The sequence below is a fragment of the Sporolituus thermophilus DSM 23256 genome (assembly GCF_900102435.1).
GTDB classification, from domain to species: Bacteria; Bacillota; Negativicutes; order Sporomusales; family Thermosinaceae; genus Thermosinus; species Thermosinus thermophilus.
In genome coordinates, this window is the sequence record NZ_FNBU01000021.1 from 1 (window position 1) to 56,721 (window position 56,721).

Genomic DNA, 56,721 nt, shown 5'->3' on the forward strand with positions numbered 1-56,721 from the left:
ACCCAGCCAGGACGAAGCATCTTATCTTGTTTGATCAGCTGGTCCATTTTTTCTAAAACCGCCTTGACGATCGTGCGCCCTACGTCATGTAGTTTATTTTGTAACAGCCGCTCAAATTTCTGAAAATCCATCTCATACAATAAACGCTCAAATTCTTTCTCGTCTTCTCCCAACTTCGAAAGGATAACCTCTTTGATATATCGAATAAATACTGTCATGAAGACATCACCCCTGGGTAATCTTTTTGGATTACTCATCCCGTCGAAGGATGGTGATGTCTTCTTCTTTTTTCTTCCTCAAAAATCCTACAGTAATTTTACACTAACCCCAAATTTACATATAGCAAAAAACCCGCGAAATTCGCGGGTCATGAGACATTTAGGTTTTATATGGTGGAGGCGAGGGGAGTCGAACCCCTGTCCAAAGGCATTGCTACACGGGCTTCTCCGAGCGCAGTCTGTATTTTAAAATTCGCCCCTTTGACGCCTACAGACAGGCTTCGCCGGCGCTATCTCGATAAAGTTTCCCAGTCGGTCCTCCGAGAATTGGACCTCAGGTATCCCGCTAATTGACGCCCTAGCCTAGGCCGCGGGCGAGCGTAGGTAGGACGTTAGCAGACTAAGCTGCTAAAGCGTATTCTTCGTTTGCGTTTACTTTAGGCCCACCGTATTATCGGGCTGATGGAACCCCGGCTCGCTACCCATGCCACAACTACCCCTGTCGAAACCAGTACGCCCCCGTGCTGTGCTGAGGGTGATGGCGACTGTAAACGCAAAGCAAGTATATTTATTTTATTATTAAATTATAACATGCTCCCTAGCACTTAGGCAATTAATATTTTTGTTTTTCCCGCAGCGCCCGGTCCATTTCGCGCTTGGCATCCCGTTCGGCCATATCCTCCCGCTTGTCATAAAGCTTTTTGCCGGTAGCAACAGCCAGTTCAACCTTGGCTTTGCCCCGGGTAAAGTAAATCTTCAGCGGAACAAGGGTAAACCCTTTCTCTTTGGTCTTGCCGATAAGCTTATTTATCTCATACCGATGCAGGAGCAGCTTGCGGGTGCGCAGCGGCTCGTGATTGAAGCGGTTCCCCTGCTCGTAGGGGCTGATGTGCATGTTATGCAGCATGACCTCTGCATTTTCGATGCGGGCATAGCTGTCCTTCAAATTGGCTTTGCCAGCCCGCAGCGATTTAACTTCCGTACCGGTCAGTACAATGCCGGCCTCGTAAGTTTCGTGAATATGAAAGTCATGCCGCGCCTTGCGGTTTTCAGCAACGATTTTAATTTTCGACCCCTTGTCCATAGGCGCCACCTCAGGTAAAGCATCTAGCCGTAAAGTATATGATACACGACAAAACCCGTTTCGTCAATAAACCTATATTTTAAACCGAAACCGCAGGAACAAGAATGCGGAAAGTGGTACCCTGCCCCACCTGACTGTCGACCTCGATCCGCCCCTTATGAGCATTAATAATCGAATAAGCGATGCTAAGCCCCATACCGGTGCGGTTCACTTTTGATGTATAAAAAGGTACCCCGAGGTTGGGCAACTGTTCGGCCGGAATGCCGCAACCGGTATCGGCAATCTCCACACAAACTGCGTTTCCGGCCCTGCCAAGCCGGAGCCCGAGTTTCCCGCCGCCCGGCATTGCTTCGATTGCATTTTGACAAATATTTAATAAAGCTTGCCTGATTTGGTTTTTGTCCAATAAGCATTCGGGCAGCTTTTCATAACAGTAATACTCTATTTCAATGCCATGCAAAAATGCCTGCCGGTCAATCGCGCCAATAATTTCCTCAACGATAGCGCCGAGCGCTTGTTTTTTCGTCACCGGCGGCGTTGGACAGGCCAGTTGCATAAATCCGTCGATGACACTGCTGGCCTGATCGACTTCGGCGATAATGGAAGCCATGCAATCGACAAGTTTTTGGTCGTGATTATATCTTTTCTGCAAAAGCTGGGCATACCCGCGAACCGTAGTTAACGGGTTTTTTATTTCATGGGCCATGCTGGCAGCTATCTGGCCGGCAAACACCAATTTTTCTTTTTCCCGTAATACGCTTTTAGTCTGTTTCAGCTCTTCAATATAGGCCTGTAAGACCTGCTCGGCTTGTTTGCGTTCTTCAATTTCTTGCTTGGCCGCTCCTAACTTATAATAGAGAAGTTTATGGGGTTCTTGCAAGTTGGTGGCAACCATGGCTTTATACGTAAAATAGAACGACGCAAACTTAAAGAGATGACCAAACATATTTGAAAGGCCATAGACATCAACATAAAAAGTAAAACAAAGCTCAGCCATTATTGTTGTTAAAAACACCAGCAGTAAAAACGGCAGTACCGTTGGATGATAATACTTTTTGTGCGACCAGGTCACCTCGAAGGCCAATAACAGAATTACGCAAATGATATATTCGCTTAGCTTCTTAAAAAACGTAAGCCCATGCGAGTCAATAAAACAATCAGGAAATATTTGCCAATAAAAAACGGATAAAAGCAACAAACCCGAAACTGCTGTGTAGGCTGCGAGAACCGCAGTTAGCCGCAGGGGCCGGTAAAAGAAGAGAGGGGCTATTAACAAGGATACGCTTTCGATATATCTGGTGATAACCCAGAGCTGCGTAGCAAGGTTGGCGCCGCCCGAGGCAAAGATACCCATTCCTTTGTAAGCCAAGGCATGGAGTAAATTAAAACCGCCCACAAAACCATAGGCAATGCCGACAAACATAAAATAATTGTTTGTCGCAATTTTATGTGTATTTACCGCAATGATAAAGACACTGAACGCGATGATAACCGAGAATAGCTCGATAAGACTGTGAAATAGCAAGTAGTTTGTAAAACTGATATAGGCCGATAGTAAAATTAACAAAAGTAATGCGGCGCCCGTTTTAGTCGAATTTATTAGCCACTTTGGCGCCGTTGCCACATTTTGTCCGATGGTTATACCGTCTTCCATTTTAGGTCTCCTTAATATCTCCTTTACTAAATATTGCTAATTTTGCATACATTCCCATATTATACCAAAACACTACTGCTCGTCAATTAAAAATGCCCGTAGATTATGCATTATCTACGGGCATTTTTTACACTCCCGTTAGGCGACGGGAATATCTTCGTCCGGTTGGAGAGTGGGCACCTCTACCCGTACCGTGTCAGGATATTTAAGGCCGGTACCGGTATTGAGCATAACCACTTTCTCATGCGGCTTGATCCAACCGTCGGCGAGCAGCTTCTTGGCCGCCGCCAGTGTAGCTGCGCCTTCGGGGCAGATGAAGAGACCTTCTTTGGCCGCAATTTCGGCCTGATCTCTCAGGATTTCTTCATCCGAAACAGCCACCGCGCAGCCGCCCGTATTATATACTGCTTCAAGGACGAGGAAGTCGCCAAGCGCTTTGGGCACCGTGATGCCGAAAGCCACCGTAGACGCGTTGTTCCAGAACTCGGAAGCCGGCTTCTTCTCCTCGTAAGCCTTAACAATAGGCGCACAGCCTGCCGCTTGCACGGCAACCAGCCGCGGCAGTTTTTCGCCGATCCAGCCAATCGCCTGCAGTTCTTTCAGCGCTTTGTAGATGCCGATCAGGCCAACCCCGCCGCCGGTAGGATAAAGGATGACGTCCGGCACTTCCCAATTCATCTGCTCGGCGATTTCCAGGCCCATCGTCTTCTTGCCTTCAATGCGGTACGGCTCTTTCAAAGTGGAAGCATCCATCCAGCCATATTTCGCCACTGCCCGGCCGACAATCTTGCCAGCATCACTGATTAACCCATTGACAAGGTAGAACTGGGCACCGGCGATGGCACACTCGTTACGGGTAATAGCGGGGGCGTCAACAGGCATTACAATATAGGCTTTAATTCCCGCTTTGGCGCAGTAGATGGCCCAGGCGGCGCCGGCATTGCCATTGGTGGGCATCGCCAGGGCTTTAACGCCCAGTTCTTTGGCGCGCGACACACCGACAGCAGCACCGCGGGACTTAAAGGTGCCGCTGGGGATAATGCCCTCGTCTTTCAGGTACAGATTGGGCAGGCCGATTTCGTTGCCAAGCGTGTCGCAGTGAATCAGCGGCGTCATGCCCTCGCCAAGCGACACTTTATTCTTTTCGTCGACCAGCGGCAAAAGCTCGCGGTACCGCCAGAGATCAGGTTTGCGGCCGATAAGGTCGGATTTTTTAAAGTTGGCTTTGACCTTTTCCAGATCGTAGCGGACCAAAAGCGGCGAGCCGCAAGAGCAAAGCTGCGTCAGTTTGTGCGGGTCATGGGTTGCCCCGCATTTGGGGCATTCTAAATGACTCATGTACATGAACATCACTCCTTGTTAGCTAATCTAGGCTCTGAGCCTGCAGACCGGTAGCAGACGCGCGGGGCTGCGGGGGTTAGAGCTGGCGACTTCTTTGGCTGCGGACCTCTTCCAGGTAATTGTAGATCGAATACCTGGAGACACCAAGCGTGGCGGCCACCTGGTCGACCGCGCCTTTCACCAGAAAAACACCTTTTTCGTCCAGCTGCTTGATAATATTGAGCTTTTCTTCACGGGGCAAATTGGCGACAGGAATATGGTAATTCTCCAAAATAGACTTTATTATGCTGTTAAGCGCCTCAGAAACGTCATTGCTAAAGGTTTCCTTAACGGCGCCGGTTTCTACGGCCAGGCTTTTCTCCAGAAAATACTTCCAGGACAACATGGGCGTCAAGTCCACATTGATGCACAGGCATCCGATAATATGGCCGTCATCGTCGCGGACAAAGGTAGTCGACGACCGCAGCGTCTTGCCATCCCGCGTCGTTGTGCCATAGTTTAGGATATCCTTGCAATCGTCGCCGTACTTGCGCAGATTTTCCAGAACCAGGTCGGTGAGCGGCGCGCCAACCTGGCGGTTAGTAACGTTCCCTACGATGTACACTACTGACTGTTCCGGCCGGGTGACGTCGTGGATCACCACCTCGCTATAAACGCCGACGGTGGCATGAATAGCGTCAGCTACCGGTAGTAGAGCCTGCAATTTTGGATGCAGTGGTTGCAAGTTTCCACCCCTTATATAGGTTACTCCACTTTTTTCGAAAAAACTTCCACAAAAATTTGCCAAATCCTTTTTTCTTTTTCCTATTTTAAGAAAAAATTATTAAAAAAGTTGAAAACAAAAAATGATCTAACGGCAAAAGTTTAATAGCAGCCTTAGGAAAAATGCCGGTTGCTCACGATTCTTATAAAATAATTATAAAATCTATTAAAAATTTTTAATCCGCCATGGTTGACAGATAATTTTTATCTGCCTAAACTTTATTTGGAGAGAAAAATGTTGGTTTTTGCCAACAAAGGTAAAGGGGAGGATAAAAATGTTAACCGTTGTCAGCACGGCTAATGCTCCGGCCGCGATTGGACCGTACTCGCAAGCAATTAAAGTCGGAAATCTTGTCTTTACATCCGGGCAAATCCCGATCAATCCGGCTACCGGGGAACTTGTAACCGGTTCGGTAGAAGAGCAGACCCACCAAGTTCTGAAAAACGTCAAAGCTGTCCTTGAGGCAGCCGGCGCCAGTCTCGACAGCGTCGTAAAAACAACGGTCTTTATTAAGGACATGAACGATTTTGCGAAAATCAACGCCGTCTACGCCACTTACTTCACCGTCAACCCGCCGGCCCGCTCCTGCGTCGAAGTGGCCCGCCTGCCGAAAGACGTACTGATTGAGATCGAAGCAATAGCTTACGTCGCCGATAAATAAAGGCAAGATTAAAACCTCCCGGGCTAAATCCGGGAGGTTTTGGCTTTATCTACTGCAGCGGCAGCGGTTGTTCTTGGTTTTGCCGGGCCGGCGACTGGCAGGCTGCCGCCTGTTGCTCCGGCCGGCGGGGACTGCCGGCGTAACGAATGCGGGCAAATTCGGCCAAATCTTTATCGACCGTGACCAAGTCCTCACGGCTGAGCTCGCTGGTCGACCGCTTGCCAACAGCCTGGACAGCGAGCTGCATTTCGGCCACGCAAGACCGGAGGAAATTGGCCAGATGGCCTGCCGCTTGGTCAATATCCAGTTTGTCGTTCAGCTTACCGGTGTAAAGGGCTAACTGTACTGGCGGCGATTGGGGCAGCGCCTTGGCTACCTGGGTGTGCATGGCCGCCATCAGGGCGATGGAACCAATATAGACGGCATCGGCACCCAAGGCCAGCGCTTTCAGGAAATGGCCCGGCGTCGTAAGTCCGCCGGTGATGATCAGGCTAAACTTGTCGCGGAGGTTGTTTTCTTCCAGCCAATTGACCGCCCTGACCAACGAGTGCAGTGTCGGCAAGCCCACATTGTCCTGCAAAGTAGGGTTAGATGCGGCCGTACCGCCTTCGGAGCCGTCGATGACAATATAATCGGCCTCGGTCTGGGCAATAACGGCCAGCTCGTATTCCAGAAAATCGGTGCCGGCGATTTTTACGCCCACGGGGACATCGTATTGCTCTTTCATGGAATTAATCATTTTAATATAGTCCTGCGTATTGTTCTTACCAGGCATCCGGGCATAGACGGTAGCCCCCTGCCCCGTTGCCAATTTCCAGGTTTGGCGCAAATGCTCGCCAATCATGTCGCCAGGCATGGGTTCATCTACGGCGCCGCCCCACGCCCCCTGGCCAAGTTGGATTTCGATGGCGTCCAAACGGCTGAGCTGCTCCGGACCGCTGAGCTGGCCGCCACGATGATATTGGCCGATAAGGTACTTGGCATTATCCCGCTCTTCGTTAGTCACGGCCGACTCCCCGGTGTTGGTGGCCGTTCCCGCCAGCGCGGCGCCGCGGGCCAAGGCCATTTTCATCTGCAGGCTGAGCGAACCGCCATAAGACATGCCGGTAATCAGAATGGGAATGTCCAACTGGAGCGGCTTTGGAGCCCGGGGCCCGATAACGGTACGGGTGTCGACGGCGGTGTAATCGGGATAAGGCAATTGAAAGAGCTGCCGGGGATTAAGCAAAATACTGTCCCACGGCGAAAGTACTACCGGGCTTCCCAGGGGCCGCGTCAGCTCTTTGCCCAGCTCGGAGCGCATTGCCGCTTCCATGATGGCCCGGGGCGACAGTTTTTCCGCCACCGTGACCATGAGAAAGGGATTATCGGGATAATCTTCGGTTAACATTTTCATGGCAGCTTCATCCAGCATAGGATCCATCATTTTCATCAGCAACCAGGATGCAAGCATTGTAACCACCTCCGTATTTCTTTATAAATAGTTTAACGGGATGAGCGTAAAATATCTAAAACCTGATTAAAAATTTACCGCAGCGACCCACTTAGGCAGGAATGCCGGGAAAACTTTGGGGAAAAACTACCATCGCTGGAAAAATCATTGTATAATATTGTATAATGTAGATTACTTAAAGTTTTTTCGTAAAGGAGAGCAAACATGGCAAGGATCAATGAAAACTATCTGAAATTGCCCGGCAGTTATCTCTTTGCCGAAATTGCCCGCCGGGTCGCCAAGTTTAAAAACGAAAACCCTGAGGCCGACATTATCCGCCTTGGTATTGGCGATGTAACCCGCCCGCTGGCCCCCGCCGTTATCGAAAGCCTTCATAAGGCCGTCGATGAAATGGGACAAGCTGCTACCTTCCGCGGCTATGGTCCTGAGCAAGGCTACGAATTCCTTATTGAAAAAATCATCGAAGGCGACTATGCACCGCGCGGCGTGAAGCTGGATGTAGAAGAAGTCTTTGTCAGCGACGGCTCGAAAAGCGATGTCGGCAACATCCAGGAAATCTTCGGCATCGACAATATTGTGGCCATTACCGACCCTGTTTATCCGGTCTATCTTGACAGCAACGTCATGGCCGGCCGGACCGGCGAGTATAAAAACGGCCGCTTTGAAAAAATCGTTTATCTCCCCTGCAACGCCGAAAACAATTTTGTCCCCGCCCTGCCCAAGGAAAAAGTGGACATGATTTATCTATGCGTGCCCAATAACCCGACCGGTACTACCCTGTCCAAAGCCGAACTTAAGAAATGGGTAGATTATGCCCGGGAGAACGACGCGATTATTTTTTTTGACTCCGCTTATGAAGCCTACATCCAAGAACCCGATATTCCCCACAGCATTTACGAAATCGAGGGTGCGAAAGAAGTAGCCATCGAATTCCGCTCCTTCTCGAAAACGGCCGGCTTCACCGGCACGCGCTGCGCCTACACGGTCGTGCCCAAAACCGTCATGGCCTCCACCGCCGCCGGCGAAAAGTATCCGCTCAACAAGTTGTGGAACCGCCGCCAGACGACCAAGTTCAACGGCGTGCCCTACATCGTCCAGCGGGGCGCCGAAGCCGTCTACAGCCCCGAAGGGCAAAAGCAAATCCGCGAAATCATTCAGTACTATATGACCAATGCCAAAATCATCCGCGAAGGGCTTGAGAGTGTGGGCCTGCAGGTCTTTGGCGGCGTCAACGCCCCCTATATCTGGCTTAAAACGCCCCATAACCTTGACTCTTGGGCTTTCTTTGACAAACTCCTTACCGAAGCCCATATCGTCGGTACACCGGGCTCCGGCTTCGGTCCCTCCGGCGAGGGCTACTTCCGCCTTACTGCGTTCGGCAGCCGCGAAAACACCGAGCGGGCCATCGAGCGCATCAAAACCCGCCTCAAGCTGTAAAGAAAACCGAGTATTGAACCGCGGAGATAATCATGCCAATAAATGGCACCACAAAGCATGAAAAGTAAGTTTTTGAACTAATCTCGCGCGACAACTGTCGCGCGCGTAGCCCTTTGCGTTCTTTGCGCACTTTGCGGTTTTACGCTTTTCAGGGTAGGCCGCAAAGGGTATAACGGGCGCGACGCATGTCGCGCCTAAAAATTACTTTGCGCTCTTTGCGTACTTGGCGGTTAAAAAAATTTCGCACAGTAAAAAAGTCCTGTCAGCGCATACGCTGACAGGACTTTTTTATTCGGTTGTCGACGCGGCCGCCAGGCTCAGTTCGCACTGGGGAAAGTTAAGAGTAGCGAACAGGTCGGCAAGGGTTTCGGCGCGGCGGATGAGTTTGACGCTGCCGTCGGGGCGCAGCAGCAGTTCGGCCGAACGCAGTTTGCCGTTGTAGTTGAAGCCCATCGCATGGCCGTGGGCGCCGGTGTCGTGGATAACGACAATATCGCCAATGTCGATGCGGGGCAGCGGACGGTCGATGGCGAACTTATCGTTGTTTTCGCACAGTGAGCCGGTTACGTCGTAAATATGGTCAGCCGGCCAATCTTCCTTGCCGGCCACGGTAATGTGGTGGTACGCACCATACATGCCGGGCCGCATCAGATTGGCCATGCAGGCATCAAGCCCGACGTAGTTCTTGTAAATCTCTTTTTTGTGCAACACCCGTGCCACCAAATAGCCGTACGGGCCGGTGATCATGCGGCCGCATTCCATGGCCAGCTTGACCGGATGCAGGCCGTTAGCGACAATCTTGGCCTCATAGGCCTTACGGATTTCTTCACCCACATAGGCAAGGTCAACCGGCTGTTGCTCGGGACGGTAGGGAATGCCAATACCGCCGCCCAAATCGATAAACTCAACCTTGATGCCAAGTTTTTGATAAATTTCAATGGCCAGGTCAAACATCATGTTGGCCGTTTCGACAAAGCACTGCGGATTGAGCTCGTTGGAGATGACCATAGTATGCAGGCCGAACCGCTTAACCCCTTTGGCCTGCACGATGCGGTAAGCGTCAAATAGCTGCTGGCGCGTCAAACCATATTTGGCCTCTTCCGGCTTGCCGATGATGGTGTTGCCCTGTTTAAGGAGCGGCCCGGGATTATAGCGGAACGAAATAATCTCAGGCAGACCGGCGTGTTTTTCTAAAAATTCGATATGGGTAATATCGTCCAGGTTGATGATCGCGCCCAATTGTTTGGCTTTAATGTACTCCTCAGCGGGCGTGTCGTTGGAGGAAAAGATAATTTCTTCGCCCGTAATGCCGGCCATTTCGGCCAGAACCAGTTCGGCGAGCGAGCTGCAATCGGCGCCGAATCCTTCTTCCCGCAGGATCTGCAGGATATACGGATTAGGCGTTGCTTTTACGGCGAAATATTCTTTGAACCCAGGCGCCCAGGCAAACGCGGCCGTCAACTTTCTGGCATTTTCCCTGATACCCTTCTCATCATAAATATGAAAAGGCGTCTTATGCTGGCGAATGATTTCTTCCAATTTTGCTTTGGTAAAGGGGAGCTTTTTCTCTGCCATAAGGATACCTCCTGTTAGAATATTGAATGCGGCCGGGAGCGCCTCAGCTAATATGAAAACGGCCTGCGAGACCATCTCGCAAGCCGCTAAAAATGCTTATACCAAGCCCTATACTAGCCGTGCAAGATAGCGCTCCACCCGAATTTGCTCGGATGACAGTCTTACCCTTATTTAGCGGCAAGACCAGCAGAAGGTCCTTGGCCATGACCTGCTGCTTCGGCGGATATTCCTTTCTGCACCCTTCATCGCCGGCCTGCTCATGAATGCATACTCTTAATAGCCGCACCTCTATCTCACTATATTTAATTATCGTCTCTAGTATACCGAAGCGAGGCAGGTGTGTCAACACTTTTTCCCGCCCGTCCCGCCTTCACGGCAGACTCTCTTCCCCCGCGTTGAGAAGGCTATTTCAAGCGGTTTTTCGGTTTGGCAGCCGCCTTGGCCTTGCCGCCGCTTTTGGACTGGCGTTTATTCCCCGTTTTGCCCTTGACCTTGTTCCCTTTCCGGCCTTGGTCGTTGGCCGCCTTATCAGCTTCGCCCCGCCACGGTTCGGCGGCAAAGGCAAGGTCAATGGTGCGGTCGGCGGGATTGACGCGCACCACCCGTACCGCTACCGCATCGCCCAGGCGGTAGGTGCGCTTACTGCGCTCGCCGATCAGGGCATATTGCTCTTCCGCAAACTGGTAGTAGTCGTCATCCATACTGGAAACATGAACCAGTCCTTCGACGCCGTTATCCAGCTCAACGAACAGGCCGAAGGCGGTCACCCCGCTGATAATGCCGGGAAATTCGTCCCCGACGAACCGGGCCATGTATTCCACTTTCTTAAGGTCTACCGTCTCCCGTTCGGCCTCAGCCGCCGCCCGCTCCCGCTCTGACGAGTGCTGGGCCACGGCCGGCAGCATTTTGGCCAGCTTTTCCCGCCGCTTGGCCGACAATTCGCCGGTAGTGAAAGTTTCGCGCAAAATGCGGTGGACGATGAGGTCAGGATAGCGGCGGATTGGTGAGGTAAAATGGGTGTAATACCGGGCCGCCAGGCCGAAGTGGCCAAGGTTTTCCGCCTCATAACGGGCCTGTTTGAGCGAGCGCAGCATAACCGTGCTGATAATCCGCTCTTCCGGCCGGCCGGCAATGCGGGTAAGCACTTTCTGCAGGGCAATCGGATGAATATCGTCGACTGAAGTTAACCGCTGGCCAAAATTATGGAGAAGATCGTTGAGCTTTTCCATCTTTTCCGGGTCCGGCTCCTCGTGAACGCGGTAGACTGCCGGCACGCCAAGCCGGTGCAGGTGTTCGGCCACCGTCTCGTTGGCCGCCAGCATGAACTCCTCTATAATGGACTCGGCCAGACTGCGGACCCGCTTGACCAGTTCAACCGGCCGCCCCTCCTCATCCAGCTTGACCTTTATTTCCGGGAAATCGAAATCAATGGCTCCGCGGCGCATACGCCGCTCCCGCAGGATATGGCACAGCCGGGCCATTTCCTCCAGGTGGTCGACAAGGTCGGCATACTGCCGCCGCAAGTTTTCATCCCGGTCAACCAATATCCGCCGCACGATATTATAGGACAGACGCGTATGGACGCGGATTACGCTGGGAAATATTTCGTAGCGGACAATGCGACCGCCGGCATCGATTTCCATATGGACCGACAAGGTCAGGCGGTCTTCGCCGGCATTAAGGCTGCAAATGCCGTTGGACAGCCGCGGCGGCAGCATCGGCAGCACCCGGTCGACCAAATAGACGCTTGTTCCCCGGCGGCGGGCTTCGACGTCGAGCGGGGTATTTTCCCGCACATAGTAGCTCACGTCGGCGATGTGGACGCCGAGCAGATAGCGGCCGGCGGACAGCCGCTCGACATGGACGGCATCATCCAGGTCTTTCGCGTCCTCGGCGTCAATCGTGACGATGGGCAGGTCACGGAGATCGCGCCGTCCCGCCAGTTCCGCCGCACTGATCTCTGCCGGCGCGTCAGCCGCCGCCCGTTCCACCTCCGGCGGAAAGGACCGGGGCAGATTGTGCTTGGTAATGATGGATAAAATTTCGATCCCTGGGTCGCCTTTTTGCCCCAGTACTTCCACAATCCGCCCTTCGGCGCTCCGCTGCCGCTCAGGCCACTTGGTGATTTCCACCACTACTTTGGCATTGTCCTTGGCGCCGTTTCTTTCGCCTTTGGGCACGAAGATGTCCTGCCCCAGGCGGGGGTCGTCGGGGACGACAAAGCCATAGTGGCGGCTGGCCGCGAAGGTGCCGACGATCCGGTGGTTGGCCCGCTCGACAATGCGGATAATTTCGCCTTCCCGCTTTTTGCCGTGGACAGGGGTGCGGCGATGAATGCGGGCGACGACCCGGTCGTTGTGCATGGCCGTCATAGCGGCATCAGCAGTAATATAAATATCCGGCTCTTCGGGGTTGTCAGGAACAACGAAACCGTAACCCTTGCCGCTGGCATGGAAACGGCCCACGATGAGGTTCATGCGCTCCGGCACACCGTACTTGCCGTAGCGGGTCTTGATAATCAGAGCTTCGGCTTCCAGCTCATGCAGGATCGGCCAAAAATCGATCAGTTCCTTGCCCTTAAGGCCCATTTCCTCCGCTAGGTCCTCAGCAGTAAGCGGCCGGTAGGCGTCATTGCGCATAAAATTAAGGATCTTATCCCTTAAGGCCGTTTTTCCCATGTTCTCCCGTCCTTTTATTTATACATTTATTTGTCAACGACGGCAACGAGCGCCTTGCCTTCGGCCGTCACCGTGCCGTCCGGCAGGCGTACCTCGCCGGCCAGTTCATAGATGCGGCCCCGCTTGGCCACGATCCAACCGACAACCGTCAGGGCCTGTCCAACCGGAGTGGGCTGGCGGTACCGCACCTCCAGCCTGGCGGTTACGGCATTCATCCCTTTGGCATAAATATAGCGGGCCATGATTTCATCGAGCAGGGTACTGACAATACCGCCGTGGACGATGCCGTCATACCCCTGATGCTCCGGCCCGGCGGTAAAATTAGTGACATATGTATTGTTTTCTTCCCGAAAAGTTAATTTCAGACCGATCGGATTTAGTCGCCCGCAGGCGAAGCACCACTCGTTTCGCTGATCCATCTCACTCTCTCCTCAAAAACACGTCTATCTGGGCAAAAACCTCGTCCCGTTCGACATCCAGCGTCACCACGTGCCCTGACCGCCGGAGCCAAATGAGCTGTTTGTCGGCGCTCCCCAGGCGGTCAAAAATGTGGCGGGCACTTTCGGGCCGCACGGTATGCTCGGCCTGGGACTGAATGACGAGGGCCGGCGCCGTAATCACCGGCAGCAGCTTATCAACATGCTTGATAAGTGCCAATAAACTGGTAACACAATCTAGCGGCGTGCGGTCATAGCCGACGGTGTAAATAGGGTCGACGTCATAGCGTTTGCGTTTCTTCGGAATATAGCGCCGAAAGAGCCGGTATGCCGGCAACAGGTGCAGCCGCCGGTCGGCAATGTAGATCGGGGCGCTGAGGGAAACCACCTTGTCCACAGGGTATTCGGCCGCCAATTTCAGCACCATTAGTCCGCCCATCGACAAGCCAACGGCGGCGACTTTGCGGCACAGTCCCCGCAGCAGATGATAGCCGTCCTCAACGGCGCCGTACCAATGCGGCCAAACCGTCAAACGCATTTCCCGCTCGTTTGTGCCATGGCCGCAAAGACGGGGCGCCAGCACGGTATAGCCGCGGTCGTGCAGGTACTGCCCGGCCAGCCGCATCTCGGCCGGCGAACCGGTGAAGCCGTGCACCAGCAGCACGCCGTAGTCGCCGCCCGGCAGCAAAAACGGCTCGGCGCCACGGATAATCGCCACCAGACCACCTCCTATGGTATTATCATTATACCATTATCAGGCAATTCTAAACACCGCCGCAAGAACAAAAGCGCTAACGCGCCTTTTTAATAAAACCGCAAAGATGATCATGCCAATAAATGGCGCCACAAGCAATAGAAAGCAACATCATTCCACCACTTACCTCATACCTCATACCTCATACTTCATACTTCATACCACTTTCTACTTTCCGCTTACCATTTTCCATAGTTAAAAAGCGCCAGGGCTAGACCTGGCGCTTTCAGTGTTAGAAGAACAACATCGGTGCGATGATGAGGGAGATGGTACCGGCAACTTTGATGAGCGGGTTCATCGCCGGGCCGGAAGTATCCTTGAAGGGGTCGCCTACCGTATCGCCGATAACGGCGGCGGCGTGCGTCGGCGTGCCTTTGCCGCCGTATTTGCCGGCTTCAATGTACTTCTTGGCATTGTCCCAGGCACCGCCCGCATTGGACATGAAGATGGCGAGCAGCACGCCGGCGGCGGTGGTGCCGGCCAAAAATCCGGCAAGCGCTTTGGCGCCGAGCAGGAAGCCGACAAGCAGCGGCGTGCCAACGGCGAACAAGCCAGGCGCGATCATTTCGCGAATCGCCGCCTTGGTGCTGATATCGACACACTTCGCATAGTCGGGGCGGCCGGTACCTTCCATGATCCCGGGAATCTCGCGGAACTGGCGGCGGACTTCGCCGATCATTTCAAAGGCCGCTTTACCGACAGCTTCCATGGTCAGGGCGCACACGATGAACGGCAAGGTGGCGCCGAGGAAGATACCGATGATGACCCCCGGCTCGGTGAGGTTGACGACCAGTTTGCCGTCGACCAGCAGGCCGGACAGTTTCGGGTTCTTGGCCACTTCTTCGCCGAACGCGGTAAACAGCGCGAGTGCGGTGAGAGCGGCCGAGCCGATGGCGAAGCCTTTGGCGATGGCCGCCGTGGTGTTACCCACCGAGTCCAGCTTGTCCGTTGTTTTCCGGATTTCGGGACCCAGCTCGGCCATTTCGGCAATGCCGCCGGCATTGTCGGCGACAGGGCCGAACGAGTCAACGGCCACGACCATACCGGCGGTGCACAGCATGCCCATGGCCGCCATGGCGATGCCGTAGATGCCCGCTTGGCTGTACGCCAGCCAGGTGGCGATGGCGAAGACAACCATCGGAATACCGGTACTGCGCAGGCCGGTGGCCACGCCGGTAATAATATTGGTAGCCGGACCGGTCTGGGAAGCGTCGGCGATATGCTGGGTGGGTTTATGGGCGTTGGAGGTATAGTATTCGGTAATGATGCCGACAAGGACGTTAACGGCTAGGCCGGCCACAATGGCGATGAAAATGCCAAAGCCTTTGGCGCCGAAAATTTGCGTCGCAAAAATATAGGCAATGACCGCGGTAATGATGTTGGTGCCCCACAGCCCGCGGTTGAGGGCGGCTTGGGGATCGCCATCCTCGCCGGTGCGGACAAAGAAGGTGCTGACGATGGCGGCCGCAATGCCGGCAGCGCCGATGAGCAGCGGGAAAAGTACCCCGTTTACGCCATAAATGCTGTTGCCAATCAGCATGGCGGCGATGGTCGTAGCAGCGTAGGATTCAAACAGGTCGGCGCCCATGCCGGCCGTGTCGCCGACGTTGTCGCCGACGTTGTCAGCGATAACGGCAGGATTGCGCGGGTCGTCCTCCGGGATCCCTGCTTCCACTTTGCCGACCAGGTCGGCGCCTACGTCCGCGGCTTTAGTATAGATGCCGCCGCCGATCCGGGCAAAGAACGCAATGGCGCTGGCGCCAAAGGCAAAACTGTTGATAACGACAGGATCGCCGAAAATTATGTACAGCACCGATACGCCTAAAAGACCAAGACCGGCCACCGACATGCCCATAACGGCGCCGGCGCGGAACGACACGCTCAGGGCTTTGTTAAGGCTATGGCGGGCCGCTTCGGTTGTGCGGGCGTTGGACTTCGTGGTGGAGCTCATGCCCACATAGCCGGCAATGGCCGAGGACACGGCGCCAACCAGGAACGATACGGCCAATTTGTACCCGTCAATGAAGTATAAAATGAGAAAGATGGCAACGGTGAAGGGAATAAGGGTCTTATACTGACGGTTAAGGAAAGCCATGGCCCCTTCAAAGATCGCCTGGGAGATTTCCTGCATCTTCTGGTTGCCGGGGCTTTCTTTCAGCACGCTGCCGGCCAGGTAAGCGGCGAACAGCAGGGCGAGTAAGCCAGCGCCCGGCGCAATAAATAGCAAATCCATGTAGCTCTTGTTCCTCCTTATTTACCGCGGGTTGTCCCGTAAAAATGCTTAAAAAGACCCCAATGTAGGCCATTGAGGTGCAGAGAAACTACTGCATAACTTTGACCAAGATCATCGTAACGATGCCGAACAGCACAGCAAGAAACATAGTCGCCTTTGCCAATAGCTCGTCAATGCCTTTCTTTTTACCGCCAAACAGCGTCTCAGCGCCACCGGCGATTGCTCCGCCCATGCCGGCGCTTCGCCCTGACTGCAGCACCACCGAAGCAATCAAAAGAATCGACAGGATGGCTTCCAATATCATCAATGCCGTTACCACTTACCTAACACCCCCTACCCACCTTTGTACCATTTTATTTTATCACACCCCTTTTTACATTGACAATGTCTTACAAATATTTTTGTGTACCCGTATTTATATACATTATTGCCAAATATTTGGCAAAGTAGACTAGCCTGGTTAAAAAATAACCTAATCAATTGTTCCTCGCGCAGAACCAATACTTCCTCATATAAAAAAGGCGGGATTCATAATTAACCCGCCTTACACACTTTTATCTTAGTTAAAACTTGCCGCCGTCTTCGACTTTACTTCACAAATTCGCCCTATACATGGCTCTAGCTCACCTGATGATCGCTTGCGCCAGGTCTTCGATTTCCCGGTTCGCGTTGACGGACCGCTCAACTACCTCGACAATTTTGGCTTTCATACGGGTCGTATATTCTTCGTCTTTGATGGAAGACAGATTTATTTTCACGTTATACAGTGCGCCCTGCAGCGCGGCATAGGCTAAGGCGCCGGCGACCGCCGCATCGCTGGCGGCATTGGGATTGCCGACCTTGATGACGCGGACGGCCAGCCGCAATACGTCCAAACAAGCCTGCGCCACCGCCATGGGCAGGTCGGCCGCTTCCTTCAGCGCCTGCTGAATTGCCGCCGTCCGCCGCTCTTTTTCTTCCGCCGCTTGTTTAGGAAGCCGATAGGCCGCCATCACTTTGTTAAAGGCCGCGGTGTCTTCGTCCACATAGCGGAGCAGGCGATCTTTCAAGTCGCTGGCCGCGGCGCTGATTTCCCGGACTTCGGCGGCAACGTCCTGAAACTTGTCGCCGCTTGTCAGCTTCGCCACCATCGCGCACAGCGCCGCCCCCAGGGCGCCGGCGAGGGCGGCGGTGCTGCCGCCGCCCGGCGCCGGTGAAGCCGAGGCCAGTTCGTCGATAAATTCAACAATTGTCTTGTTTACCAGCATAATAACCACCTACAGATTTTCTTCAAATACCTGCTTGCGTTCAAACCCTTCGAGTCGCAGGTAAAACTCCGCCACATCCAAGAGCGCCTGGAGGGGAACCATGCCGATGATTTCGCTGCCCACCACATTGACACCGTAGCGGGCCGCCTCGGATTTGACGGTCTCAAACACGCGATACAACGGCGTGCCGGTATAGTCGACCATATTGATCGATACCTGGGCTATATTGCGGTCTTCAAGCATGACGCCAATGGCCCGGCAGTATTTATAGCCGCCTCTGGCCTCCCGGATGGCGTTGGCGATTTTCTTGGCAATGGTTACGTCGCTTGTCCCGAGGTTGATATTGAAGGCGATTAAAAACTGGCGGGCGCCGACCACCGTAGCCCCGGCGGTGGGGTGCATGCGGGGCGGCCCGTAGTCGGGATGACGCTCGGGTTTGGTAATATCTTGTTTGAGCCCTTCATATTCGCCTTTGCGGATGTCGGGCAGCTTCACCCGGCTGGGCATTTTGGCCGCCGCCTCGTACAAGTAGACCGGGATCTCAAGTTTTTCGGCGATTTCCTGTCCCAACTCGTTGGCGAGCTGAACACACTCTTCCATCGTCACCCCCCGCACCGGTACGAAGGGAATGACGTCGGTCGCGCCAATCCGCGGGTGCTCGCCTTGGTGTTTTTCCATGTCAATCAGCTCAGCCGCCTTCTTGCAGGCGCTAAATGCCGCCTGTTTCGCCGCTTGCGGCTCGCCCACAAACGTTACTACCGTGCGGTTATGGCTGGCGTCCGGTTTGACGTCGAGCAGTTTGACGCCGTCTATTTTCCGGATTTCGCCGACAATGGCCTCAATGACGTCAGCCCGCCGGCCCTCGCTGAAATTAGGCACGCATTCGACCAGTTTCTCCATACGACTTCTCCTCTCTTAACCCATCTGGCGATGAATTAGTTATTTTGTAAAATAGTTGATAAACCAGACGATATTAGGAATACCGACAATATCAATCAGCACCGCGCCGCATAAGGGCACGATCAAAAACGCTTTACGGGAAACGACGCCATACCGCTCGGCGACGGCGCTCATATTGGCAACCGCGTTCGGCGTAGCACCAAGGCCGTGGCCGATCATGCCGGCGCACATAACGGCGGCGTCATAATTGCGACCCAGCAGCGGGAACAGGAAGTAAATGCAGAAAATGAACATAAAGACGGTTTGGACGGCCAAAATGATGATGAGCGGCAGCGCCAGACTGTACAGTTCCCAAATTTTTAGCGACATCATTGCCATAGTCAGGAAGATGCCCAGGCTGACGTCCGCAATCAGGTCTACCGTTTTATCGTGCATTTTGACAAAAGGCTTAATGTCATTGATATTGCGGAACAGTACGGCCACAAACATTGCCCCGACATACCCCGGCAGGACAAAACCGGTAGCATCCTTGATTTTGGCCGAACCCAGCGCGCCCAGCACCATTACTACCAGAATGAGCGCCATCATCGACAATACTTTGTCGCTGGTGACGGGATCATCCTGTTCGGCAGTAACAGCTTGGTGCAATCCCTCCAGGTTTTCCTCGCTTGTTTCGATGGGCAAGTCGTAGCGCTCGATAAGCCACTTGGCCAGCGGACCGCCCATCAGTCCGCCGCTGATGAGCCCGTAAGTAGCCGAAGCAACGGCTACGACAAACGCGCCCTGCACGCCCAGCTGTTCGGCCGTCGGGCCAAACGCCGAGGCCGCTCCCATTCCGCCTTCCAGCGAGACCGCGCCGGCCATGACCCCCAGCACGGGATGAATGCCTGTCAGCATGGCCGTGCCGGCGCCGACGACGTTTTGCATTACCGCCAGGATCCAGCAGCTTACCAAATAGATAATTAGCGATTTTCCGCCCTTTTTAATCAGCCCCAGGCTTCCACCAAGGCCAACAGTGGTAAAGAAGGCAATCATAAATGGCATTTGGAGGGTGGTATCCAGTTTAAAAGTTAGCAAGTTGGCCTCTTTGAGCGCCCAGGCCAAAATCGAGAAACTAAATCCACCGATTACGGCCGCCGGTATACAAAACCGGACGAAGAACGGAAAGGTCCGCCGCACCCAACTGCCAAACATCAGCAGTAGCACCGATATGGCCACCGTAGCCACAATATCCAGTTTCATGACCCAAACTTTGTTGACCAGTTCAAAACTCACACTGCATCCCTCCTGTTACTTATTCTCACCCCTTTAATATGCAAGTTTCATACCAGCCGCCGCAAGCCGAAATAAGGGAACCACAGAGATATTCATGCCAATAAATTGGCACCACAAGCGATGAAAAGTAAGTTTTTGAACTAATCTCGCGCGACAACTGTCGCGCGCGTAGCCCTTTGCGTTCTTTGCGCACTTTGCGGTTTTACGCTTTTCAGGGTAGGACACAGAGGAATAATTTTTAAGTTTAGCGCGATGAATATCGCGCCTCTGTGTTCTCCGCGGTTAGAAAAAATTTTCATTATTTGTGGTGCCGATTTATCAGCATGAATATCTCCGCGGTTAAAGATATTTTGCTTATTGCAAAAATTCTGCAATTTTTGCAGAAAAAAATGCTCCTTTTGCAAAAATTGCACAAGTTACCGCAAGCCATATTCTTTTATCTTATACCATAATTTGCGTTCACTGATTTTCAGCACCTGGGCGCACTTGGCCTTATCGCCCCGAAAATGCTGCAAAGTCCGGGTAATGACTTTCCGTTCAACAAGCTTTAAATCGTCGCCGATATAAACCGGTATGAGCAGACTGGCTTCGGCACGGCTACCGCCTTCTTCTCCGCCGGCTTCCCGCACCTCCGCGGGCAGGTTGCTTACCCGTAAGGTACTGTCCTCGGCAAACACCATCGCTCTTTCGATAATGTTTTCCAACTCCCGCACATTTCCCTTAAACTCATACTTGGACAGCAGCCGTAGCGCTTCCGGCTCAATGCTTTTGATCTGCCGGGCCATTTTTTTGTTGTATTTGCCGATAAAGTGTTCCACTAAAAGCGGGATATCTTCCCGCCGCTCCCTAAGCGGGGGCAGGTTGATGGTCACCACGTTAAGGCGGAAATACAAGTCCTCCCGGAATTTCCCCTCGGCAATCATCTTTTTTAAATCGCGGTTGGTGGCGCAAATAATCCGCACGTCAATCTTTCGCCGCTGGCCACAGCCAAGGGGCACGATTTCTTTTTCCTGGACAACGCGCAGCAGTTTGGCCTGCATTTTCATATCCATTTCGCCGATCTCATCAAGGAATATCGTCCCCCGGTCGGCCAGTTCAAACAGCCCTTTCTTACGCTGCACGGCGCCGGTAAAAGCGCCCTTCTCATACCCGAAAAGCTCGCTCTCCAAAAGTTCGGTCGGAATAGCGGCGCAGTTGACCACTTCAAAAGGCTCCTGCCGACGCGCGCTTAGGTAATGGAGCGCTTTGGCCACCAGTTCTTTGCCTGTTCCGCTCTCTCCCGTTATGAGGACATTGGAATCGACCTGGCGCGCCTTGTCGATCTGGCTGAGAATTTGCCGCATCGCCGCCGACTTGCCCACCATCCCCGATATTTCATAAAACTCAGTCAACTTGTGGTTCAAATATTGTACTCTTGACCGCATCCCCCGGTACTCCCGGGCGTTGACCAGCAACATGGACAATTCATCCATATTGATGGGCTTGGTAAGGTAGTAGAACGCCCCTGCCCTCATGGCGGTCACCGACGATTTAATGCTGCCGTACGCCGTCATGATAATGACGATAATGCTGTCGTCATACCGCTTAATCCGGCTGAGCGCTTCCAGTCCGTCTTCACCTCCCAGCTTTAAATCCAGGAGGACAATATCTATTTCCTGCGCCGCAATTATGGCTAGCGCTTCATCGGTCGAGCCGGCCGTAAAAACCGTATAGGTCTCCTCCAGGGCAAAGGCCAGTGAGGCGCAAATAGCCGGTTCATCGTCCACAATCAGTACTTTATACATATTCTCCCCCCTGTCACGGCTATTTCGCCGGAAACTTCAGCCTTACTTTGGTCCCGACATTTTCTACGCTCTCAACGGCAATATCAACGCCGTTCTGTTTGGCCAACTGATAGCTGACAAACAGCCCCAGTCCGGTCCCGCCGGACTTGGTGCTAAAAAACGGTTCAAAGATGTGATTAATGTTTTCCCGGCTGATGCCCACGCCATTGTCCGTTATTGTTAATATGGCATAACCGTCCTGCCCTTCGCCGACAATCTGCAGCCGGGGACTCGGGCGCTCCTCCAAGGCTTGAATGGCATTTAACAAAATATTTATAATGACCTGTTTCATCTGCTGCATATCAACATAAACAAACACCGCATCGGCAATATCTACTTGCAGGTCAATGTTTTTCTTGGCGACGGTGTCGGCAAAAAACACCATGATACCGTCAACAAGCGATTTGAGCGTAATCTGTTCCCGCGCTTGCGTACGGGGATGAGCATAGGTTAAAAGATCGTTAACGATACTATTCAGCCGTTCAATTTCACGGGGAACAAACTCGCTGATTTTTTTCCGGAACAGCGGGTTGTCGTACTTGGTCGGCAAGAGTTCAACAAACGTTTTGATCGAGGTCAAAGGATTGCGCAGCTCATGGGCGATACAGGCCACGAGCTTCCCCAATGCTTCCAGCTTGTCCTTCTTGATAATTTCCTCGCGGAGCTGTTTTTCCTGCGTAATGTCGCGGAAATGAACGATAATATCCCTCTCGTCATCGACCTGCAAAACATCAACGGTATATTCGATACCAACCCGCCCCAGCATGACTTCGCCCGCCCACCTTTCCATTCCGCACGGTGGGCAGTTGCCGAGCAGGTCGGCAAGAGCCGTTTCCGTGTAATCCAGGCCGGCAAGCGGCCGGCCGTCCCGGGCCAAGTACCGCTGGGCATACTGATTGGCAAATTTGATGCCGCCGTCCTGCCCGATGGTAACAATGCCGCTATAGCCGCTGTTGAGCATTTTTTCCTGATACTTATGGGCCCGCTCAATATATTTGTTGGTCCGCCTAAGTTCGTCGTTCACCGCTTCCAGCTGGCGGACGCGCCGCTTTACTTCCCGCTTAAGCAACAAGTTGGCCAACACGAACGCTATGGCTAAGATGAACAAAAAACCGGCGCCGAACAGGGCGAGCTTAAAATTGCGTTTATAGTACCAGGCCGGATAATCGACCGGCTCACCGAACCATTTGGCGTACAGTTTGTCATAAGTGCCGTTTTGCTTAATCGCTTGCAAGCCCTTGTTAAAGACGGCCAGCACGGGGCTGCCTTTCCTGACGGCGACGGCATAACGCTCCGGGTCGATGGCGCCGCCAACCGTCTTTACCTCATCGACGTTCTTCATGCGCTGCAGGATGTACTGTCCTGTCAGCTTGTTGCCCACGGCGGCGTCAACTTTGCGTCCAAGCAGCAGGCGGAGGGCTTCTTCCTGGTCGGCGGCAGGCACCAACTCGACCGGCCGGTTCTTCAGGCGGTGATAGGCAATATCGTCCTGTTGTACGGCTACCTTTCTCCCGGTCAGGTCGTCCAACGATGCAATGGCCTGCATGTCTTTCAGTACAAAAATGGCCTGGGAATTGATCATGTACGCTTCGGAAAAGTCGTACCGTTTTTCCCGCTCGGCATCATATTTCATGCCGGCAACGGCATCCACTTCGCCGTTATCCAGCGCCCGGAGCGCCTCGGCCCAGGGCATGGGGCGAAACCGGATCTCGTAGCCGCAGGACAGGGCGACGGCCTGGAGAAGGTCGACGTTAAAACCCCGGTATACCTTGGCGCCGTTTATTTCGTCAATGAATTCATAAGGAGGAAAGTTTTCATCGCCGGCCACGACGAGGACTTTATTTTCCGGGATGTCTGCTATCGCCAAAGGCTGAGCGACAGCCATGACCAGGCACAAAACTATCGTGACGCGGCGCCAGCCCGGCCGCAGTTGAAAACCCATCTGTTACTCCCCCCGCCGTATTGCCAGTGCAAAAAGGCTTTATATGGTATTTTCCACAAGCGCCAACGAAATCCTCGTTTACCATCTCTCGCCTCACTAGGCGCGAGACCGTCTACTGCTATATACCGCTTAACTTTCTCCGATTTACCAAGCAACATCGTTATGAATTTCTGAATTTCTTCCAGCTCCGGCACACACAACTTCCCTCCCACACCTCATACTTCATACCTCATACTTCATACCTCATACCAATAATAAAACCGGATCAGGGCGCGCAGCCCCAACCCGGCTATTTCCACTTATTACTTTCCACTTACTACTTTCTAATGTTATAAAAAACCTCGCCACCCCGGTACTGGGCTACGTCGCCCAGTTCTTCCTCGATGCGCAGCAGCTGGTTGTACTTCGCCACCCGGTCGGTGCGGGCCGGGGCGCCGGTCTTGATCTGTCCGGCATTGACGGCCACGGCAATATCGGCGATGGTGGCATCTTCCGTCTCGCCCGAGCGGTGCGAAATAACACAGGTGTAACCGGCCCGCTTGGCCATCTCGATCGCGTCGAAAGTTTCGGTCAGGGTACCGATTTGATTGACCTTAATGAGAATGGCGTTGGCTACCTTCTCACTGATGCCGCGGCGGAGGCGTTCGGTATTGGTAACAAACAGGTCGTCGCCGACAAGCTGGATTTTGCCGCCCAGCCGCTCAGTCAGCAGCCGCCAGCCTTCCCAGTCGTCTTCGGCCATGCCGTCCTCAATCGACACGATGGGGTATTTAGCCACCAAATCCTCATAATAGGCCACCATCTCGGCGGCGGTACGGACGACGCCCTCGCCGGCCAGGTGGTACTTGCCGTCTCTATACAGTTCAGTTGAGGCCACGTCGAGGGCCAGGGCAATTTGGGTTCCCGGCTGATACCCGGCCCGCTTGATGGCCTCCATAATTACGCTCAATGCTTCCTCGTTGGACGCCAAATTTGGCGCAAAACCGCCCTCGTCACCGATGGCCGTACTCAGTCCCCGCTCCTGGAGGACTTTTTTCAGGTTGTGATAAACCTCGGCGCACATGCGCAGGGCGTAGCCGAAGGTGACAGCCCCGACGGGCATAATCATGAATTCTTGAATATCCACATTGTTGTCGGCGTGTTTACCGCCGTTAAGGATATTCATCATCGGCACCGGCAGCTCTTTGGCGTTAAACCCGCCCAGGTACTGGTACAACGGCAGGCCGAGCGAAGCGGCGGCTGCTTTGGCCACGGCCATCGACACGCCGAGAATGGCGTTGGCGCCCAGTTTACCTTTGTTTAGCGTGCCGTCGAGGGCAACTAGTGCCTGGTCGATGGCTACCTGGTCGCGGGCGTCCATCCCGACAATTTCCGGACCGATAACCTCATTGACATTGGCTACCGCCTGCCGTACCCCTTTGCCAAGGTAGCGGTCCTTTTCCCCGTCCCGCAGCTCAACAGCCTCATACGCGCCGGTCGAAGCGCCGGACGGCACGGCTGCCCGGCCGACAGCGCCGTCTTCGAGCACCACATCCACCTCAACGGTGGGATTGCCGCGGGAATCTAATATTTCCCGGGCCAGTACGTCCACAATAATTGTTGACATGGCGAAAAACCTCCTATTTTTCTAGTAAGCTCCGGCCGGTCATTTCCGGCGGTATCGCAAGCCCGGCCAGTTCCAAAATGGTGGGGGCGATGTCGGCCAGGATGCCGCGCCGCAGCGTGCGGCCGCGGTAGGCATCGGCGACAAGAATAAAGGGTACTTCATTGGTCGTATGGGCGGTAAACGGTTCGCCCGTTTCATCCCGCATGCACTCGGCATTGCCGTGGTCGGCGGTGATGCAGACAATGCCGCCCCGCTGGCGCATGGCCGCCACCACCCGGCCCACACACTCATCGACCGTGGCCACCGCTTGGACGGCGGCCTCAAACTTGCCCGAGTGGCCGACCATGTCCCCGTTGGCGTAGTTGAGGACGATAAAGTCGTATTTGCCGGACCGGATTTCCGCTACCGCCCGGTCAGTGACGGCAGGCGCGCTCATTTCCGGCTGAAGGTCGTAGGTCGCCACTTTCGGCGAAGGAATAAGTACCCGGTCTTCGTTGGTAAAGGGCCGTTCGTCGCCGCCGTTGAAAAAATACGTCACATGGGCGTATTTTTCCGTCTCGGCGATGCGCAGCTGGGTCAGTCCCGCTTGGCTGATCACCTCGCCCAGCGTATTGCGTAAAATCTGCGGCGCGTAGGCGACCGGCACGTCCAGCGTTTCGTCATACTGGGTCATGGTCGCAAAATGCAGCGGCAAATAGCCGTAGCGGCGGTCAAAGCCGCCAAACCGGCTGTCTACGAAGGCCCGGGTAAGCTGACGGGCCCGGTCGGGACGGAAATTGAAGAAAATGACGCCATCATCGGCTTTAATGGCACCATCGCCGCAGCCGTCCACCACCGTCGGTGTCACGAACTCGTCGGTTTCCCCCCGGGCGTACGCCGCTTCTACCGCCGCCCGGGCACTAGGTGCATGCAGGCCGTCCCGGTACACCAGGGCGGCGTACGCCTTTTCCGTGCGCTCCCACCGTTTGTCGCGGTCCATCGCCCAATACCGACCGGCGATGGTGGCAATACAACCGACGCCCAGCTCGGCCATTTTCGCTTCCAGCGCAGCGACATATTCCAGGGCATTGGCCGGCGGCACGTCGCGGCCGTCGAGGAAGGCGTGGACGAACACGCGCTTCAGCCCCTGCCGTTTGGCCAGTTCGAGCAGGGCGTACAGGTGGTCGATGTGGCTGTGGACGCCGCCGTCAGACAAGAGGCCCATCAGGTGGAGCGCTCCCCCGCTGGCTTTCGCGCGGGAAGCAATATCCACCAGCACGGGATTGACAAAAAAACCTCCCTCCCGGATGTCCTTGCTGATGCGGGTCAGTTCCTGGTAAACAATCCGCCCGGCGCCGATATTCAGGTGGCCTACTTCGGAGTTGCCCATTTGTCCCGCCGGCAGCCCAACGGCCTCGCCGGAACAAACCAGGGTCGTACTGGGATAAAGCTCGGCCAAGAGGGCAATATGCCGCGTCCCGGCCTTGGCGATGGCGTTAAACGGGTCTTCGGCCGGGCCGATGCCCCAGCCGTCCAAGATTACGAGCGCGATTGGTTGCTGCAGTTTTGTCACGCCATCCTCTCCTTCTGGGTGCGGAACTTAACGATGCCGCTGAAACTTGCGGCGTCCAGGCTGGCGCCGCCTACCAGGGCACCGTCGATGTCGCTCTGGGCCATTAGTTCGGCGCTGTTTTCCGGTTTGACGCTGCCGCCGTACTGGATGCGGACGCGGTCGGCCGCGGCGCCGAACATTTCCCGCACAATGGCCCGGATGAAGGCGCAAACGGCGTTCGCGTCCTGGGGCGAGGCCGTGCGGCCGGTGCCGATGGCCCACACCGGCTCATAAGCAATAACCATGGCGGCTGCCTGATCGGCCGTCAGGCCGGCCAATCCTTCCCGGACCTGCTCGCCCACCACGGCTTCGGTGGCGCCGGCTTCACGTTCGGCCAGGGTCTCGCCTACGCACATGATGGGGATGAGCCCATGGGCCAAGGCGGCTTTGACCTTTTTGTTAACCGTTTCATTGGTCTCCGCAAAATACTGGCGGCGCTCCGAATGGCCAATAATACAATAATCGCAGCCCACATCCCGCAGCATGACCGGCGATATTTCGCCCGTAAAGGCGCCCTGCTTCTCCCAGTGCACGTTTTGGGCGGCCAGCCGGACATGGGTGCCGCTCAGGACGGTCTGCACCGGGTACAAAGCGGTAAAGGGCGGACAGACAACGACCTCAACCTCGCCGACATCGGCCGTAAGCCGGACTATGTCTTGCACCAGCGCCTGCGCTTCGGCAACCGATTTATGCATTTTCCAGTTACCGGCAATGATAGGTTTACGCACTTTTTTCCCTCCTATTTGTCCGCAAGGGCGGCGATGCCTGGGAGCACTTTACCTTCGAGAAATTCGAGCGACGCACCGCCCCCAGTGGAAATATGGGTAATACGCGCGGCCAGGCCCACCTTTTCCAGGGCGGCAATGGAGTCGCCGCCGCCGACAATGCTGGTGGCGCCGGAGCCGGCAACCGCTTTGGCCACCGCCTCGGTTCCTTTGGCAAAAGCGTCGAACTCGAAGACGCCCATGGGCCCGTTCCACACGACCGTTTTGGCTCCTTGCACCGCCTCGCCAAACGCCTTGGCCGTTTCCGGCCCGATGTCCAGCGCCATCCATTCGGGGTCGATCTCGGCCACGCCGGCAACGCGCCAGGCGGCATCGGCGGCAAAGCGGTCAGCGATAACTACGTCGGTAGGCAGCAGCAACTTAACACCTTTGGCTTTGGCTTGGTCAATCAGCGCGGCGGCCAGTTCGACTTTATCCTCTTCCACCAGTGACTTGCCGGTGGCAAAGCCCTGGGCCCGCAAGAAAGTGTTGGCCATGCCGCCGCCGATAATCAGGGTGTCCACTTTGCTAAGCAGATTTTCGATAACACCGATTTTATCCGACACTTTCGCTCCGCCGATAATGGCGACAAAGGGGCGGGTAGGGTTGGTGACCGCCTGACCGAGAAAGGCGATTTCTTTTTCCATAAGAAAGCCGGCCACTGTTGGCACAAATTTGGTAATACCTTCCACCGAGGCATGCGCGCGGTGCGATACTCCGAAGGCATCGTTAACGGCCACGTCGGCCAGGCGGGCCAGACTTTGGGCAAAGCGCTCGTCATTCTTTTCCTCTTCTTTATGGAAACGCAGATTTTCGAGCAGCAGCACCTGGCCGGGCTTAAGCTGGGCGGCTTTGGCCTCAGCCTCGGCGCCCACGCAGTCGGCGGCAAACAGCACCTCGCGGCCGAGGAGCTCTCCCAGGCGCCTGGCCACCGGCGCCAGTGAAAATTCGGGTGCCGGCGCCCCTTTGGGCCGGCCCAGGTGGCTGGCGAGAATGACCGCCGCCCCCTGGTCCAACAGGTAGCGAATGGTGGGCAGTGTGGCCCGGATGCGGGTGTCGTCGGTAATGCGGCCGTTTTTGTCCATCGGTACGTTATAGTCTACCCGGACGAAGACTTTTTTGCCGGCTACGGCAATATCCTTTATCGTCTTTTTATTCATCTGCCATACCTCCAAAAAGGGGCACACGCTGTGCCCCTTAGCGTTACAGTCCTTTTTGGGCTATATACCGAATAAGGTCGACGACGCGGTTGGAGTAGCCCCATTCGTTGTCGTACCAGGCAACCACTTTGGCCATCGTCCCGTCAACCACCATGGTGGACAGACCGTCAACAATGGACGAATGCGGATTGCCGTTATAGTCGCGGGAAACGAGCGGTTCTTCGGAGAAAGCCATGATCCCTTTAAGTTCGCCTTCGGCGGCGGCCTTCAGGGCGGCGTTGATTTCTTCCGCCGTGGTCGGTTTCTCCAGTTCTACCACCAGGTCGGTAATCGAAACATTGGGCGTCGGCACCCGCATGGCAAAGCCGTTGAGCTTGCCTTTCAGCTCGGGAATAACCAAACCGATGGCCTTGGCCGCGCCGGTAGTGGTCGGAATAATCGACATCGCGGCGGCGCGGGCCCGGCGCAAATCCTTATGGGGCAAGTCGAGAATCTGCTGGTCATTGGTATACGAGTGGACGGTAGTCATGAGTCCGTGTTTAATGCCGAACTTTTCGTGTACTACCTTGGTAAAAGGCGCCAGGCAGTTAGTGGTGCAGGAAGCATTGGAAATGATGTGGTGTTTGGCCGGGTCGTATTTTTCATGGTTGACGCCCATGACGATAGTAATGTCCTCATTTTTTGCCGGTGCGGAAATAATAACCTTCTTGGCCCCGGCCTTAATGTGGGCGGCCGCTTTTTCGGCATCGGTGAACCGGCCGGTCGACTCCACGACCACGCTAGCGCCCAGGTCCTTCCAGGGAAGGCTGCCAGGGTCCCGTTCGGCCAGCACCTTAATGGTTTTGCCGTTAACGATGATGCTGTTTTCCCCGGCTTTGACCTCGGCATCGAGGATGCCGTGCACCGAGTCGTATTTAAGCAGGTGGGCTAATGTTGCGGCGTCAGTCAAGTCGTTGACGGCTACGATGTCGATATCCGGGTTGTTCAAGGCAGCCCGGAAGACGTTGCGGCCGATGCGGCCAAATCCGTTAATACCTACTTTGGTTGCCATACTGATAATTCCTCCCTAAATAATAATTTATTAATAATGTAAAAGCCCCTGGATGGCGCGGGCGGCGGCCTCGTCGGTAATCAGGATGTCCTGCCTGCCGGCGCCGATGACGGCAACAATAGCGGCCGCTTTAGAGCTTCCGCCCGCTACGGCAATAACCCGGCCAATACCGGTTAAATCGGCCAGACGTAGCCCTACACTGTTAGTAACGTGCACGATTTCTCCTTTAATGGTGCAGTAGTAGCCCAAGGCTTCGCCCACCGCGCCGCGGTCCGTAATTTCCCTGATCGTTTCTGCCGGTAGGCCGCGGCGGGCAGCCATCTGGGCCGCCTGCCCGATGCCATGAACCAGAATGTGGGCGTGCTTAATCATGTCGGCCACCGCCCGCACGTTGCCGTCGCTGGCGAGAATGGCCTCCAGCGCTTCCTCGCTTAAGCCGTCAGGAATGTGCAGCAGGCGGTAACGCCCCCCTAGCTTGCCCGCAATACGGGCGGCGATAGTATTGGCCTGGTATTCCACCTGTTCACCCAGCCCGCCGCGGGCCGGCACCACCGTGGAACCCGGCGCGCTGAACTGGACGGCGTCGGCGAGGGTAGCCATGGTGGAGCCGCCACTTACCGCGATGGTCATATTATCTCCCAGATATTGGCTTAATACTCCCGCGGCCGCCCGGCCGAGCTCGCGCTGCACCGCCGCGTCCGCCTGGCTGTCGCCGGGAATGATAACTACGCGTTCAAGCCGTAGTTTGGCGGCAAGTTCTTCTTCCAGGTCGGTAAGCCCGCACACCAGGCGGATATAAGCCGCCAGTTCGCTCAGCAGGGCGCCGCCTTCGTCGGTTATCGTCATACCTAGCGGCGAAAAGTCAACCAAGCCGGCACTCTTTAAAAAATCTACCTGCGCGCGCACTACGCGCTCACCCACGCCCAGCATGGCCGCCAGGGCGCGACGGCCTACCGGCTGGGCATACTGAATATGCCGGAGGATATTATAGCGGTCTTCCATAATACTTATGAGTTCGGGAGCAATCTTGCGATGCAGCCGGGCAATATCTTTCACAAACTTCTCCCCTCTGGGTCTATATACGTCCCACCGGTACCTGTTATGTCCCAATTCGGCCAAAAAAATTCGCCACTATGACCTTAATTCGTTAATGTTATTCGGCAAATAGTGGCAATTTCCTTCTTTGTCTGGCCAAAAAAACTTCATTTTTCCGGGTTGTTATTGAACGGCGAACACCAGGGTGAGATCCACACTCGCCTTTAGCATCCCGGGGTTGACCGGCGAACCGGCTGCCTCCTTCATGATCCGGTAGCCGTCAGTCGCTACCGGGTAAACGCGGCCGTTCTGCGTCACGGACAACGGGCGGCCCAGCCGCACGCCCAGGCTTTCGGCTATCGTCGCCGCCTGCTGCCGGCCGTCTTCCACCGCCTGGCGCAAGAGATCGGCTCGCAGCGCCCTGTCGTCGCGCAGGGCAAAACTTACGCCCTGAAGCTGATTGGCGCCGGCCTGAAAGAGAGCGTCGACGACAGCACCCACCCGGGTAAGATCTTCCACGGTGACGGTAACACTGCTGTGCATGCGATACCCCGTCACCCCGGCCCGGTCATCAGATCGCTGCAGCGGATAAAGGGAAACGGCGGCGGTCTGGATTTTGTCCGCGGTAATCCCCTCGGCTTTCAGCCGCTCCATAATCTGGTTCATGACGCGGTCATTTTCCCGCTTGACGGCGGCTGCGTCGCTGCCGCTCGTTAAAACTCCGGCGGTCACCAAGGCCACGTCCGGTACAACCATCATCTCGGCATGGCCGTACACCGTGATGGCACCAGGTTCGGTCTGGGCCGGCGCGGCGGCGACAGTGGCGGCGGTGACGAGAAGCAGGATGAATGCAACAAAAGTTTTCCAGATTCTCATGAGCAACACCTCGCTATGTATTATCACCTTTATTAACGCTCTCGCCACCGAAAGGGTAACGGGGCCATCCCCACAATCACCGAATTTCTCATTCTCCACTCATTCTTCGCTACGCCTTTCCTCCCCGCCCCTTCAACCCCTGCCCCACTTACCACTTACCACTTACCGCTTACCACTTACCCCTTCATACCTCATACTTCATCCCTCATTCCCTTTTCACCTCAATTACACCGTCAATAGTCATGAGATTGGCGATTACTTCATTGACGTTAACCCGGTCGGGAAAGTGTAAAACCATCGTCAGCAGCAATGAATGGTCATAATGCTCTTCAATGCGGATGTCGCGAATACTGACGCAATGACTCCCCAGGTAAGAACCGATTTTCCCAATCTGCCCGGGCTTGTCGACAATAGACAGGAGCAGGGTGGCGGTATAACCTTGGCTATGACTTTTTTCCAACCGGGAAAGTGTGGTGAGGGTCAGTAAAACCAGGCAAGTAGTAAACAAGGCGCCCCAAAAATAGCCGGCCCCTACCGCCAGTCCCACGCCTGATACCACCCAGATGCTGGCCGCTGTGGTCAGTCCCTTGACCGTCGCCCCTTCCTTCATGATGGTACCGGCGCCGAGGAAGCCGATGCCGCTCACCACCTGGGCCGCCAGCCGCGCCGGGTCGGCGTTGGTCTGGCCCTGTACCGAATAATAAATATTGATAGACAAAATCATGATGAGGCAAGACCCCAGACACACAAGCACATGGGTGCGCAGACCGGCCCATTTATTGCGCGACTGCCGTTCATGGCCGATAACACCGCCAAGCACGAAGGCCAGGGCGACACGAATGCAAATGTCAAGATCACTGATCATTCTGCCACCTCCCGGGTATGTTACTAAATACTTCAATATATGAGCACGAAGACGGCAATGCTAATACCGCTTCACCTTCCCGGTCGCTAATGGGTATCTTTCCCCTCCGCAAACAAAAAAACCCTGGATACCGGCTTAATCCGGTGCATCTTCCTGTTCGCCGCTTTCCTGCAAGTTTTTATTCTGCAATGATCCGCTCTGCTAATATATAATTATCCATTCGTTATCTTTCTGAATATTCCTTTAAACATCGTTGTCAGCTTATGGAAATACAAAAACCGCAACCATGTTGCGGTTTTGATTTTAGCCATGTATTTCCCGGTAGAACTCGCCGGCATGGTAGGAACTGCGCACGAGCGGTCCGGCCGCAACGCTTTTGAAGCCCATTTCCCGACCGACTTCGCCCCATTGGGCAAACTCTTCGGGCGGGACATAGCGCTGCACGGGATAATGCCGCCCGGTCGGCGCCAAGTATTGGCCCAGGGTAATCATCGTGACGCCGGCCGCCCGTACGTCCCGGAGGACGGCCGCCACTTCATTCTCCTCTTCCCCCAAACCGAGCATAATCCCGGTTTTGATTTCGGTGCCCGGCTTAGCCATCCTGGCTGCCTGTGACAAAAGGTCTACCGACCGGCGGTATTCCGCCCCCGGCCGCACGGCCGGGTACAGGCGCGGCACCGTCTCCACGTTATGGGCAAAAACATCGGGACCGGCGGCCAGCACGGTCGCCAGCGCCGCCGGCGCGCCGCGAAAATCGGGCGTCAGCACTTCGACACGCGGCCGCCCCGGCAGCTTGCGCAGCTCGTTAATGACGGCGGCAAACTGACCTGCTCCGCCATCGGGCAAATCGTCACGGGTTACCGACGTCACCACCACATGGGTAAGGCCCATTTCGGAAACGGCGGCGGCCAGCCGGCGCGGTTCTTCCGGATCGACGGCCGACGGGCGGCCGTGGTCTACGGCGCAAAAGGCGCAATTGCGAGTGCAGGTATTGCCGAGAATAAGAAAGGTCGCCGTGCCGTGGGAATAGCAGCTCCCCTTATTGGGGCAACGCGCCCCGTCACATACGGTATGTAAGCGGTATCCGGCCAGCCGACCGGCGGTCAGGGCATGAAGCGCCAGATTATCGGCCCGTTTGGCGTCGCGCACCATGGCGCGCAGCCAGGCAGGTACGGCAGTAGCTGTCATCTGTTACCAACGCCTTTCCGGTCATTATGTCTGCTTTCATTATACCGCACCCACCCCGGAATGAACAGCATTAAACACCGGCCGGCACGACAGCGCAGGCCGGTGCCACCCGCGCCGGCTCGCCGCTCTCTTTCTCCCCGCCATTACGGCCGCAGATTTCCTGCCGCCGTTGCATGAAGCGCAAAGCCTCGTCCCGTGATGTAAACACGGGAATGAGCGCATCGCCGCTAAACCAGGCGCCCCACCGGCCGTCCGGCAGGCGGGTAATATTGCCGTTATCAATCTCGATCATCCCCCGCCAGGGCAGCGGTCCGGGCAGGGACTCGGTCGCGGCGTTGAGCTGCCACAGACTGCCGCCAAACATGGCCAGCAGCTCGCTGTCGGTCAGTGTCGGCGTCCGGCCGGATAATACCTCCAGATAACTTTGCAGGCCCGCCAGGTGGCCGGAGGCGTACATTAAAATCGGGGCGTTAGCGGCCGCCTCCTCAATGGCTTTAAGGGCCTGGGTAAAAACCGCCAGCGGGTCATCGTCCGGACGGAACGGGATATTGGTCTCTTTATACCAGCGGGATATAGGGCCAGACTCATATGTAAAGCCGGCCGGCTCCAGGAGGGAGCGGAAGACGTCGCTATTGTCGTAAATGGCCGTCACTACCGCCAGCCGGTCTTCAAAGTCATAAAGGGCAATATGATCCGGCCACGAACGGCGGTGAATTTTCAGCTTAGGAAAACGGGAATAGTAAATCTTGCCCCCGGCAAACCGGTCAAGCATTTCCGGCAGGGTGTACCGCAGCAAACGCATACAGTGCACAGTCTTACCTCCTCAGCATGGTCAGGCAAAAATTCGCTCCGACACGGTTCCTGTTGCAAATAAGCTAACCCGCTCCCGGCTTCGGGGAGGGATCCAGCGCAAATATTATCTTATATTATATCAAATTTTCTTTTGATATTGTTAAGTTTTTCTTACGCTATCCGCCTTTTTTCGCCGCAGGCTCCCACCCAGAACAAAAGCGCAGGCGCTTGTCAACATACCACGAAGATAATCATGCCAATAATTGGCACCACAAGCGATGAAAAGTAAGTTTTTGAACTAATCTCGCGCGACAACTGTCGCGCGCGTAGCCCTTTGCGTTCTTTGCGCCCTTTGCGGTTTTACGCTTTTCAGGGTAGGGCGCAAAGGACGCAAAGAGTAAAAAAAACTGCCCCTTCCAGGGCAGCAGCTGAAGAGCAGTGCTACGAGCCGGTGAAGATTTGTCCCGCGTAGAGGAAATAGAAACGCAGCAGCACGACGCCCACCAGGGCAATGGACGAGTTAAACAGAACGGTGCGCAGCCGGTAGACATGGCCATGGAGGGCGGTTATGGCAATGGTGACAGGCAGAATCAGGCCAATGCCAACTACGCCGATCCAGAACACCTTGGCCCATACCCCGACGGTCAGGGCCTCCTTTGCAATGAGGTAATACTGGCCGCCCTGATAGTACATGCCGGTAAACAACAAAAACAGCATGAACAGCTCAAAGGGAATTACCCTGAGGTCGAGCGCCAGCAGGTATTTAAGGTTTTGTTCATCGACCGTGCTGCGAAAGCAGGTCAGACCGACGAGAATATTGGCGGCGATGCCGGCGGATATACCGGATACTAAGAACAGCAGCGGCAAAATGGGCGTGTTGAAGAGCGGTTTGGCCACCAGCGCCGACAGGAGAAAACCGGTATAGGTCGCGACGGCGACGGCCAAGACGCACATAATCCCTTCAATGGAGCGAGTCTGCTCAAGCCATTCTACCAGCGGCAGCAGCGGTTTAAACCAGGGCGCCGACCACCCCTGTTCGCTGAGCGGCTTTTTGAAGATGATAGCGCTAAAGAGCAGGGCCAGCGGCGTATAAATGCTCAGTAAAATAACGCCGATGGACATGACGGAAGTAATCTGGTAGTGCAGCAGCAGCAGGTAGAACGATAAGGGCCTGCCAAGGTCGACGATGAGCAGGGCCAGACCAATAATGATGGTCGGCGGCGCAATCAGCGCGCCGGCTTTAATCAGCCCGTCCCAGGGCGGTGTTTCGTTACCCTCAATCCACTTGACCAGTAAAGCGGTAATAAGCGCCCCGCCGCTCAGGCCGGCCAAAAACAGATAGACGGCGATCGGCCAGCCCCAGGTAATTTCGATGTATTGCGTGATATCGCCCCAGATGATATCCATTATGCCTCACCTCCGCGCCAGTTCGGGATGGTAGTGACTTTCGGCCTGGTACCCAAGTGCTGCTTGGGTTTAACAATGTAGTTTTTGCTCAGCGCCGCCCGCACCTCGCTCTGCGGATCATTGAGGTCGCCGAAAGTGAGCGCGCCGGTCGGACAGACAGCGACACAGGCCGGTTTTTGGCCTTTGGCCGTGCGGTTGGTATAGCAGAAGGTGCATTTATCGGCCGCCCCGGTCTTAGGATTGATAAACCGGGCCTGATAGGGGCAGGCGGTAACGCAATACTTGCAGCCAACGCATTTTTTCTCGTCGACCAAGTTGACGCCGTCCTTATTCGTGTAGGAAGCGCCGGTCGGACAGACGCTGACGCACGGTGCGTTATCGCACATTACGCAAGACTGGCGGTGAAAATCCATGACCAGGTTGGGGAATCGGCCCTTCGGCCCTTCAATCCAGACCTGTAGCCTTGATACGCCGTCGGGAACTTTGTTTTCGGCCCGGCAGGCCACACTACAGGACTGGCAGCCGATGCATTTGTTGCTGTCATAGACTAAGCCGTAACGCTTGTCAGCCACGCTTCACCCCTCCTAAACCTTCTTGATGGTAACGCCGGTGGTTTGCACGGTTGTGCCGCAGACCGGCGCCACGAACGTCGGCAGCAGCATGCCGGCATTAATGCCCTGTTTGTAGGCCCGCTTGAGTCCTGGCGAAAGGCGGCCAAAACCAAAGTAGGTGTAGACCGTATCGGGCCTGATCCCCTCGGAAACAAGGACCTTGCCCTGCTGTTTGCCATAGTCGGACGTGATTTCCACCGTTGCCCCGTCGGTTACGCCTAATTTCTTGGCCGTCTCCGGATGCATCCACAGCCGGTTGGCGCCCATCAGGTTGTAGAGCCACGGCACATTATGGGTGTGGCCGTTGGTGTGAATGGCCGTTTTCCCCTGGATGTAAAAATACTGACCTTCTTTTTTCATTTCCACCGGCCGGTACTCGGGAACGCCGCGGCCAAAGGCCTCAGCCGCTTCATGGGAATAAAGCTCAATCTTTTTGCTCTTTGTCTTCAGATTGGTTAGCGGCTTGTCGATAATCCCCTGGTCATTGACCAGCGCCTGGGCTTCGGGTACCTTTTTGATAAACTCGGCGACCGAACTCTTGTCCCGCAAAAAGATGGGTTTGAAGCCAAATGTGAGCACGCCTTTTTCCTTGGCCGTTTTCACCAGGTCGGCTTTGCCGCCCATCTGGACGAGCCGGATTTCCTCAACGTCCTTGTAGGGGAAATAGGCGCCAAGATCAAGTTTCTGCGCCAGTTCCTGGAAAATCTGCCAGTGCGGCTTGGTATCAAAGACCGGTTTAACTACCTGCTGCCGGAGAGTATAAACCGGTACCGCCCCGTGATAGGCGTTAAAGCCTTCGTCCCGTTCCAGATAGGTGCTCTCGGGCAGCACCACATCGGCATACCAGGCCGTGTCGGTCATGTAGATGTCGCAGACAACCAACAGGTCCAGCTTCTTAATGGCTTCGATGACGCGCTGGGTGTTGGGGATGGTAATAACCGGGTTGTAGCGCAGTACGAACCAACCTTTGATCGGATAGGGCTGTTCGGTGAGAATGGCTTCGGGAACGATCTGGACGGCGCCGTCGCCAGGCGGCACCATATAGTTTGGATGGCCCTTGACTTTCGCCCCGTCGACGCGCGGCTTGCCCGGCGCCGGGAAAGGCGGGATTTTAAACCCGGCCAGGTTGGGAACCACTTCTTTCCCGACCAGACCGTTGATAAACGGCGGGCTCTTGACAAAGAAGGTACCACCCGGCACTTCCAGGTTGCCAAGCAGCATGTTGGCAATGACAATCGCTCGCCGCAGCTCAAATTCCTCGGGCGTAAACTGGGTCCGCCAGCCCCAGTCAATGACGGCGCGCGGCCGGGCGGCGGCCAGTTCCCGCGCCACCCGTTCGATGTCGGCGGCCTTAATCCCCGTCTCCTGCTCCGCCCAGGCGGGAGTATACTTGGCGACCGAAGCCTTAACGGCGTCAAAGCCTTCGGTGTACTTTTCCACAAAATCGCGGTCGTACAAGTTATCACGGATTAGAACATGGTTAATGGCCAGCACGAACGCCAGGTCGGTCCCGGGCTTGATGGCAAACCATTCCTGCGCTTTCGCCGACGTTAGGGAAAAACGCGGGTCGACCGACACCAGTTTGGCCCCCTTGGCCAGGGCGTTCATGACGGCACGGGCCTGGGCGACGTGTAGCCCCTCAAAATAGTTGCGGCCAAGCGATACCAAATATTTGACGTTGCCGTAGTCAATGGCCAGCGCGCTAGTGCCGAACGTCGCTTCAAGCGCGACCGTCCGCGCCAGCGGACAGGTTGATTCATGGGTAAAAATATTCGGCGTACCGTAGGCTCTGGCCAGCGTCACCATATAGGCCATATGGGCGCCGCCGCGGTTGGCAAAGGCCATGGCTTCGGGACCGTACTGCGCTTTGATCGCCTTCATTTTCTCGGCAATGTAGGCATAGGCCTCATCCCAGGAAACTTCTTTCCACTTGCCTTCCCCCCGCGCGCCCGTCCGGATCAGCGGTTTTTGCAGCCGCTGCGGGTCGTACAGCTGGGAAAAACCGGCGCCGCCGCGGGCGCAGACCGTACCACCGGTGGCCGCCCATTCGGGATTGCCGTTAATCAGCACCGTCTTGCCGTCGACGACTTTCGCCTGAATCGGACAGCGGGAAGTGCACATTTCGCAATAGCTGGCCTTGAATTCGGCAGAGCCCTCCAATTGGCTGTCGGCGGCCAAGGACGCCATGCGCGGCAGCGCCGACCCCGCCGCCAACGCTGCTGTGGCCGCGCCGGACAGCTTTAAAAATGTCCTGCGGGAAAACTTTTTCACACCCAACCCCCCTTGTATGGATGTAATAAATAACTATTGTATTGATTTATTAATACAATTTATTAAATGTCTTTCCTAAAAATTCCTGCCCCATTTTCAAAATTTTTGCCAAAAATTATTTACCCTCTTCGCGGCCTTTGCGGTTTTACGCTTTTTAGGGTAGGACTTGGCCAAAATAATTTGGCGGATTAAAAATTAAACCCCCGTGTTACCCTGTAACACGGGAGTCGCATCGTCAGGCCATCTCCTTGGTCGCCGCCGCTTCTTCGCGGACAGGCTCGGCTTTCTTCTCCTCCAGGCCTTTGGTTATGGCGGCGATGGCGCCAAGGTTAAGCGCATCGGCGACGCCGCTCGGCGTCACCACCAAACTGCCTTTTTCCTTTAAGCCCTCGTACAAAATATTCATCGCCCGGAGTTGTAGGGCAATGGGATTATTTTCGTAAACTTTGGCGGCAGCGGCAAAGCGGTGGGCGATCTCGGTTTCGGTCGTGCCGAGAATAATGCGGGCCCGCCGTTCCCGCTCCGCCTGGGCCTCGCGGCTCATGGCCTCCTGCAACGCCTCGGGAATAATCACGTCCCGGATTTCTACCGACTGGACCGTAATTCCCCACGGTTCGGTCCGGCGGTCGATGACTTCCTGCAAAATCTTATCCAGGTTTTCCCGCTCGGAAAGGAGCTCGGACAGCATCGTCCGCCCCACGACGTCACGCAGCGCCGTCTGGGCCGTCCAAGCCACCGCCTCACGGTAGTTTTCCACCTCGAGGGCGGCCTTTTCCGGGTCCCACACCACCCAAAACAAAATGGCATCAACATTTACCGGTACGGTGTCTTTCGTCAGCGTTTGTTCGGCCAAAAAAGGGGTAGCGACAATCCGCTGGTCAATCCAATAGGCAACGGTATCGATGAACGGAATAAGCCAGAAATGGCCCGGCCCCTTCAACCCCTTGTACTTGCCAAGCCGCAGCACCACGGCTTTTTCCCATTCGGCCGCCACCCTGACCGACATGCTGAGAAGCGTGCCGGCAATGATGACGGCAGCCGCCAGCCACAGTTTATCAAAATAGGCATATAACGCGATACCGGCCGCGCAGGACAACATAAAAACGTTGAATGGAAACCAACTCGGACGGTGACACGGTCCAATCTGCGGCTGCTGCATAGTGAGCGGGGGATTGGCATTGCCAAGATTTTGCTTTTTCGCCATCATTACACCTCTTTTCTAGTCAGTAGGGTGCTCTGCCGGACGGCATTATCCAATACCGCCTGTACATCGGCGGCGGAAAACCCGAGCGCCGCCGCCTCCTCTAGCAGCCGAACCACCTTCGCCTCCAGCTGGGCCAGCTTGGCGTAATCAATATCGGTGGGCATCGTGACAAAGGTGCCACGGCCCTGCTGGCTGGAAATGACGCCTTCGCGCTCCAGCTCGGTGTAGGCCCGACTGACCGTGTTGGCGTTGATTTTGAGCTGGACGGCCAGTTGCCGCACCGTCGGCAGCTGTGCCCCCTGCGGGTAAGCGCCTGTCCGGATCGCGTTCTGAATGGCCTCTTTAATCTGCACATAGATCGGAATTCCGCTGGTGTAGTCAATCTTGATGGGCAGCATCCGGCCTCCCTCCCCCGTCATATTTTTCGGTTCGCCGCGGAAAAATCCTGCAAAAAAAAACAGCGGCCACAGGCCGCATCGAATTATTAATACCGTTTGCGCTTACACGAAGACGGAATGCCCAGCTCTTCCCGGTATTTGGCCACCGTGCGCCGCGACACGGCGATACCGCGGCGGTTCAAAAGATCGGTCAGCGCTTGGTCGCTCAGCGGGCGCGCCGGATCTTCCTGGGCCACCAGTTCCCTGATTTCCCGTTTGACCTGGGCAGCGGCAACATCTTCGCCGCCCGATCCCTGCACGCCGGCGGAGAAAAAGGCCCGCAGCGCAAGCAGCCCGTGCGGCGTAGCGGCATATTTATTGGCCGTAGCCCGGCTGACGGTCGATTCATGAATGCCCAGGCGTTCGGCGACCCTTTTCATCGTCAGTGGCCGCAAAAACTTCGGGCCATGGTCGAAAAAGTCGCGTTGCAGGTCAACAATGGCTTCAACAACGTTATACAGCGTCCGGCGGCGCTGCTCAATGCTGCGCATTAGCCACAGCGCGGCATTGATGCGCCCCTCGACAAACCGCCGCGCGTCACTGTCGGCTTCCCGCATCAGACGGCGGTAATAGGGATTGATGGTCAGGCGCGGCACGACCGAGTCATTGATGAGAATTACATACCGGCCGCCCACCCGTTCAACCGTCACGTCCGGGAGGATATAGGCCGACTGGCTGCCCTGGCCAAAGCCCCGGCCCGGCTTGGGATCAAGCGTCCGAATAACGTCGACTGCCCGCTGGACATCCTGGGTTGTACAGCCCAATTTGTCGGCAATACAGCGCAGACGCCCGGCGGCTATGTCTGCCAAATGGCCGTCGATCACGGCCCGAACGATCGGGTCGTTCAGGCCGCGCTGGCGCACCTGGATGGAGAGGCATTCCCGGAGGTCGCGGGCGCCTACGCCGGGCGGGTCAAAGGTTTGAATCAGCGTCAGCACCTCTTCCACCAACGCCGCCGGCATGGCCAGCGCCGCCGCCGCTTCTTCCACCGACACCCGCAAGTATCCGTTGTCATCGATACAGCCGATAAGATATTCCCCGGCCCGGCGGGCGCTCGCATTCAAGGTGGCCAAATGCAGCTGAAATTCAAGGTGTTCATGAAGCGGCACCGCGGACGCACCGTAGAACTCGGCTGACGATTTTTCCTCCTCCGCCGGGGCAAAGCCGGTATCAATCCCTTCGTCAAGATACTTTACCCACTCCAGATAATCACTGGCCAAGTCGGGGCCGCCAGCCTCAATGGGCTGTTCGGTTTCCGCCTCGCCCAGCCTATTGTCTTCCACCTCGAGGACAGGGTTTTCTAAAAGCTCGGCTTCGATCATTTCAACAAGTTCGAGGGACGACAGCTGCAAAATGGCTATGGCTTGGCGCAGTTGCGGCGTCATGACCAGTTTTTGCGACAGCTCCTGCCTGAGGCCATAGTCCATGCGCATAACCGTTGAACCTCCTTCTCTTACTTCACCCTATGCCAAAGTTAGCATAAATATGATCGCACCCGTAAAACCGCTGCTTTTTATGTCAGCAAATGCGGGGCAGCTGATCGCCGACCAGCATATCGAGCAGGCGCATGCCGCCTATCGCGGTACGCAGCCCCACCTGCCCGGCGGGCTGCGCCGTTACCCGGCCGATGACCCGCGCCTCCCGCCCATAGGGGTGAGCGTTCATAATATTCAGTACCTGCTCTGTAAAAACTTGTTCGACAAAGACAAGCATTTTCCCTTCGTTGGCGAGGTATAACGGATCAAATCCCAGAATTTCACAGACGGCTTGTACCGCCGGGCGGACGGGGATGGCCGTTTCATCCAGGAAAATGCCCACCTGGGCCTGACTGGCAATTTCATTGAGGGTCGTGGCTATACCGCCGCGGGTAGGGTCACGCAGTACCGCCACCCCGTCGGGCACGGCGGTGAGAATGGCTTTGACCAGTCCGGCCAGCGGCGCACAGTCGCTGGTCACACTTGCCGGCAGCGTCAGCCCGTGGCGCTCGCTCATGATGGCAATGGCATGGTCGCCAATCGGACCGCTGAGAATAATATCCTGGCCGGGCCGGACGCGCCTGGGCGAAATGTCCACGCCGTCAAGCAGCACGCCCACGCCGGCCGTATTGATATATAAGCCGTCCACCGCCCCTTTCTCCACTACTTTCGTATCGCCGGTGACGATCGCCACCCCGGCTTCGTCGGCGGCGCGGCGCATGGAGACCACAATGCGCCGCAGATCGTCGATAGCAAAGCCTTCTTCAATGATAAAGCCGGCGCTGAGATAGAGCGGTACGGCGCCGGTCATCGCCAAGTCGTTGACGGTGCCGCATACCGCCAGTTTGCCGATGTCGCCGCCGGCGAAAAACAGCGGCTTTACCACGTACGAATCGGTTGTAAACGCCAGGCGGGCGCCGCCGGCGGTCACCTTCGCCCCGTCGTGCATTTCCGCCAGCGCGGCGTTGGCAAAAGCCGGCAGCATGACCTCCCGCACCAAATCATGGCTGAGCTTGCCGCCGCTGCCATGGGCCAGTTGTATCCGTTCGCTCAAAACTGCCACCTCCCGGCACCGTATTTATACCAGGCCGCGCAGGCGCCCTCCACCGACACCATGCACGCGCCTACCGGATGATCGCTCGTGCAGGCCCGGCCAAAGAGCGGGCAGGCCGGCGGCTTGATTACGCCCCGCAGTACTTCGCCGCAGCGGCAGCCCGCCGCCTCACGGGTCGGCTCCACGTCGACGCCGAGGACGTACCGGGCGTCAAAGCGGGCATACTCTTCCCGCACACCCAGACCCGACGCCGGAATGACACCAATACCGCGCCAGGCGGCATCTACTTCGCCGTATACCTTGGCCAGCGCTGCCTGTGCCGCCGGATTGCCCTCGGGCCGGACAACGCGGGCATACTGGTTTTCCAGCCGCGCCACGCCGGCGCGAATCTGTTTGACCAGCATATATACCGCCTGCAGAATGTCGAGAGCTTCAAAGCCGGCCACCACGGCCGGCGTGCCACACTCTTCGGCCAAAAAGCGGAAAGGCGCCAGGCCGGTAACGGTGCAGACATGCCCGGGAAGCAGCAAACCGTCCACCCGAACACCCGCACCGCCGGCGGTTAGCAGGGCCCGGAGCGCCGGCGGCACCAGTTTATGTGAAGTAAGCACGAAAAAGTTATCAATACCGGCCTGCTCGGCCGCCAAAATGGCGGCGGCGGTCGTCGGCGCCGTCGTCTCAAACCCCACCGCCAGAAAGATAACCCGCTTATCCGGATGGGCCCGGGCGATGGCGAGGCTGTCGAGGGGCGAATAGACGATGCGGATATCGGCGCCCCGCGCCTTTTCCTGCATCAGGCTGGATGACGAGCCCGGCACGCGCAGCATATCGCCGAAGGTGGCAATAATGACGCCGCTTTGGCGGCTGTAGGCAATGGCGGTGTCCAGATAGTCATTTGGCGTCACACATACCGGACAGCCAGGACCGCTGACCAGCTCAACCTGCTCCGGCAAAAGCTGGCGGATGCCGGCTTTAAAGATGGCCACCGTATGGGTGCCGCACACTTCCATCAGCCGGAGCGGGCGGTCGGCCAGCCGGGCAATTTCGGCGGTATAATAGTCAGCCAGCTGGCGCACCCGGTCAGCCGTTAAATTCTTCATACTTTTCCAGCTCCTTAAACAGTTCCAGCGTCCGCCGCGCTTCTTCCGCGTCAATCGTCTGGATGGCAAAGCCGGCGTGAATAAGTACATAGTCGCCTACCTGCGCCTCCGGCAGCAGCATGAGACTGACCTGGCGGGTGACGCCGCTGACGGAAACGGTGGCCAGCATATCCTGGCGGGAAAGTATCACGGCAGGTACGGCCAAGCACATCGGTTTATCTGCTCCTTTCTCCGGCAATGACAGCCTGTCCCAGGGCCAGCCCGCCGTCATTGGGCGGCACCTGGCAATGAAGCAGGACTGTAAGTCCTTGTTGCTCTAACATTCCGACGATTTGCTCCAAGAGCGTAATGTTCTGGAAAACGCCGCCGCTGAGGGCGACCGTGCGAATCCCAGTAGCCCGGCTGATGCGGCCCACCATGTCGACCGTCGCCGCCGCCACCGTGGCGTGGAAGGCCGCGGCCAGGTCGGCGACACTGGCCCCGCGGGCGAGCCGCTCGGTCAGGGCCGCAAACGCGGGATAAAAATCAAGCACGGCCGGCGCTCTATCTTTAATCTCATAAGGCAGCGGCACCGCCGTCCGGCCGGCCGCAGCCAGTTCGAGCTCGACCGCCGCTTGCCCTTCATAATTAATCCGGCCACGGATGCCAAGAAGCGCCGCCGCGGCGTCAAACAGCCGACCGGCCCCGGACGACAGCGGCGCGTTCAGCCCCTTCTCCGCCGCCTGCACCACGAGCTCCCACTCCGGCGGCAGCGTGCGGACGAAAGGAATATTAAGGCCGGCGGCGTCCCGGCCGTAGAGCTTATAAAGCACCCAGGCCGCCAGGCGCCAGGGCTCCTTGATGGCCTTGGCGCCGCCGGGCAGCGGCATATAACGGCAGTGGGCAACGCGGACATAGTCGCGGCAATCGGCAACCAAAAACTCGCCGCCCCACAGGTGGCCGTCCGGGCCGTAGCCGGTGCCGTCAAACGCCACGCCAATCACTTTTTCATAACGGCCGTGTTCGGCCAGCACGGCGGCGATATGGGCATGGTGATGCTGGACGCCGATTTTCGGTTCCGGCCGGGATAGGGCATATTTCGTGGACAAATATTCGGGATGCAGATCATAGGCCACCACGGCGGGCCGGACGTCAAACAAACGCTGGTAATGGGCAATGGCGTCGGTGTAGGCCGCGAAAGTGGCCATGTTCTCCAAATCGCCGATATGGGCGCTCATGAAGGCCAGCTTGTCCCGGGTCAGACAAAAGGTATTCTTCAGCTCGCCGCCGCAGGCCAGCACCGGTACCTGTGGCCGGGCCAGCGCCAGCGGCGACGGCACATAGCCGCGGCTGCGGCGGAGAAAATAAGGCCGGCCGCGGACAATGCGCGCCACCGAATCATCGGCCCGGCGATAAATAGGGCGATTGTGAACAAGAAAATAATCGGCAATGCTGGCCAGGCGCTCCCGTGCGTCGGCATCGTCGTAAGCAATCGGCTCGTCGCTCGTATTGCCGCTCGTCATCACCCAAACGTCGCTCGCGCCGAGCAGCAGCCAGTGCACCGGCGCGTACGGCAGCATCACCCCGAGATAAGGGTTGCCGGGAGCGACGCTTTCCGCCAGGTCATAGCCTTCGCTTTTGGCTAAGAGGACAATCGGCCGGGCAAGGCCGGTTAAGAGTTCCTCCTCGGCCGGCGTAAGGCGGCAGCGCCGGCGCACGGCCGCCAGGCTGCCGCACATGACGGCAAAAGGCTTGTCCTCGCGGATCTTGCGCTCCCGTAAGGCTCGCACCGCCGTCTCGCTCTTGGCATCGCAGGCCAGGTGGTAGCCGCCGATGCCCTTGATGGCGACAATATGTCCGTCGGCGACCAGTGCCCGCACGGCGTCAAACACGTCGCCGGCCACCTCCTGTCCGGTCCGGTCAACCAGGCGGTAAGCGGGACCGCAGACCGGGCAGGCGTTGGGCTGGGCGTGAAAACGGCGGTGGGCTGGGTCGTCATATTCGGCCTGACAGGCCGGACACATGATAAACGACGCCATGGTCGTCATGGCCCGGTCATAGGGTACGTCCTTGATAATGGTATAGCGGGGCCCGCAGTTGGTGCAGTTGATGAAGGCATAGCGGTAGCGCCGGTCGGCCGGATCGAGCAGTTCCCGCTGACAGTCGGCGCAGGTGGCCACATCGGGCGACACCAAGGCGGTGCGTACCGGCGCGCCCTCGCTGTGACGGATGACAAACTCCTGCTCGCCGGTAGCCGGGCGGCGCTCAACGGTCACCGTCGCGAGGCGGGCGAGCGGCGGCGCTTCCTGCCGGAGGGCGGTGAGAAACGCGGCCAGACCGGCGCTATCCCCCTCCACTTCTATTTCCACGCCGGCGGCGTCGTTAAGCACCCACCCCGCCAGACCGTGGCGGCGGGCCAGGTTATAAACAAAGGGGCGGAATCCCACCCCTTGGACAATGCCGGTGACTTTGACATTGAAGCGCTCCATGGCTACTCCTTTTGGGAACCACGGAGGACGCGGAGGGATAATCTTTTTAGTTTAGCGCGATGAATATCGCGCCTCTGTGTTCTCCGTGGTTAAAATATTTTTCATGCTTTGTGGTGCCGATTTCTCGGCATGAATATCTTTGTGTTTTTATTTTAAATATTCCACAATTATGCGTCATTCCCCTGCCGGGCCAGAGACAATTTTGCCTGAATCATCAAGGCGCACTCGAGCCGCTTCTTTTGCAGGGCGCAGCCCAGCTCATAGGGCTGATTGATATCGCCGTGGAACAAATGGGCGTTGGCATGGCAGCCGCCGCTGCAGTAAAACCGCGCCCAACACCGGCGGCAGGCTTCTTTGTTCAGGACATGGGCCTGGCGAAACAGCTGCGGCAGAGCGGTATTTTTCACGCCCTCAAAAACGGTGCCAAGGCAAAACTCATCCCGGCCGACAAACTGGTGGCAGGGATAGAGCTCACCGGTCGGCGTCACGGCAAAATACTCGTGACCGGCGCCGCAGCCGCTGAGCCGCTTGGCCACACAGGGGCCGTTATTGATGTCCAGGTTAAAGTGGAAAAAGTCGAAGCCCTGCCCGGCAAGCTTGCGTTCGAGGTACGCGGCGGCCAAAAGTTCGTACTGGTGGAATAGCTCGGGTAAATGTTCCTCCCTGAGGGCATAGTCGCTGTCTTTGCCTACCACCGGCTCAACCGACAACTGGCTAAAGCCCAAATCGGCCATGGCCAGTACGTCGGCGGCAAAGTCGATATTATGCGCCGTAAAAGTGCCGCGCACATAATAGTTTTGGTCATTGCGGGACGCCACGGCTCTTTTAATATTGGCCACTACTTCGTCATAACTGCCGCCGCCCAGAGCGTCCGGCCGCATCCGGTCATGAACCTCGCGCCGGCCGTCGAGGCTGAGCACCAGACTAATATTATGCTCATTCAAATAGTTAATGATGTCGTCGTCAAGGAGAACGGCGTTAGTGGTCAGGGTGAGCTTAAAAATTTTGCCGGTCGCGGCGGCGCGGCGGCGCACATAATCTACCGTATGGCGGACAACGTCCATATTAAGCAGCGGTTCGCCGCCGAAAAAGTCGATTTCACAGTGGCGGCGCGGCCCACTGCTCTCGATAAGAAAATCGACGGCCCGCTCGGCCACTTCTTTAGTCATCAACCCGCGGTCATGGCCGAAATCGCCGGTGCCGGCAAAGCAATACCGGCAGCGCAGGTTGCAGTCATGAGCCACATGCAGACACAGCGATTTGACGATAGGCTTGTCACTGAACGTAGGCGGTACGGTCAGTTCGGGGCTAAACAGCAGCCCCTGGTCAATAAGCTCGTGCAGTTCGGCTAGCGCCTCTTTAACCGCTTCTTCGCCGTAAACGCCGGCTAAGGTCGCCAGGACGGCCGCGTCGTTGGCACCGTCGAAAATATCCAAAACGTCATAGACCAGCTTGTCGATGACATGGACGGCGCCGCTGTTGACATCAAGCAGCAGATACATACCGTTTATATGAAATTTATGAATACCAGACTCGCGCATTAACTTCACCTTTCTTACTAAAAATCAAGCCCCTTGCCCCCCACAGGGGCAAGGGGCCGACGGCCTACTTCTGGCAGACCTGGTTGCCAACGGTGCAGGACGTCTTGCAGGCCGACTGGCAGGAAGTCTGACATTCCCCGCAGCCGCCGGTATGTACCGTCTTTTGCAGGGAAGCTGTATTTACAGTAAGGATATGCTTCGCCATAAGTGAATCCCTCCTTGCCGCCAATATATGAATGGGGAAGCAAAATTATACTTTTATATTTTAGCCCGTTTGCGGCCGGGAATCAATACCAGCGGCGCAGATTTTGGGCGGTATTTATGTTCGGTCAAACTCACTGCCAGATAGGCTGTGATTTTGGGGAAAACTAAGCACAGGAGGTGATAATAATGGCCAACAAAAATACCGGGTACAACGCGAATAACCCCGAACCGCCCGGCTTAAAAGATTCGGCGAAAAACCGGCGCGACGAGAAGGGTGCGCTCCATGCGGCAGTCGAGTATATTGAGCGAAAATAAGAACCTGTTGCTGCTATACCGCCCCACGACTGGCGCAAAAAAGTTTAAAGGAGGTTGCCGGATGGACAAACGGCAAAAGCCCATTTCCCCAGATAAAGTTACCGATAAGTTTAGCGACAACGCCGGCGACAATAGCTTAACCCGGTATGAGATCAACCGGTCGATTGTTTCCGCCGACGTAGCCAACGAACACTCTTATGTCAAGGCTTTAAATCAAGGGCTAAAAGAATTGGAAGATTAGTGAAAAACCGTAAAACCAGCCCCGCACGCTAAGCCGTGCGGGGCTGGTTTTATAACGTAATGTACTGTGGCCCGCCAATTATAGCCGGCGACGTGCCGCGTTACTCCTGCTGCGGCAGAATAACGATTTTCACCGGCAGGTTGGAGGCACCGGGAGGACTGAAGGTGAGCCACAACGACTGACCGACGTCAAACGTGCCGATCGGGGCGAAGTCATTTAGTTTATCAGCACCGAACGCTACCTGACCGGACGGGGTCGGCAGCGGCTCAGCGGTTTCATGCCGGTACTTTACCGATAGCGCGCCGGCATATACGCCGCCGCGCGGATTAAGGAAATAGTCCGCTTTCCCCACACCGGCTGACGGGAGAAACAGTTTGTAGACGACGCCGTAGTTACCGTAGTTGAGCACCTTGCTGCCGTCGGTAGCGTCGATGCCCTCCACATAGCGGTCTACCTCATTATCGGCCAGGGTAAGCGCTACCGGGCCGTGTTCGTCGGGATTGTAGACTTTATGCGGGATGAGCAGGCGGTTGGCCCCGTCGAAAGTACCACGCAGCCGGTACTCATCAGGCGGGAGCACCTTCGCCTGGGCGACAAACTTCTTCGCATCGGCGTGGACCGGCAGCATCATCACTTTGACGGTTACCGGCCGGTCGGTCTTAAAATCATAAATGCCGTTAACAAGCATATTCGGCTCGACTACCGCACTATCCAGTTCGGCAATCAGCTGCCGGCGGTCTTTGGCCGGCACTTCCACCAGATAAATATCACTCTTGCCAAAGTAGCGGAGCTGAGCCGTCTTGCCTACCGCCAGATAGTCATGGCCCGGGCCGCCCAGACCGTACTGATAAACGGTAACCTGCGCCGGCTCACTGTCGTCGTTCTCTAAGAGGACGACGATTTTTTTCGGCGCCGTCGTCCCGTTAACATGATGGAAAAACAGCCGCACGTCACCGACTACTTTGTCCTGATAGAGAATACCGTCGGCCGTCACCGTCTCCGGGCTGTCGGATAAGAGCAGCTTGCCGCCGTAATGGTTAGACGACACCGTCCACTCCGGCAGTTTAAGAATATCAAGGCTGTCGGGGCGCTGCCCGGCGGCCGCCGGCGCGGCCACACTCAGGCCAAGCAGGATGCCCAGCAGTCCTTTGCACAACCATTTACGCACTATGTACCCTCCTTTGGTTCCAACATACCCTCATTATACCAAGATCGACGTATTATGTAAAATTGCAGAAAAATCCACTAAAAACTTCCGTCTTGACCGACGTATTTTCTTGTCCCCGCTGGCTTCAGGGGCTAAAGTGGGGTATATTAATTAAAGCGGAATCAATTATGTGACTGCAAGGAGCCATGTATGCTGAACAACAAACACGTCGTCCTCATCCGGCTAAGTTCCATCGGCGATGTTCTGCACTGCACGCCGGTGGCCAGAGCCCTAAAAAAGGCCTACCCCGACTGCCACCTGACCTGGGTGGTCGGCGAAGGCCCCGCTGACGTACTCGTCGCCAATCCGTACATCGATGAATTATATGTCTGGCCCCGCGAGCGCTGGGAGCGTAGCTTTCGGGCCGGCAACTTTCGTGAAGCCCGCCGCCTGTGGCGCCACTTGGCCGAAGATTTGGGCTGCCGTCCTTTCGACGTGGCCCTCGACGTGCACGGCCTGTTCTTAAGCGGGCTGGTGGCCCGCGCTACGGGCGCGCCGCGCCGCATCGGCCTGGGCGGCGCCCGGGAGTTCAATTGGCTGTTTATGACCGAACAGGCGCCAAAATCGGCCGATGATGTCCATGTGATTCAGCAGTATTTAAGCATCCTGCGGCCACTGGGCATAAGGGCCGCTGACTATAATATGACCCTGGGCCTGACCGGTGAGGCCGTCGCCTTTGCCGACCGCTTCCTGGCCACGCACGGCGTCGGCCCTGATGAGGTGCTGGTAGCCATCAACCCTGTTACTACCTGGCCGGCCAAGAACTGGCCCCCGGCCGGTTTCGCCGCCGTAGCGGCGGCATTGGCCGCTGACTGCCGTATTCTGCTGACCGGCGGCCCCCGCGACAAAGAAATTACCGCCTATATCGCTAAGCAGTCCGGCGCAGCGTGCATCGACGCCGCCGGCGGCACCACGCTGCTTGAGCTGGCGGCCCTGCTGGCCCGCTGCCGGGTCGTACTCACCGGCGACACCGGGCCGCTCCATATGGCCGTCGCCCTCGGCGTCCCGACCGTCAGCATTTTTGGCCCTACCGACCCGCGCAAGTATGGGCCGCTGCCCCCTGGTCACATCATCCTTCAGGGCGAGGCCGGCTGCGCCCCCTGCCATAAAAAAGCATGCCGCCACCAGGATGTACGCTGCCTGCGCTCCGTCACCCCAGAAGCGGCGATAGCGGCCGTACGGCAGCAACTGGCTGCATACTCGAAACTGCAACCGCTGTCTTCTGAAAAATATTAAAACCGCAAAAGTCGCTAAGGACGCAAAGGGGTACCGGGCGCGACATCCGTCGCGCTGGAATTTTATAATAAAACCACGAAGGGCGCAAAGAACGCAAAGGGCTACGTGCGCGATACTTATCGCGCGAGATAGTTTATAAACTTACTTTCCATGCTTTGTAGTGCTAATTTATTGACATGAACATCTCCGCGCTTGAATTCCCCTACCTCATACCTCATACCTCATACCTCATACTTCATACCTACAAACGATTGACGTAACTTTCGCCTATATCCCCAGCTTGGCATAGATATGCGCCCGCAGCAGGCGCAGCTTAAATTCCCACAAACCATACCGTGGCCGGGGAATATTAACCCTTTTCAGGCGGTAAGCGTTGTCCCCCTGAAAATTAAGACCGGCAATGCCGGAGCAGGCGCCGCGATAACCCGCTTCCTGCAGGAGGGGGAATAGCGCAGGATCAAATTTGCCGTAGGGGTAGGCGAGAAATTCCACCGGCGTTCCCAGGTGGCGCTCTAACATCTGCTTGGACAGGCCAATTTCCCGCTGCCGTTCCGGCAGGGTAAGGGCAGTCAGCGCCGCATGACTTAAAGTATGAGAACCGATTTCGACATGGCGCCGCTGCATATCCTTGATTTCCTCCCAGGTTAAATAGCCGCTGCGGCCCACCTGGCCGGCGATGACGAAGACGGTGGCTTTGAAATTGTATTTCTCGAGAATCGGCAGGGCGACAGTATAATTGTCGCGGTACCCGTCGTCAAACGTTATTACAATGGGTTTGGCCGGCAGCGCCCGCTTGCCGGCCAAACCGTCCAGCAGCTCGGCCAGCGAGATGGCGGTATAGCCTTCCCTGGCCAAATAGCGCATCTGCTCTTCAAACGCGGCCGGATCAACGCTGTATACTTCCGGGGCCGGATCCACCATGTGGTAAGCCAAAATTGGCACCCCGCCCGCCGGCGCCAGCAGCCAAAAGAGAAAGCCGCCCCCACAAATTAAGGCGACGGCAAGCAGTTTCTTTGCTTTCGTCACTCTGTCCCTCCCCTTAGCTTCAGGGCAATCTGCTCCAGCTTGCGCAAGCGGTGGTTCATGCCCGATTTACTTACCCGCCCGTCCAGCGCATCGACCAGCTCCTGGAGCGTGGCCTCCCGGTAGGCCAGACGCGCCTCCGCCGCCTCCCTAAGTGACGGCGGCAGCTTGTCCAGGCCGATTGTCCGGGCAATGAACTCGATGTTTTCCACCTGCCGCAAAGCGGCGTTGACCGTCTTCTGCAGGTTGGCCGTCTCGCAGTTGACCAGGCGGTTGACCTTGTTGCGCATGTCTTTGACCACCCGCACGTTCTCAAAAGCCATCAGGGCGGAGTGGGCGCCGATGATGCGCAAAAAGGAAGTGATGGCCTCACCGTCCTTAAGATATACGATAAAATCGCCTTTACGGTCGGTCAGGCGTCCCGGCAGGCCGAACGACTTTAAGAGCCGCACCAGCGTCTTGGCGAAATCAAAATTGCCGGTGACAAGTTCCAAATGATAGTCGCCTTCCGGCCGATTAACCGAGCCGCCGCCTAAAAAAGCGCCGCGCAGGTAGGCCCGCCGGCAGCAGGCTTTGCGCAGCATGCCGCTGTCACGGCCGACGTTAATACTGTCGCCTTTCATGATGCCGAGCGCGGCTAACAGCTCGGCGACAACCGGGGAAGGCAGCACCTTGATATGATAAGCGTTGTTCTTTTTCAGCCGGCGGCCGCGGGTGACCACGACCTCGGTTTTGAGACTGAACCCCCGTTTGATCAGGGCGAGGACTTTGCGGGCCACGGCCGCATTTTCCGTAGTGAAATTGATGCCAAGGCTCTTGTTGCCGCCAATGGACACGGCGCCGCCCATCCGCATCAGCGCCGCCAATTCGGCCAGGTGGCAGCACTGATTGTCGCCGGCGACGCGGGCCAGTTCGTTTTTTACTTCCGCGGAAAAAGACAAAGGTGAATCAACTCCGTCAGTCTTTAATCTCCTTGATGTTTTCGGCGATGAGATAATAGTCGAGCAGCTTCATCCGCTCGGAAGTGTTTTTTAGTTTGTAGACCAGGTCGACGATGGTACGGGACAGCTTGACCGGGTCATGGCGCACCAGGTTTGTTTCGCTGATGAGGTTAGCGCCAATCACCTTAACGCCCATGGCCTCGATGGCCTCGATGTCGGCCAAAACGGGATAGGCGCCCTGGCGGGCGTAAGTATTCTGAAGGCTTTCCGCGACTTCCTGCACATTGACGACAACGTAGTCAATGACGCCCGGCCCTACATGGTCAAAAATCGCCTGCACATGCCGCGACGCCGTGTAGCCGTCCGTTTCGCCCGGCTGGGTCATGACATTGCAAATATAGATTTTGACCGCTTCACTCTGGCGCAAGGCATCGGCAATGCCCTGCACCAGCAGATTGGGCATAACGCTGGTATACAGGCTGCCCGGCCCGAGGATGCAGACATCGGCGTCCCGGATGGCCTCCAGCGCCGCTTCCACCGGCTGTGCGTCGTGCGGCCTGATGCTAATCTGCTTGATGGTCTTTTTGGCAAGGGGAATTTGCGATTCGCCTTCCACCAGGGTGCCGTCGGTCATTTCGGCCACCAGGCGGATGGTCGTGGTGGAAGCAGGCAGCACCTGCCCCCGTACTTTAAGGACTTTGCTGGACTCTTTAAGCGCCAGTTCCACATCGCCCAATACCTCGGTCATGGCGGCGAGAAAAAGATTGCCGAAGCTGTGGCCGGCCAAGTCGCCGGCGCCGCCGAACCGGTGCTGAAAGAGCTTCTCCATCAGCGGCTCGGTGTCGGCCAAGGCGACCAGACAGTTGCGCAGGTCGCCAGGCGGGATAATGCCCAAATCTTCCCGGATGCGTCCGGACGAACCGCCGTCGTCGGCCACCGTAACGATGGCCGTCACATTGCTGGTCACCGATTTAATGCCCCGCAGCAAAACCGACAGGCCGGTACCGCCGCCAATGACGACAACCGACGGGCCGCGGTTAAGTTTGCGCTTTTGAAAAATGATCTCCACCAGCCGCTCCGACCCTTCCGGCACCAGCACACTGATTACCGAGCGGATAATTTGCCTGGTAGCAAAGGTCATGGTTGCCAGGCCGAGAGCGATGACGCCGATACCGGCGACGGTGGTGGCGGTGTAATAATATTTACCGGTAGCGCGGTAAACAAATTTAAACAACGCTTCCTCCACGGCGCCGGCAAACTTATAGTTGAAGACAATCGCCAAGCCCAGGCTGGCGGCGATGGCGCCCAGGGAAAACAATAGCAGCCAGCGCTTGAGCTTCATGCCCGGATACAGCCATTTTAAAAAATGCACGGTTACCACCCCTTGCAGCTAACATCAGCCTCAACAGGGTTCAACGATATTATGCTTGATATCCCGGTGTTCCACATTAACCTTATACCCCTTGTTGCGCAGCCCTTCATAGATCTTGTTGGCGACAAAGACGGAACGGTGCAGTCCGCCCGTGCAGCCGACGGCGATGATCAGTTGGCTCTTGCCCTCTTTGATATAATTGGGAACCAGAAAGTCGACCAGGCCGCCCAGCTTTTCCATAAACTGCTGGGTAATCGGCCATTTCCAGATGTATTCGCCCACTTCCGGCGTCTCGCCGCTCTTTTTCCGCAGCGACTCCACGTAAAACGGATTGGGCAAAAAGCGCACGTCGAAAACCATATCGGCATCAAGGGGAATGCCGTATTTAAAACCGAACGATACTACCGTGATGGTCATGCGTTCAAATTCGCGCTCGCCGGCGAACAGGTCGGCGATTTTATCTTTAAGCTGGGCCGTCGACAAGTCAGAAGTATCGATAATATGGGTGGCGCGGCCCCGGATATGTTCCAGCCGGTCGCGCTCGCGGCTGATGCCTTCGCTGATGCGGCCATGGGGGGCCATGGGGTGGCGCCGCCGCGTTTCCTTGTACCGCCGGATGAGGGTCTCATCGGCCGCTTCCAGGAACAGGATTTCGTAAAAAAACCCTTGCTTCTCCATGTCTTCCAATACTTGCACAAGGGTGTCAAAAAATTCGCCGCCCCGGATGTCGACTACCAGGGCGATTTTGCGCACGCGCCCCGCCGATTGGGCGCACAGTTCGGCAAATTTAGGTATCAGGGCCGGCGGCAGGTTATCGACGCAAAAGTAGCCCAGGTCTTCCATGGCACGGGCCACCTGGCTTTTGCCGGCGCCTGACATACCGGTAATAATTACGAGACGTAAATCTTCCATGCTGTCACCTCAGAGGCTGTGCCGCCGGTTGGTGCGGCGGCGTAAATGGGCATAAATCCGCTCGAGCGAAGTATTAAGCACCATTTCCGGCCCGATGCCCTCGGCGGCGAGCAGCGCGGTCGCAGCGCCGAAATCGCCTACCGACCAGGCAAAATGGCTGTCGCTGCCGACAATGAGCTTGGCACCATAAGTTTTGGCGAGACCGGCAATCGTGTGGCAGTGCGGCGCACTGCCCCGCCGGGATACGGTCAGGGAACTGTTGTTGATTTCCAGCGCTACGTCATAGTGGACGGCCGCTTTGACCACCGCTTCCGGGTCCACTTGATATTCCGGATTACCGGGGTGGACGATGACGTCGACCCAGGGATTTTTCATGGCATTAATCATCATGGTTGTATTTTCTTCTACCGTGCCGTACGGGGCGCAGTGGGTATGCAGGCCGGCCAGCACGATGTCCATCTTGGCCAGGCGCCCCTCGTCAAGGTCGAGCCGGCCGTCCCGGTCCATAACATTGGCCTCAATCCCTTTCAGTATTCTTACCCCGAACAGCTCGGCGGGAATGACGACTTGGTTGCTGAAGTGATACGGGTGCGGGCCGCCCGGCATACCCGGCCCGTGGTCGGTAAGAGCAATCATCGCAAGTTTCCGGTCGGCAGCGGCGCGGGCAATTTCGAGCACCGTGCTGTAGGCGTGACCGCTGGCCACGGTATGAACATGCAGGTCGGCAACAAATTGCATGTTCCAGCCCCCTTTATTCCTGCTTATTATAATCGCTTATAACCGCGAAATCCACCAAGAACACAAAATTTGAACCACAGCGAGCGCGGCGCGGCAATCCCGTCGCGCTAAATATCCGCTTTCGCTGCGTCTTCCGCGGTTCACCAACTTCACTTATCATTTTCCCTCAATACATTACATTATATGGCAAAACGGGAAAAAAAGCAAAAACCCTTGTCCTCGGCGATAGTGTCAAGACATTGTAGGATTTTTTAGAAGACATACCATCACGGATGAGTTAACATAATATTAAGCATAGGCAAGCGAAAGCTCCCGCAAGACCTTATATAAGAAGTTTTTCGGCCCCTTTAATACAGGAATATTGTCATGTGTTTCACAGGTTGCTTTTGTTTTCTTTTGCCGTTCAACTTCTACAGTTTCTGCCGGGCTTGTTGTCATTATCTCAATTTTGTAATTTGTACGTTGTTGTCTTAGATATTCCTCGGCTACTGACTGACCATTTGCCTGACATACGCGTATGTATGCCATATGCTTGGCGCCTTCTCGGCTCCACCCCATCGG

At 56.2% G+C, this 56,721-nt stretch carries 49 protein-coding genes, 1 other RNA gene, 2 pseudogenes and 1 riboswitch; of the genes and pseudogenes, 5 read left to right on the forward strand and 47 right to left on the reverse strand.

Going from position 1 to position 56,721, the window contains the following annotated elements:
• The 6 genes and pseudogenes from BLQ99_RS11470 to BLQ99_RS11495 form a co-directional block, all read right to left on the reverse strand.
• Positions 1-218 (reverse strand): annotated as a pseudogene (locus BLQ99_RS11470) (ISLre2 family transposase); the annotation flags it as partial.
• Positions 219-390: 172 nt separating this feature from the next.
• Positions 391-739, reverse strand: a transfer-messenger RNA (tmRNA) gene (gene ssrA, locus BLQ99_RS11475).
• 92 nt (positions 740-831) lie between these two features.
• Positions 832-1,302, reverse strand: coding sequence for an SsrA-binding protein SmpB (smpB, locus tag BLQ99_RS11480; RefSeq protein WP_093691125.1), 471 nt, complete (start codon positions 1,300-1,302; stop codon positions 832-834).
• Positions 1,303-1,381: 79 nt separating this feature from the next.
• Positions 1,382-2,956: an MASE3 domain-containing protein gene (locus BLQ99_RS11485; protein WP_093691127.1), complete on the reverse strand. Its 1,575-nt coding sequence runs from the start codon at positions 2,954-2,956 to the stop codon at positions 1,382-1,384.
• A 138-nt stretch (positions 2,957-3,094) separates the two neighbouring features.
• Positions 3,095-4,300: a threonine synthase gene (locus BLQ99_RS11490; RefSeq protein ID WP_093691128.1), complete on the reverse strand. Its 1,206-nt coding sequence runs from the start codon at positions 4,298-4,300 to the stop codon at positions 3,095-3,097.
• Between the two features lie 73 nt (positions 4,301-4,373).
• Positions 4,374-5,021 (reverse strand): helix-turn-helix transcriptional regulator, encoded by a 648-nt coding sequence (locus BLQ99_RS11495; RefSeq protein ID WP_093691129.1) that lies wholly within the window; start codon positions 5,019-5,021, stop codon positions 4,374-4,376.
• Positions 5,022-5,334: 313 nt separating this feature from the next.
• Between BLQ99_RS11495 and BLQ99_RS11500 the strand changes: the two genes are divergently transcribed.
• Entirely contained in the window at positions 5,335-5,721 is a 387-nt protein-coding gene (locus BLQ99_RS11500) for a RidA family protein (protein WP_093691130.1), read from the forward strand.
• Positions 5,722-5,770: 49 nt separating this feature from the next.
• Here BLQ99_RS11500 and BLQ99_RS11505 read toward each other — a convergent pair whose 3' ends face one another.
• Positions 5,771-7,174 (reverse strand): FMN-binding glutamate synthase family protein, encoded by a 1,404-nt coding sequence (locus BLQ99_RS11505; RefSeq protein ID WP_093691132.1) that lies wholly within the window; start codon positions 7,172-7,174, stop codon positions 5,771-5,773.
• Positions 7,175-7,378: 204 nt separating this feature from the next.
• Here BLQ99_RS11505 and BLQ99_RS11510 point away from each other — a divergent pair, with 204 nt between their 5' ends.
• A complete protein-coding gene (locus BLQ99_RS11510; protein ID WP_093691134.1) occupies positions 7,379-8,611 on the forward strand; it encodes an LL-diaminopimelate aminotransferase in 1,233 nt (410 codons plus the stop codon).
• A gap of 288 nt (positions 8,612-8,899) precedes the next feature.
• On the opposite strand, the gene lysA is transcribed toward BLQ99_RS11510, so the two are convergent.
• The 33 genes from lysA to scfA form a co-directional block, all read right to left on the reverse strand.
• A complete protein-coding gene (gene lysA / locus BLQ99_RS11515; RefSeq protein WP_093691136.1) occupies positions 8,900-10,186 on the reverse strand; it encodes a diaminopimelate decarboxylase in 1,287 nt (428 codons plus the stop codon).
• Positions 10,187-10,305: 119 nt separating this feature from the next.
• Positions 10,306-10,485: riboswitch (Lysine riboswitch) on the reverse strand.
• A 105-nt stretch (positions 10,486-10,590) separates the two neighbouring features.
• Complete coding sequence (gene rnr, locus BLQ99_RS11525; protein ID WP_093691140.1) at positions 10,591-12,864, reverse strand: ribonuclease R; 2,274 nt, start codon at positions 12,862-12,864, stop codon at positions 10,591-10,593.
• Positions 12,865-12,890: 26 nt separating this feature from the next.
• A complete protein-coding gene (locus BLQ99_RS11530; RefSeq protein WP_093691142.1) occupies positions 12,891-13,283 on the reverse strand; it encodes a PaaI family thioesterase in 393 nt (130 codons plus the stop codon).
• Between the two features lies 1 nt (position 13,284).
• The gene (locus BLQ99_RS11535) at positions 13,285-14,019 is read right to left on the reverse strand and encodes an alpha/beta hydrolase (RefSeq protein ID WP_093691144.1); all 735 of its coding nucleotides are present in this window, start codon (positions 14,017-14,019) and stop codon (positions 13,285-13,287) included.
• A 268-nt stretch (positions 14,020-14,287) separates the two neighbouring features.
• The gene (locus tag BLQ99_RS11540) at positions 14,288-16,288 is read right to left on the reverse strand and encodes a sodium-translocating pyrophosphatase (protein WP_093691146.1); all 2,001 of its coding nucleotides are present in this window, start codon (positions 16,286-16,288) and stop codon (positions 14,288-14,290) included.
• An 88-nt stretch (positions 16,289-16,376) separates the two neighbouring features.
• Positions 16,377-16,607 carry a preprotein translocase subunit SecG gene (gene secG / locus BLQ99_RS11545; protein ID WP_093691148.1) on the reverse strand — a complete coding sequence of 77 codons (231 nt, stop codon included), beginning with the start codon at positions 16,605-16,607 and terminating at the stop codon, positions 16,377-16,379.
• A 304-nt stretch (positions 16,608-16,911) separates the two neighbouring features.
• On the reverse strand, positions 16,912-17,535 hold the full coding sequence (locus BLQ99_RS11550) for a cyclodeaminase/cyclohydrolase family protein (protein ID WP_093691150.1): 624 nt from the start codon (positions 17,533-17,535) through the stop codon (positions 16,912-16,914).
• 9 nt (positions 17,536-17,544) lie between these two features.
• Positions 17,545-18,435 (reverse strand): glutamate formimidoyltransferase, encoded by an 891-nt coding sequence (gene ftcD, locus BLQ99_RS11555; RefSeq protein ID WP_093691152.1) that lies wholly within the window; start codon positions 18,433-18,435, stop codon positions 17,545-17,547.
• A 39-nt stretch (positions 18,436-18,474) separates the two neighbouring features.
• Positions 18,475-19,710, reverse strand: coding sequence for a sodium/glutamate symporter (gltS, locus tag BLQ99_RS11560; RefSeq protein ID WP_216093666.1), 1,236 nt, complete (start codon positions 19,708-19,710; stop codon positions 18,475-18,477).
• 416 nt (positions 19,711-20,126) lie between these two features.
• Positions 20,127-21,494, reverse strand: coding sequence for a sigma-54-dependent transcriptional regulator (locus BLQ99_RS11565; RefSeq protein WP_093691154.1), 1,368 nt, complete (start codon positions 21,492-21,494; stop codon positions 20,127-20,129).
• Positions 21,495-21,513: 19 nt separating this feature from the next.
• Entirely contained in the window at positions 21,514-23,475 is a 1,962-nt protein-coding gene (locus tag BLQ99_RS11570) for a transporter substrate-binding domain-containing protein (RefSeq protein WP_093691156.1), read from the reverse strand.
• A 316-nt stretch (positions 23,476-23,791) separates the two neighbouring features.
• Entirely contained in the window at positions 23,792-25,081 is a 1,290-nt protein-coding gene (gene eno, locus BLQ99_RS11575) for a phosphopyruvate hydratase (RefSeq protein WP_093691158.1), read from the reverse strand.
• Positions 25,082-25,094: 13 nt separating this feature from the next.
• Positions 25,095-26,633, reverse strand: coding sequence for a 2,3-bisphosphoglycerate-independent phosphoglycerate mutase (gene gpmI / locus BLQ99_RS11580; protein WP_093691160.1), 1,539 nt, complete (start codon positions 26,631-26,633; stop codon positions 25,095-25,097).
• Positions 26,630-27,400: a triose-phosphate isomerase gene (gene tpiA, locus BLQ99_RS11585; protein WP_093691162.1), complete on the reverse strand. Its 771-nt coding sequence runs from the start codon at positions 27,398-27,400 to the stop codon at positions 26,630-26,632. Before tpiA ends, gpmI begins: the two co-directional genes overlap by 4 nt.
• Positions 27,401-27,411: 11 nt before the next feature.
• On the reverse strand, positions 27,412-28,596 hold the full coding sequence (locus tag BLQ99_RS11590) for a phosphoglycerate kinase (protein ID WP_093691164.1): 1,185 nt from the start codon (positions 28,594-28,596) through the stop codon (positions 27,412-27,414).
• A gap of 43 nt (positions 28,597-28,639) precedes the next feature.
• Positions 28,640-29,647, reverse strand: coding sequence for an ArsJ-associated glyceraldehyde-3-phosphate dehydrogenase (locus tag BLQ99_RS11595; protein WP_093691166.1), 1,008 nt, complete (start codon positions 29,645-29,647; stop codon positions 28,640-28,642).
• Between the two features lie 30 nt (positions 29,648-29,677).
• Positions 29,678-30,703 (reverse strand): sugar-binding transcriptional regulator, encoded by a 1,026-nt coding sequence (locus tag BLQ99_RS11600; RefSeq protein ID WP_093691168.1) that lies wholly within the window; start codon positions 30,701-30,703, stop codon positions 29,678-29,680.
• A gap of 162 nt (positions 30,704-30,865) precedes the next feature.
• On the reverse strand, positions 30,866-31,558 hold the full coding sequence (locus BLQ99_RS11605; RefSeq protein WP_093691170.1) for an SIMPL domain-containing protein: 693 nt from the start codon (positions 31,556-31,558) through the stop codon (positions 30,866-30,868).
• A 205-nt stretch (positions 31,559-31,763) separates the two neighbouring features.
• Positions 31,764-32,423 (reverse strand): MgtC/SapB family protein, encoded by a 660-nt coding sequence (locus BLQ99_RS11610; RefSeq protein ID WP_093691172.1) that lies wholly within the window; start codon positions 32,421-32,423, stop codon positions 31,764-31,766.
• 303 nt (positions 32,424-32,726) lie between these two features.
• Positions 32,727-33,611 (reverse strand): lipoyl synthase, encoded by an 885-nt coding sequence (gene lipA, locus BLQ99_RS11615; protein ID WP_093691174.1) that lies wholly within the window; start codon positions 33,609-33,611, stop codon positions 32,727-32,729.
• Positions 33,612-33,681: 70 nt separating this feature from the next.
• On the reverse strand, positions 33,682-34,422 hold the full coding sequence (locus tag BLQ99_RS11620) for a hypothetical protein (protein ID WP_093691176.1): 741 nt from the start codon (positions 34,420-34,422) through the stop codon (positions 33,682-33,684).
• Between the two features lie 422 nt (positions 34,423-34,844).
• Positions 34,845-35,810, reverse strand: coding sequence for an NrfD/PsrC family molybdoenzyme membrane anchor subunit (gene nrfD / locus BLQ99_RS11625; protein WP_093691178.1), 966 nt, complete (start codon positions 35,808-35,810; stop codon positions 34,845-34,847).
• Positions 35,810-36,382, reverse strand: a complete 573-nt coding sequence (locus BLQ99_RS11630) for a 4Fe-4S dicluster domain-containing protein (protein WP_093691180.1) — start codon at positions 36,380-36,382, stop codon at positions 35,810-35,812. Before BLQ99_RS11630 ends, nrfD begins: the two co-directional genes overlap by 1 nt.
• 12 nt (positions 36,383-36,394) lie before the next feature.
• On the reverse strand, positions 36,395-38,692 hold the full coding sequence (gene phsA, locus BLQ99_RS11635; RefSeq protein ID WP_171904666.1) for a thiosulfate reductase PhsA: 2,298 nt from the start codon (positions 38,690-38,692) through the stop codon (positions 36,395-36,397).
• A gap of 235 nt (positions 38,693-38,927) precedes the next feature.
• The gene (locus tag BLQ99_RS11640; protein ID WP_093691184.1) at positions 38,928-39,896 is read right to left on the reverse strand and encodes an SPFH domain-containing protein; all 969 of its coding nucleotides are present in this window, start codon (positions 39,894-39,896) and stop codon (positions 38,928-38,930) included.
• A gap of 2 nt (positions 39,897-39,898) precedes the next feature.
• On the reverse strand, positions 39,899-40,315 hold the full coding sequence (locus BLQ99_RS11645) for a GntR family transcriptional regulator (RefSeq protein WP_093691186.1): 417 nt from the start codon (positions 40,313-40,315) through the stop codon (positions 39,899-39,901).
• A gap of 65 nt (positions 40,316-40,380) precedes the next feature.
• A complete protein-coding gene (gene rpoN / locus BLQ99_RS11650; RefSeq protein WP_093691188.1) occupies positions 40,381-41,766 on the reverse strand; it encodes an RNA polymerase factor sigma-54 in 1,386 nt (461 codons plus the stop codon).
• Between the two features lie 85 nt (positions 41,767-41,851).
• Positions 41,852-42,862: a hydrogenase expression/formation protein HypE gene (gene hypE / locus BLQ99_RS11655; RefSeq protein ID WP_245690458.1), complete on the reverse strand. Its 1,011-nt coding sequence runs from the start codon at positions 42,860-42,862 to the stop codon at positions 41,852-41,854.
• Positions 42,859-43,962 (reverse strand): hydrogenase formation protein HypD, encoded by a 1,104-nt coding sequence (gene hypD, locus BLQ99_RS11660; RefSeq protein ID WP_093691192.1) that lies wholly within the window; start codon positions 43,960-43,962, stop codon positions 42,859-42,861. Before hypD ends, hypE begins: the two co-directional genes overlap by 4 nt.
• A complete protein-coding gene (locus BLQ99_RS11665; RefSeq protein WP_093691194.1) occupies positions 43,943-44,173 on the reverse strand; it encodes a HypC/HybG/HupF family hydrogenase formation chaperone in 231 nt (76 codons plus the stop codon). The genes hypD and BLQ99_RS11665 overlap by 20 nt, the downstream gene beginning before the upstream one ends.
• A gap of 4 nt (positions 44,174-44,177) precedes the next feature.
• Complete coding sequence (gene hypF, locus BLQ99_RS11670; RefSeq protein WP_093691196.1) at positions 44,178-46,430, reverse strand: carbamoyltransferase HypF; 2,253 nt, start codon at positions 46,428-46,430, stop codon at positions 44,178-44,180.
• 167 nt (positions 46,431-46,597) lie between these two features.
• The gene (gene scfB / locus BLQ99_RS11675) at positions 46,598-47,971 is read right to left on the reverse strand and encodes a thioether cross-link-forming SCIFF peptide maturase (protein ID WP_093691198.1); all 1,374 of its coding nucleotides are present in this window, start codon (positions 47,969-47,971) and stop codon (positions 46,598-46,600) included.
• A gap of 64 nt (positions 47,972-48,035) precedes the next feature.
• Positions 48,036-48,176 (reverse strand): six-cysteine ranthipeptide SCIFF, encoded by a 141-nt coding sequence (gene scfA, locus BLQ99_RS11680; protein WP_071934032.1) that lies wholly within the window; start codon positions 48,174-48,176, stop codon positions 48,036-48,038.
• Between the two features lie 185 nt (positions 48,177-48,361).
• Between scfA and BLQ99_RS15320 the strand changes: the two genes are divergently transcribed.
• Together BLQ99_RS15320 and BLQ99_RS11685 are read left to right on the forward strand one after the other, a co-directional pair.
• Positions 48,362-48,490, forward strand: a complete 129-nt coding sequence (locus BLQ99_RS15320; protein ID WP_281240891.1) for a hypothetical protein — start codon at positions 48,362-48,364, stop codon at positions 48,488-48,490.
• Positions 48,491-48,551: 61 nt separating this feature from the next.
• Positions 48,552-48,731, forward strand: coding sequence for a hypothetical protein (locus BLQ99_RS11685; RefSeq protein WP_093691200.1), 180 nt, complete (start codon positions 48,552-48,554; stop codon positions 48,729-48,731).
• A 100-nt stretch (positions 48,732-48,831) separates the two neighbouring features.
• Here the strand turns inward: BLQ99_RS11685 and BLQ99_RS11690 are convergent, their stop codons facing one another.
• Entirely contained in the window at positions 48,832-49,899 is a 1,068-nt protein-coding gene (locus BLQ99_RS11690) for a copper amine oxidase (RefSeq protein ID WP_093691202.1), read from the reverse strand.
• A gap of 189 nt (positions 49,900-50,088) precedes the next feature.
• On the opposite strand from BLQ99_RS11690, the gene BLQ99_RS11695 reads away from it, so the two are divergent.
• Positions 50,089-51,174, forward strand: coding sequence for a glycosyltransferase family 9 protein (locus BLQ99_RS11695; RefSeq protein WP_093691204.1), 1,086 nt, complete (start codon positions 50,089-50,091; stop codon positions 51,172-51,174).
• A gap of 267 nt (positions 51,175-51,441) precedes the next feature.
• Here the strand turns inward: BLQ99_RS11695 and BLQ99_RS11700 are convergent, their stop codons facing one another.
• The 6 genes and pseudogenes from BLQ99_RS11700 to BLQ99_RS11725 form a co-directional block, all read right to left on the reverse strand.
• Positions 51,442-52,200 carry a polysaccharide deacetylase family protein gene (locus tag BLQ99_RS11700; RefSeq protein WP_093691206.1) on the reverse strand — a complete coding sequence of 253 codons (759 nt, stop codon included), beginning with the start codon at positions 52,198-52,200 and terminating at the stop codon, positions 51,442-51,444.
• Positions 52,197-53,138 (reverse strand): DNA-binding protein WhiA, encoded by a 942-nt coding sequence (gene whiA / locus BLQ99_RS11705; RefSeq protein WP_093691208.1) that lies wholly within the window; start codon positions 53,136-53,138, stop codon positions 52,197-52,199. The genes BLQ99_RS11700 and whiA overlap by 4 nt, the downstream gene beginning before the upstream one ends.
• 16 nt (positions 53,139-53,154) lie before the next feature.
• The gene (locus tag BLQ99_RS11710) at positions 53,155-54,510 is read right to left on the reverse strand and encodes a gluconeogenesis factor YvcK family protein (protein WP_093691210.1); all 1,356 of its coding nucleotides are present in this window, start codon (positions 54,508-54,510) and stop codon (positions 53,155-53,157) included.
• A 30-nt stretch (positions 54,511-54,540) separates the two neighbouring features.
• Positions 54,541-55,422, reverse strand: coding sequence for an RNase adapter RapZ (rapZ, locus tag BLQ99_RS11715; RefSeq protein ID WP_093691212.1), 882 nt, complete (start codon positions 55,420-55,422; stop codon positions 54,541-54,543).
• 9 nt (positions 55,423-55,431) lie between these two features.
• Entirely contained in the window at positions 55,432-56,160 is a 729-nt protein-coding gene (locus BLQ99_RS11720) for a phosphatase (RefSeq protein WP_093691214.1), read from the reverse strand.
• A gap of 288 nt (positions 56,161-56,448) precedes the next feature.
• Positions 56,449-56,721: pseudogene (locus BLQ99_RS11725) on the reverse strand (ISLre2 family transposase); the annotation flags it as partial.

Coding starts and splice junctions, on each gene's coding strand:
- smpB (WP_093691125.1), bottom strand. CDS start 1,302: ATGGACAAGGGGTCGAAAATTAAAATCGTTGCTGAAAACCGCAAGGCG.
- BLQ99_RS11485 (WP_093691127.1), bottom strand. CDS start 2,956: ATGGAAGACGGTATAACCATCGGACAAAATGTGGCAACGGCGCCAAAG.
- BLQ99_RS11490 (WP_093691128.1), bottom strand. CDS start 4,300: ATGTACATGAGTCATTTAGAATGCCCCAAATGCGGGGCAACCCATGAC.
- BLQ99_RS11500 (WP_093691130.1), top strand. CDS start 5,335: ATGTTAACCGTTGTCAGCACGGCTAATGCTCCGGCCGCGATTGGACCG.
- BLQ99_RS11505 (WP_093691132.1), bottom strand. CDS start 7,174: ATGCTTGCATCCTGGTTGCTGATGAAAATGATGGATCCTATGCTGGAT.
- BLQ99_RS11510 (WP_093691134.1), top strand. CDS start 7,379: ATGGCAAGGATCAATGAAAACTATCTGAAATTGCCCGGCAGTTATCTC.
- lysA (WP_093691136.1), bottom strand. CDS start 10,186: ATGGCAGAGAAAAAGCTCCCCTTTACCAAAGCAAAATTGGAAGAAATC.
- rnr (WP_093691140.1), bottom strand. CDS start 12,864: ATGGGAAAAACGGCCTTAAGGGATAAGATCCTTAATTTTATGCGCAAT.
- BLQ99_RS11530 (WP_093691142.1), bottom strand. CDS start 13,283: ATGGATCAGCGAAACGAGTGGTGCTTCGCCTGCGGGCGACTAAATCCG.
- BLQ99_RS11540 (WP_093691146.1), bottom strand. CDS start 16,288: ATGGATTTGCTATTTATTGCGCCGGGCGCTGGCTTACTCGCCCTGCTG.
- BLQ99_RS11550 (WP_093691150.1), bottom strand. CDS start 17,535: ATGCTGGTAAACAAGACAATTGTTGAATTTATCGACGAACTGGCCTCG.
- ftcD (WP_093691152.1), bottom strand. CDS start 18,435: ATGGAGAAACTGGTCGAATGCGTGCCTAATTTCAGCGAGGGCCGGCGG.
- BLQ99_RS11565 (WP_093691154.1), bottom strand. CDS start 21,494: ATGTATAAAGTACTGATTGTGGACGATGAACCGGCTATTTGCGCCTCA.
- BLQ99_RS11570 (WP_093691156.1), bottom strand. CDS start 23,475: ATGGGTTTTCAACTGCGGCCGGGCTGGCGCCGCGTCACGATAGTTTTG.
- eno (WP_093691158.1), bottom strand. CDS start 25,081: ATGTCAACAATTATTGTGGACGTACTGGCCCGGGAAATATTAGATTCC.
- BLQ99_RS11590 (WP_093691164.1), bottom strand. CDS start 28,596: ATGAATAAAAAGACGATAAAGGATATTGCCGTAGCCGGCAAAAAAGTC.
- BLQ99_RS11595 (WP_093691166.1), bottom strand. CDS start 29,647: ATGGCAACCAAAGTAGGTATTAACGGATTTGGCCGCATCGGCCGCAAC.
- BLQ99_RS11605 (WP_093691170.1), bottom strand. CDS start 31,558: ATGAGAATCTGGAAAACTTTTGTTGCATTCATCCTGCTTCTCGTCACC.
- BLQ99_RS11610 (WP_093691172.1), bottom strand. CDS start 32,423: ATGATCAGTGATCTTGACATTTGCATTCGTGTCGCCCTGGCCTTCGTG.
- lipA (WP_093691174.1), bottom strand. CDS start 33,611: ATGACAGCTACTGCCGTACCTGCCTGGCTGCGCGCCATGGTGCGCGAC.
- nrfD (WP_093691178.1), bottom strand. CDS start 35,810: ATGGATATCATCTGGGGCGATATCACGCAATACATCGAAATTACCTGG.
- BLQ99_RS11640 (WP_093691184.1), bottom strand. CDS start 39,896: ATGGCGAAAAAGCAAAATCTTGGCAATGCCAATCCCCCGCTCACTATG.
- BLQ99_RS11645 (WP_093691186.1), bottom strand. CDS start 40,315: ATGACGGGGGAGGGAGGCCGGATGCTGCCCATCAAGATTGACTACACC.
- rpoN (WP_093691188.1), bottom strand. CDS start 41,766: ATGCGCATGGACTATGGCCTCAGGCAGGAGCTGTCGCAAAAACTGGTC.
- hypD (WP_093691192.1), bottom strand. CDS start 43,962: ATGAAGAATTTAACGGCTGACCGGGTGCGCCAGCTGGCTGACTATTAT.
- BLQ99_RS11665 (WP_093691194.1), bottom strand. CDS start 44,173: ATGTGCTTGGCCGTACCTGCCGTGATACTTTCCCGCCAGGATATGCTG.
- hypF (WP_093691196.1), bottom strand. CDS start 46,430: ATGGAGCGCTTCAATGTCAAAGTCACCGGCATTGTCCAAGGGGTGGGA.
- scfB (WP_093691198.1), bottom strand. CDS start 47,971: ATGCGCGAGTCTGGTATTCATAAATTTCATATAAACGGTATGTATCTG.
- scfA (WP_071934032.1), bottom strand. CDS start 48,176: ATGGCGAAGCATATCCTTACTGTAAATACAGCTTCCCTGCAAAAGACG.
- BLQ99_RS15320 (WP_281240891.1), top strand. CDS start 48,362: ATGGCCAACAAAAATACCGGGTACAACGCGAATAACCCCGAACCGCCC.
- BLQ99_RS11685 (WP_093691200.1), top strand. CDS start 48,552: ATGGACAAACGGCAAAAGCCCATTTCCCCAGATAAAGTTACCGATAAG.
- BLQ99_RS11695 (WP_093691204.1), top strand. CDS start 50,089: ATGCTGAACAACAAACACGTCGTCCTCATCCGGCTAAGTTCCATCGGC.
- rapZ (WP_093691212.1), bottom strand. CDS start 55,422: ATGGAAGATTTACGTCTCGTAATTATTACCGGTATGTCAGGCGCCGGC.
- BLQ99_RS11720 (WP_093691214.1), bottom strand. CDS start 56,160: ATGCAATTTGTTGCCGACCTGCATGTTCATACCGTGGCCAGCGGTCAC.